The organism is Gammaproteobacteria bacterium (genome assembly GCA_016712635.1).
Taxonomy (GTDB): domain Bacteria; phylum Pseudomonadota; class Gammaproteobacteria; order SZUA-140; family SZUA-140; genus JADJWH01.
In genome coordinates, this window is the sequence record JADJQS010000001.1 from 160,001 (window position 1) to 217,671 (window position 57,671).

Sequence of the window (57,671 nt, forward strand, 5' to 3'; positions counted from 1 at the left end):
GCGCTCACGCCCTGGGACGGCAGCACGACGGGGAGATTTGCGGACCCTCCCGCACCGGCCAGATGGAACTTCAAGGCCGACTCCGCCTGTATCGCCGTGATGGACTCGTCCCCGGTGCCGCCCAGATAGGTGGAGAAGATCTGGGAGACCGGCGTGGTCGCATCGGTCGAAAACTGCACCTGGACGACAAAGCCATCATCTCCGCCGAGGCGCTCGACCTGGAACGGCTGCGTCAGGGGCAGGTCGTCGGAACCGGTCACGCCCGCGACAACCACCTGGTCGACGTCGCTCAGCGCGATCGCCAAACCCTGATCCTCGCCGTCGCCGCCGAGGAAGGAGGAGTAATCCGGCACCGATCCGTTCGGGATCAGCCGGGTGACGAAGGCATCGAACGTGCCGCCGCCATAGGTCGGGGTATTGGGCGTGACGGGGAAATTGAAATCGGACGAGGTAAATCCGGTGACATAGGCGTTATGGTCTCCGTCCACGGCAAGGGCCAGCACGCCGTCCGTGCCGCTGCCGCCGAAATAGGTGGAGTAGACCAGCGCGGCGCCGTCAGGTTCGAACTTCGAGACGTACCCGTCAGATCCGCCCCCTGGAAAGAGTCCCGATACGCGCCAAGCGTGGTCGGAAAATCGTCCGAATCCGTGGTGCCCCCGACATAGACTGCGCCCGTCTCGTCGAGCGCCAGCGCCGCGACGTTGTCCGGGCCGATGCCGCCGTGGTAGGTCGAATAGACCAGATCCGAACCGTCGGCGCTGATCCGGGTGACGAAGCCGTCGCTCTGCCCCGCGAGCGCGGGCTGCAGGGCGTCCTCGATCGGAAAGTCGCTGGACAAGGTGCTGCCACCCACGACCGCGTCCCCGCCGGCGCTGAGGGCGATCGCACGCCCGATATCCAGCGCGGCGCCCCCAAGGTAGCTTGTATATTCCACGGTGCCGTCGGTGGCCAGCCGGGCGACGAAGGCGTCCCCGTTGCCGCCATAGGCCGGCTGCGCGGTCCCGCCCGTGGCGGGCAGCGTGGGGGAAAAGGTCTCGCCGGCGATGAATGCCTCGCCCCCGCTGTCGACGGCGATGGCGTTCGATTCGTCGGCGCCGACGCCTCCGATGAAGGTGACATACAGCCGCGCGCCGTCAGGATCCAGCTTGGCGATGTACGCATCGGCACCAGTATTCAAGGGCTTGTCCTCGTCCGCGAATATCGCCGAGTCCGTGCTGCCGGTGACATAGCGGTTTCCGCCCGCGTCCACCGCGATCGCCTGGGCGGAGTCCGCGCCCGCACCGCCGAGGTAGTCGGCGTAGGTGATGACCGGGTCAATGACCAGGCGGCGGGAGGCATCATAGGACCCGACCCGGAACCTGAGCTCCCGCGCCGCGCCGTCCAGCTCGAACGCGGCATCAATGCGTTCGCGCCGGCCGGAATCCTCCTGGTAGGCCACCGGCCGCCGCAGCCTCAGATCGCCCGCCGCGGTGGCCAGCAGCAGATCCCCCGCGGCATCGATCCGGGCGGCATCGTCGGCATCGAAGGCGAGACGTATCACCTCCGGGTCCGCGCCGGGCGCGACGATGAAATCGAATTCCAGCCCGCCCTGCTCCCCGTGATAGACCATGTCGACACCGGGATAGACCGCGGCATACTCCACCCGGGCGTAGTTGGGGACATTCGCCCGCCATGCCCCGGCCTCGTCCCCCAGGTAATAGTGGCTGCGCCCCGGCAGCAGGTCGAGGCCGGCGCCGGCCGCCGCCCCGCTCGCGCCCGCGAGGCGAAAGGCGGCCTGCGCGAAGGCGGGGGCACCTGTGCCGTCGCGCCCGGATGCACCGCGCAGGCGGAACTGCGCGCCGGAGGGTTCAAGCCGCGCCACGTAGCCGTTTCCGCGCGCGATAAAGCGGGAGCGGTCCGTGCCGTCGTCCGGCGCCGGCTCAAAGGCGAGCCCGAGGGCAGGGGTCGCGGTCTGCGCCGGATCGGAGTTCGATGCGGATGGTGCCTTGTCCACCGGCGCCGGACCTCCGTGCAGCATGAGCACGGCGAACAGGGCCGACAGGCCCCCCAGTCCGAACAGGATCGTCTTCAGTCTGCCGTCAGGCTGTAGCGCCATGATGTGCATACTCCAAGTCTAGCATTCATTCCCGCCATGACACGGACGGCCATGGGGAGCGGCAGGCGCCGGCCGATCAGAAAATATAGGCCGCTCCGGCATCCTCGGCGCTGTCGTCATCCTGTTCGTCGCCGACCTCCCCGCCCACGCCGGTCGCATCGCCGTCCTCGAAGGGCGCGCTGACAACCAGCGTGGTCCCGTCGGCGGTGATGTCGAGATCATGACCGAAGTTGTCGTCCTCGCCCGAGGTCGATTCCTTCACATAGACGAGGTCGCTCCAGTCCGTCCCGCTGCGCTCGTAGAGATAGACCGCGCCGCTGTTGGTGCCGGTATTACTGGACTGTTCCCCACCCACACCGGTGGTCAGGCTGTCTTCCAGCACGGCGCCCACCGCCAGCAGGCCCCCATCCGCTGTCAGCGCGACCGCCTGACCAAAACTGTCCAGTGGATCCGTATTCGAGGGCTTCATGTAGGCCTGTGCGGTCCAGTTTGCGCCGCTGCGTGCGTAGACATACGCCGCGCCGCTGTCATCGGCGCAATTGATCAGCACGATGGTCTCGCAATCGTCCACCTCGTCCCCGTCGATGGACACGGCGGCGCTGTCTTCCAGCGGGGCGGTGACCGCCAGGGTGGCGCCGTCGCCGGCCAGGGCGGCGGCATGCCCGAAGTTGTCCCCCGCCCCCGCGTCGGGGAGTCCGGCTGCGTTGGCGGCCTTGATGTAGGCCTCCTGGCTCCAGGCAGCGCCGCTGCGCGCGTACACATACGCCGCCCCGCTGTTCACCAGGCTGTTGTCGCCTTCGCCGCCGCTGGCGTTGCCGTCCTCGAACGGCGCGCCCGCGACCAGGGTATTGCCGTCATCAGACAAGGCGAGGGACCGGGCGAAGTCGTCTCCCGCCTCCGCATTGGAGGCCTTCACGTATTGTTGCGGACTCCAGACAGCCCCGCTGCGCGTATACACATATGCCGCCCCGCTGTCGGCGGCGCTGTTATCCCCCTCGCCGCCGCTGGCATTGCCGTCCTCGAACGGCGCGCCCGCGGCCAGGGTATCTCCGCCCCCGGACAGTGCGACGGCGCGGCCGAAGTTGTCTCCGGACTCCGTATTCGAGGCCTTCACATAGGCCTGCTGGGTCCATGCATCGTCGACATCACGGACAAACACGTAGACCGCGCCGCCGTCGGCGGCCGCGTCGTTGTCCTCCGCGCCGTGCGGCAGGGTTGGAAACACGCCGCTCGCGGAGCTGTCCTCGAATGGCGCGCCCACGGTCAGGGTGCCGCCGTCATCGGACAGCCCGATCGCATAGCCGAACTGGTCCCCCGCGCCGGCGTTGGAGGCCTTGATATAGGCCTGCCGGGTCCAGGTCCCGCCCTCATTGACATACACGTAGACCGCGCCGCTGTCCGCCGCGCAATTCACCGGGGCCGTGGCTGCACAGTCGTCCGCCTCGAGGCCGCCGACGCCGTCCGCGGCGCTGTCCTCCAGCGGAGCGCCGGCGGCCAAGGTGCTGCCGTCGCCGGACAGGGACAGCGCGTAGCCGAAGTTGTCCAGCGTCCCGGTGTTCGATGCCTTGACGTATCCGGTCGCGCGGGCGGAATTGAAATCCGACAGCACGTTCGAGTCGATGCATTCATCATCCACGCACGACTGCACCTTGTACCTGAGATCAAGCCAGTCGTTCAGATGGACATCGACCGCCTCGCTGAACGTCAGGGCGGTGGTATCCGCGCCGAGTTGCGTGTAGTTCTGCCCCGCGTCCGTGCTCTTCAGGATGCGGTAGAAATCGATGCCGCTCACGGGCTCCCATACCAGCCGCAACTCCTTGATGCGATAGTCCGCGCTGAGCGTGGTGCCCTCGCGGCAGTTCACGGCGATATCGGAGACCGGTCCGGCGGTCATCGTGCCGGAACCGTTGATCACGACGCAGCTCAGCCCGTCCGGCACATCGAGCAGCGTCACGTTGTACGTTGCGCCGACGGGCAGCCCGGTGAGAAAGGTGAAGGCGCGGTTCATCCCGAGGCTCAGGTCGTCCGCGCCGTTGTTCTGCAGCACCACCAGGTTGCCGGCGGGCCCGCTGATGTTGCCGCCCACGGTAAAACCGCAACTGACCGCGACATTGGTCACGTTCGCGCCCGCGACCGTTCCGGTCGCGTTCCCGACGACGCAGATTTCGTTGAACGGCTGGGTGTTCACGGTCACCGCATAATCCGCGCCGTCGAAGAACCGGGTGGCGAAGGTTAACGCGCCGTCCTGGGTGAGCGTCAGGTTGTCCGTGCTGTTGTTCTGCAGCACGACCTGGCGCACGCCGACCAGCCCGGTCAGCGTGCCCCCGATGGTGCGCGTGCCGCAGATCACGCGGATATCGGTGATATCGGCGCCGGAGATCTGTCCGGCGGCGTTTTCGACCGTGCACAACTGATTGGCGGGCTGGGTCAGGACGCTCACCGAGTAGGGTCCGCCGTCCACGGTCAGCCTGGTGAAGGAGAAGCTGCCGTTCGCCTCGATCGTGAGCCGCTCGGATGAGTTGTTCATGATGACGAGGCCTTCGCCCGACAGGTCCTCGACGGTACCGCTGACGCGGTAGGCGTTCGTGCAGCTCACGAGCACGTTATCGACGCTCTCGGTCAGGCGCCCTTCGTCGTTCGTCACCGTGCAGAGCTGGGCCGGCGACGCGGGGTTCGTGCGGACGGATATCTTGTAGGGATAGGCGAACGGGTAGGCCTCCGAAAAGGTGTGCGTACCGTTGCTGTTGATCCTCAGCTCATCCGCGCCATTGTTCAGGAGGACGAGCCCGGACCCGTTCAGCCCGGTGACACGCACCTGGACTTCGAAATCCCGCCCCTCCGAACAGGCCGCCAGGACCCACGCCAGCGAGACGAGTATCAGGAGGCGGGCTGTGACGTGGGGACGCATCATGGAATAGGCGGCGCGAGGAATGCGGAGGATCGGGGGATTTGCCGGAAATTATAACAGAACCCGCCACGCCGCCGCAGACAGGGAACGCTGGCACCGATGCGGCCTGGACCGGTCGTGCCCGGACGCCCGGCCCTGCGTTCGACACCGATGCGCATCGATTCCGGACCCGGAGTCACGGCCGATCCTCCGTCCCTTGCTCCACCCGGCGGCGCCACATGGCGCGGTAGGCCGCCTCGATGTCGCGCGTGAGGCCCGCCTCGTCCCGCAGCGGCGAGGCCTCGAGGCGCGCGCGCAGACTCCCGCGCAGCGCCGTCAGCCGCCCGGCATCGTGCGCGAGCCCGACGGCGATGCGCGCATAGCCTGCCTTGTCCGCGGCCACGAGTTCCCCGAGGCCGGCCAGGTCGAGCAGGGCCCGGCCCGAACGCGCCACCGAGGTGACTCCCTCGAGCGTCACGACCGGGATGCCCGACCACAGCGTCTCACAGGTCGTCGTCGTGCCGTTGTAGGGAAAGGGATCGAGGGCGAGATCGATCTGCGCGAGGACATCCCAGTACTGCGGATTGGGCAGCCGGCCGAAGAAGCTGATGCGCGCGGGGTCGATGCCGTGCACGGCGAAGCGGGTGTGAAAGGTCGCGCGGGACGACCCCTCGGGCATGCTGGTCATGAAGAGGCGGGACCCCGGCACCGCATGCAGGATCTCCGCCCACAGCGCGCAGGTCGCGGGCGAAACCTTGGCGAGGTTGTTCATCGAGCCGAAGGTGACGGCGCCGTGCCGCTGCAGGGGCGGCGACGCCGGCATCAGCGGCCAGTCGGCAACCGGGCGATAGCACCACAGGCTGCGCGGCAGGCGATACAGCGCCTCGCTGTGCCAGTCTTCCTGGCCCGGCGGGTCGGTCTCCGCGGTGCACAGCCGGTAGTCGATCGCCGACAGGCCGGTGGTCGACGGGTACCCGAGGTAGGTGACCTGCACCGGCGCCGGCTTGTACGCGAAGGTGAGCAGGCGGTTGTCGGTGGTGTGGGTGTGCCCGGCGAGATCGACCAGGATATCGATCCCGTCCTGGCGGATGCGCGCGGCGAGCTGTTCGTTCGACCAGCCCGTGCACGGCAGCCAGTGATCCATCAGGTCCTTGAGGCGCGCCGTCACCCCGTCCTGGCGCGTATGGTTGTAGTAACCGAAGACCTCCACCTGCGCGCGGTCATGGTGGGCGAGTATCGGCTCGATGAAATACGCCACCGAGTGGGCATGGAAGTCCGGCGAGAGATACCCTACGCGGAGCCGCCGGGCGGGATCGCGGTCATTCGGGTGTGCCGGCCAGGATGGCCTGAGCGGCGCCTCGAAACGCCCGGCAAAACGCCGGTGTTCGGCCAGCGTCTGCGCCGGCACGGTATCGTCCAGGTACTGCAGCGCGTACAACAGGGCGCTGTGCGCCTCGGCGAAATCCGGCTGCAGCGCCAGGGCCCGGCGGAAACAGGCGACGGCCTCGCCCACCCTGCCGCGCTTGAAGTGCGCGGTGCCCAGGTTGTGGTGCGCCGCGCCAAGGCGCGGATCCTGCGTCAGGACCTTCTCATAGCAAGCGGCCGCCTCGTCGAGCCGGCCCTGGGTAAGCAGGATGTTGCCGAGATTGAGTCGTGCGGCGACATGATTCGGCCGCAGTGCCAGCACGCGCTCGAAACACGGAACGGCCTCCTCGAAGCGGCCCAGCCTGCACAGGACCAGCCCCAGCTCGGACACATACGCGGATGACGCAGCGTCGGCCCGGGCCGCATGCGCGATCAGATCGGCGGCGATATCCAGACGCCCGGCGTCGCGCGCGAGCAGGCCGAGCCGGTACAGCGCCTCGGGGTGCCGGGGCTCCAGCCGCAGCACCTGCTTGTACAGGGCCTCCGCCTGCATGAGCAGCCCGGCGCGGTGAAACTCCTGCGCCTGTTGCAGCAGGGGCTCGATCGCGCCGGGCGGTGTATCGGGGACAGATTTCAAATCTGTCCCCAACCTGGCGGTCCCCGATTTGTCGGAGGGGACGCCGCGCGCCAGACAGCACTTCTTGTATTTCCTGCCGCTGCCGCAGGGGCAGGGATCGTTGCGCTGCGGCGCGGTCATCAAAAGAGGTAAACCGCCCCGCTCTCCGCCGGGGTTCCGCACAGGCCCAGATCCGGCTGCATCTGATTATTGGTCAGCCCGCTGTACACGGGTTTTCCGGCCACGCCCGTGAACGGGCAGTCGTTGCCGATGTCCCCGACCGCGAGCTTGGTGCCGTCCTCGGACAGCGCGAGCGAGAAGCCGAAGCCGTCGTCCGTCGTCGCCCGCTCGCCGGCGGAGGACTTCAGGATGGCAAAGAACGCCTGGTTGCGATACACGTAGGCGGCGCCGGAATTGCGGTTCGAATTCCGCCGGCTGACCGAGGCCGGCGGGACATTGATGCCGGAGACGAAGCTGTCCTCGCGCGGCGCCCCGACGACCAGGACCGCGCCGTCCCCGGAAAGGGCGACCGAGGTACCGAATTCATCGCAGGAGGACGTGGTTCCACCGACACAGACGCCCGCCTCCGTGTTGGAGGCCTTGACGTAGGCATCCTGGTCCCACTGGCTGCCCGAGCGGCTGAACAGGTAGGCCGCCCCGCTGTTGAGGGAGCAATTGACCCGCGCATCCTCGGCCAGATCGCAGTCGTTGACCGCGTTGCCGCCCACCCCCGTCGCGGCGCTGTCCTCCAGCGGCGCGCCGACCGCCAGCACACCGCCATCCGTGGACAGGGCCAGTGCGCTGCCGAATCCATCCTCCTGACCGGGCGTCTGCGCCTTGAGAAAGGCCTGCGCGTTCCACTCGCCCGCGGCACGCGTGAAGACATACACGGCGCCGCTGTCGGACAGGCAGTTGTCCTGCGCCTGCGCGCTGCCGCAGTCATCGTTGGCGCCGAAGCCGGCGCTGTCCTCTCCGTTGGCCCCCACGGCCAGCGTGGCGCCGCTATCCGCCAGCGCGACCGCGATGCCGAACCTGTCGCCGCCCTGGGCGTTGACGGCCTTGATGTAGGCCTGCTGGCCCCAGCCCGCCGTGTCATCGCGGGTGAACAGGTAGACCGCGCCGCTATCGACGGCGGCGTTATTGTCCTCAGTGCCGTGCGGCAACACCGTAAAGACGCCGGTCGCATCGCTGTCCTCGCTGCTCGCCCCCACGGCCAGCGTGGCGCCGTCGCCGGCCAGGCCGAGGGCGCGGCCGAAGCCGTCGTTCGCACCTGTATTGGAGGCCTTGATGTAGGCCTCTTCCGCCCACAGGCCGTCCGTGCGCCGGAAGACATAGACCGCGCCGCTGTTGGGTGCGGCAAGATCCCCGCCGACCGGGTCGACGCCGGTGAGCGAACTGCTGTCGCCGACCGCGCCGACCGCGAGCACATCGCCGGCGCCGGACAGCGCGACGGCACAGCCGAAGCCGTAGTTGCCCGCCTCCCGGCTGCCGTTCAGCTTGGCCTGCTGGACCCATTCGGCGCCGGTGTTGGTGAACAGGTATACCGATCCGGTGTCAGCAATGATCCCCTGCGGACAGGTGCCGACCGCGAGCGTCCCGCCGTCGGCGGAGTAGGCCATCGCGTAGCCGAACTGGCTGAAGGCCGCGGGATCGAGCGGCTTCATATACCCGATCATGCTCACCGAATCCGACGGGCTCACGTCGAGGGTGTCATCGGACCCCGTGCAGCCCTGCGCATTGCAGGCCTCGAACATGTACTTGCCGTTGCTCCAGTCGGTCAGGTGCAGCCTCAGCGTCGCGGTGTAGCTGAACGGACCGTCGCCGATGCCGTCGATCACCCCGCTGATGTCGCTGAAGCCGGCACCCGGCCCGGGCTGTTCGAGGATGCGGTAGAAGGAGGTCTGCTCGACCTTGGCCCAGATGAAACTCAGGCTCTTGAGGCCGTAACCGGAAAACAGGAGCTGGCCGGGCGGCGGCGGGACCGTGGCGCCGGCGCCCTCGTCCACCTCCTCGAGGCCGCCGATCGGGATGGTCTGCTCGACGCAGGCGGACAGACTGAACAGGGACGCAAGCAGCAACAGCATCCGCAGCCCTGTGGCCGGGGCACCGCTCATCAAGATGTCGCGACTGCTCTGAGACGTCCGCATATCGACTGCACAAAGGGGTTGATAATCAGACTGCGCAACCCGCCGTAAGTTCGTCGCCGCCGGGGCATACCCTGCAAAAAGTGAGGGGGCATTGCGCCCCCTCCGAAGTAAATACTGCTTTGTAAACTATTATGTTGTAGCGATCGTCACGCCAGCACGATCAGGGCGGGCCGGAGGGCGCAGCGCCCAGATCCCACAGCGCCGCATCCCAGTCCCACGAGCCGTTGGCGGTGAACTGGCCCAGAGGGCCCTGCGCCATGTAGGTCGAGGAGCCGACTGCGACGTTGGTGCCCGGAGCGGTCACCGCGATCGAACCCCAGTTATTGAACTTCTGGTAACCGAACTGACGCAGCGAGGCCGCGTAGTTGCCCGGCTGATCCGCACCGATCCACACCGCGCTGATACCGTCCGTCGAGGCATAGGCCAGCGCCGGCATCACCGTGCCACCCAGCGTACCACCAGCGGTCGGCATGAACGCCGCACCGTCGATTGCTGAGTAGGTGAACTTGCCCGGGTTGGTGCCCTGGACCTGGTCGATACGCTGACGCATGTTGCCGTTCACGCCATCCTGCTGGAAGGTCTGACCGGCCGTGGCGATCGTCTGGTTCATGTACATCTCCGCGCCGCCGCCGCCGCTGGACGGAATGGTGATGTCACCGTCCGTACGGAAGGAAGCCTCGTAGATATCAACGCGGAAGTCCATGCCGGCATCCACAATTCCCTGTGTCACGGCAATGTTGTTGGTGAGAACACCGCTGGCCAGCGTCTCGGCTTCCTGCCAGAACGTCAGGCCCGCAGTCGGGGTGCCGTTCGCGTTCTCTTCCACCACGATGGTGCGGATGAAGGAGACGCCGGAACCCGGATCGGTGACCTGCTGCATCAGCATACCGGTGCTGGTGGCATCCAGGGACACGCAGGTCCACGTGGAGGCGCACTCAACCGAGGTATCGGTGATGGTGCCGTTGGTGACCGAGTACTGGTCAAAGCTCAATGGTGCATTGTGTGCTGCGGCAGAACCCGCCAGGGCTGAACCCGAAATCAGCAACCCTCCCGCGGACGCCATCGCTAAAGCTATATATTTGCGATTCATGATTACTCTCCTATCTAGGCGTCGTTAGGGAATGACGAAGTCATTGGTGTAGGTGCCCGGGGCCGGAGGAGCTAACAACCCGGTGTTGATCGAGTTGGTGAAGTACTCCTGCGGCGTGTTACCGAACAGGGCGTTGTTCCAGCCGAACTGCGTACCGCTGATCTCAGCGCTCGGGCCATTCAGGGTGATCGCAAAATTACCCAAGCCATCCCGGTTGCTCGCGTCGATCGAGGTGCCGCCGACGTTGGTCTTCGCGCCCGCGGTGGTGACCACCGTGTAACGCTGCAGACCGAGGGTCCGGTTCTGGAAGGCACTGACGCCCGAGGCCGCCTGCGTCAGCCACACCGCCGTGACGGAGTTGCCGGCCGCATAGGCCAGGGTCTGGGAACCTTCAGTGATGCTCGGATCCAGCGTCAGGGTGCCGCCCAGTGAGACGTTGTTCGAACGACGCACCGTGATCGTACCCTCGTTGCCCGTGCCGCCGCCGGCGACACCGCCGGTGGAGTAGGCGTTCAACTCGAGGTAGCCCACGCCGTTCTCATGGAAATGCCAGTCCATGCGACGGGTGGTCGCGCCCAGACCCTGTTCCTGATCCAGGACGACCGGGGCCAGGCTGCCCGCCTGCAGGGCGCCGCTGTTGATCTCGGCCATGGTCGACATCTGGTCGTTGCCCAGCACGGAGCCGCCCTTGATGACGCTGCGGTTGGTGTAGTTGTTGCCGCCGCCGCCGTCGACGCCGATCTGGCCTTCAACGCGGAAACCCAGGGCCTGTACCGAGGCCAGGTCCGTCGCGGTGGTGCCTTCGTCGACTACGATGGTACGGAAGTAGGAAACGGTGGTGTCAGCGTTGTCCACCATCTTTTGCTGCAGAATGCCGTTGCCGGTGGCATCCAGGTTGGAACACGTATGGCCCGCCGGGCAGGTCGCCGTGATGGTACCCGCGTTAACCGTCCACGCGTCGTAGCCACCGATCGGTGCCGCCATGGCAGCGCCGCTGATGAAAATCGCGGCTGGCGCCAAGGACAGAGAAGTTAGTTTCTTCATTTGTCTCTCCCAAAATATATATGCGTTAGGTCGAATCCCTTCTCCACGAGCGAGAAGGTTTCCGTCAGCAATTGCTGCGCAACCACGTGATCCATCCGGTTACTATGGAACACGGTGTCAACGCAATGGACGCAAGCACCGTAGAACACGAAAGCGCGAGCGTCCCTTCTCCTTCTGAATTTCTTTTTGGAGTGAGCTTCCCTTCTAAGGGAACTTTGTACTCCTCGGGCATTCAAAAGTCAATGACAAAAGTAGTAGTAAGGTCGTTGGGGGGCCGAGATAACGTTGTGAAAATATTGGAAGAAATCACACAGCACTGCCGGGTGAACCCATACGGAGACCAGTCTATCAGACCGGCCCCACCCGTGCCCTCGCCTTCTCTTAATGATCAGATCTGCTACAATGCGATTCCGAAAAAAATTCCAATGACGGAGGGGACTTCTATGCGTATGACAGGCGCCTTGATGGTGCTGGCACTGGGCGCGGCGGCCTGGGGCACGGCGGGTGCGGAAGAGGCCGCCACGGCGGCCACCGGCGACGTGAGCGCCCGCGATGTCGTGCAACAGTGCAACTTCAAATATCCCGGGGAAGATCAGCAGACGCGCCTGGCCATCACCCTGCGCGACAAGGACGGCAACGAGAAGAAGAACGTCTATCGCCGTTACTGGAAAGACTACAAGGGCAAGGGGGATATCGCCGACAAGATGCTGCTGGTCACCGAGTTCCCGCCGGACGCGAAGGGCTCGGTGTTCATGCGCTGGGGATATTCCAGCGCGGGCAAGAACGCCGACCAGTGGGTCTACCTGCCGGTGCTCAAGAAGACCCGCCGCGTCTCCGTGCGGGACCCGGGCGAAAGCTTCCTGGGCTCCGACCTGACGCACGCCGACATCAGCGGCCGCGGCCTGGACGAGGACGACCACACGCTGGTCAAGACCGAACAGCGCGGCGAGGAGACCATGTATATAGTGGAAAGCGTGCCGCGCGACGCGTCGAGTGCGCTCTATTCCAAGGTCCTCTCCCTGTTCGTCAAGCCGGGCGCGGAGTGGGCGGACTGCTCCAAGCGGCAGGTCGAGTATTTCGACCGGCGCGGCGAACCCCTCAAGCAGCAGGTGATCTCCTGGCAGCGCTCCGGCGATGCCTGGCTGTGGAACGAAATGACCGTGCGCAACACCCAGACGGAACACACCTCGATCTTCCAGGTCACCGACGTCGAGACCAACGTCGGCCTCAAGGACGACGTCTTCACCGAGCGCAACCTGACCAAAGGGCACTAAAGGAAGCGCGGCGGGCTTCCGTAATACAGACTCGATCGTCATCTGGTCTTCATGCGGCAGGCGGCCGGCCGGGGCAACCCGGCCCGGCCGCGCCTTGATTCATCCGAATTCTTGATCTTGCGCGGTACTATGCGGGGAATCTTCGCCTGGGAACACTCGGAACATCGGCCGGCCCGGAGCGCCAATGGATTCCTGTTCACCGCCCTCCTGACCCTGCTCTGCACCGCACCCGCCGCCAGCGCACAGGCCCTGGACCCGCCGCCGGAAGCCCCGGCCGTGGAGGCGAGACCCGCACCTGTGTCACCGGGCGCCGCGCAACCCGTGGCGGAGGGTCTGCTCCAGGCGCCCGCCGGCGCCGCGACGGAGGACGTGTCGAATGACGCGCCCGAACCGGGACCCGAATCCGGCCCGGATACCGGCATCAGCCCTGAAAACGCCCCCGACGATCCGATACCCGAGACCGCCGGCCCCGACACAGGCGCCGGGGCCGGGAGCGAGGCGCTGGCCACCCCCCCGCCCCCGGCAGACGCCGGAGAAACACCCGCGGCGGGAGCCGCGGAAGGCGACCCTGCCGACGCGGGGGGGTTCTTCTCCGACATCGCCTGGAACGGATTCCTCAAGAACGAAACCGCCTTCCGCTTCCGGGAACCGCGCTCGATCACCAAGATGCGCAACACCGCCGGGCTCACCGGCGTCTATGCGTTCAACCCGACCTACCGCATGACCGCCTCCGGCTGGGTCTATTACGACCTGGCCTACGACGTGTTCGACTACGACACCATCGTGGCGCGCCTGGAGCGGAACTCGGACGAACCGCTGACCTTCCTGTTCAACCTCGGCAAGGAGAAGGATTCCTTCGACGCCGACCTGCGCGAGCTGTACCTCGACATGATGTACGACAGCTTCGACATCCGCCTCGGCCGCCAGATCGTGGTGTGGGGCGTGCTGGAAGGTGTGCGCATCGTGGACGAGATCAACCCGCAGGACTTCCGCGAAATGATCATGCCCGACCTGCTCGACTACCGCATACCGCTGTGGTCGGCCAAGGTCGACTGGTATCGCGACGAAGGCACATGGGAATTCCTGTGGATCCCCGACATCCGCTTCCACAAGCCGGCCCCTCCCGGCTCCGAATGGGAGTTGCTGCAGAGGGTGCCGGGCACGATCTTTCCCGACACCTATGAACCGGAGAACTGGGAATACGGGCTGCGCCTCAGCACCACCCTGTGGGACGCGGACATGACCTTCAGCTATTTCTACACCTGGGACGACTTCCCGGTGGTCTTCCGCCGCATCCTGCTCAACCAGCTCGACACGGAACCGCAGTTCCTGCCGACCTTCACCCGCATCACCATCTACGGCACCACCATGAGCAAGCAGGTCGGCGACTTCATCCTGAAGGGCGAGCTCGCCTATGTCACGGGCAAATATTTCGCGGTGGACAACATCGACCGGAACGCGGACGGCGTGCTGGATTTCCTCGGCGAACTCGAGCGCGACCACGTGCGCTGGGGACTGGGCGTGGAATTCAACTGGAACGGCATGGACATCGCGCCGGGCATCACGCAATGGATCATCCCCGAATACGACCCCGCCATGGTCCAGGACCAGATCGACACCAGCATCAACCTGTTCCTGCGCAAGGAATACCCGCGCAGCTCCATGCTGTTCGAGCTGCTGCTGATCCAGTTCACCAGCCTGAACGAGCTCTATATCAACCCCGAGTGGACGTTTTTCATCTCGGACCGCTTCCAGATCGCGGCCGGGATGGACCTGTTCGCCGGAAAAAAATCCCAGTTCGGCGTCCTGAGCAATCCCCTCGGCGCACCGCTGGTGCGGGACCAGCGCTCGCAGTTCGTCGGAAACTTCCACGACAACGACCGCTTCTACCTAGAATTCACCTACAGCTTTTGACGATACCAGGCGATGGATAACGATTACATAATACCGGCGTCAGCCCCCAATCGAGCGGAGTACCCATGAGAAACTGGCACAAGCTTGTCACCCGCTTTCCCAAGGTGATCATCATCCTGACCGTGGCAATCACCGTCTTCCTGGCGCTGCAGCTCAAAAACCTGCGCTGGGAGACCGATGCGCGCGTCTACCTGCCCAAGGGTCACCCGGCGATCCATTACGACGAGAAGGTCGCCGACCTGTTCGGGGTGAAGGATTCGCTCATCATCGGCATCGTCAACGAGGAAGAGGGCGTCTTCAATCCGCAGACCCTGGCGCGCATCAAGCGCATCACCGACAAGATCACGACCCTGCCCGGGGTCATCGCGAACCGTCCGGTCGACATCGCCTCGCTGTCCAGCGCCGCGATCTTCACCGGCGACGAGGAGAGCATCGGCTCGGTGCCGCTGATGACGGAGGTGCCGCAGGACCCCGCCGCCATCGGGCAGCTGCGCGCGCTGGTGTACGCCAACGCCGACCTGTTCGTCGGCAACATCGTCTCCGCCGACGGCAAGGCGGCCATGATCCGCGCCCGGCTCAAGGAAGGGGCGGTCAACCGCTACATGAGCTACTGGCAGATCAAGGGCATCATCGACGCCGAAAAGGGCGGCGCGGACGGCGGCGCCGGCAACTGGCCAGGCGGTGGCGGGAACTGGTCCGGCAAGCAGCAGTGGGGCGGCGGAGCGGACGGGGGCGGCCAGTGGTCGCCGGAACAGCAGTCGCAGTGGCAGCAGCAGAATGCCGGCGCGAAACAGGGTGACGCCGCGCCGGTCGTGGACAACGGCGACCGCTTCTACCTCGGCGGCCGTCCCGTCATTGAGGTCACCTCCGGGCTGCACGCCATGGAAGACATGAAGCTGATGCTGCCGCTGCTGCTGCTGGCGCTCGCAGTCAGCCTGTTCCTGGTGTTTCGCACCGCGCGCGGCGTGTTCCTGCCGCTGTTCGTGATGGCGGGCGCCACCGTGTGGACACTCGGCATCTCGGCGCTGCTCGACGTGCCGCTGTATACCATCTCGACCATGCTGCCGGTGATCCTGGTCGCCGTCAGCATCGGCGACTCCGTGCACCTGATGAGCCAGTACTACGACCAGGTGGTGCAGGACGCCCACCGGCCGAGTTCGGAGATCGTCACCGAGGTGCTGCAGCGCATGGGGGCGCCGCTGCTGGTGACCTCGGTCACCACCGCGGTCGGCTTCCTGTCGCTGGGCCTGGCCGAGATGCCGCCGTTCGTCGTGTTCGGCCTGTTCACCGTGCTCGGCATCGGCATCAGCTGGCTGCTGACAGTCACCTTCATCCCGGCGGCGCTGACCCTGATGAAGCCGAAGGTCGGCAACTATCTGGCCAAGCGGCGCACGCTGCGCGTGCACTCCGAGCAGGACCGCCTGACCAAGTTCCTCGTCGACCTCGCCGGGCTGCTCTACCGCCGGCGCGTCCCGGCCATGGCCGTGCTGCTCGTCCTGATGGCCGTCGCCGGCCTGGGCGCCACGCGCATGTACGTCGACTCGAGCTGGATGAGCGATTTCCGCAAGGACAGCGAGCTGGTGCAGGCCAACGACATGTTCAACGAGAAATTCGACGGCACGATCTTCCTCAACATGGTGCTCGAGGGGGACCGCAAGGACACCTTCAAGGACCCCGACCTGCTGCGCCGCGTGGAGACGGTACAGGAGTTCGGCGAAACCCTCCCGCTGGTGGGGGGCGCCCGCTCGATCATCGACTACATCAAGAACATGAACAAGACCCTGCACGCCGGCGACCCGGAGTTCAACGTGCTGCCGGCCACCGCGGCCCAGATCGGCGAGTACCTGTTCCTGTTCTCGGTCTCCGGGCGGCCCGAGCAGCTCGACGAGGTGATCGACTACGACTATCAGCGGGCGCTGGTGACCTTCGCCATCAAGACCGACCACACCCAGGATCTGCAGCGCATCATCAACAGCATCCGGCAGCTCGCGGAACAGCAGCTCTCCGGCACCGGCGTCGAGGTCAATTTTGCCGGATCCGCCAACAACTCCGACATCTGGGCCCAGCTGCTGATCTCCAGCCAGACCAACTCCATCCTGTGGTCGAAGGTCGTCATCCTGCTGATCGCCGCGCTGCTGTTCCGGTCCTTCATGACCGGTCTTTTCACCGTCATTCCGGTGAGCCTGACCACGCTGTTCATCGCCGGCATCGCCGGCTGGACCGGCATCCCGCTCGACGTTTCGACCGCGCTTGCCGCCGGCGTGGCGGTCGGCGTCGGCGTGGACTACGCCGTGCATTTCATTTACCGCCACCGCTTCGAATCCCGGCGCAGCGGCGGCGATGCCCTCGCCACCACCCAGGCCGCCATGCGCGGCATCGGCAAGACCATCGTGTTCAACGCCGCGATCGTCAGCGTCGGCTTCGCGATGCTCTTCTTCTCCCGCTTCCCGCCGCACGTGAAGCTGGGCTACTTCGTGGTCGCCTACATGATGCTGAGCTGCGTCATGGCGCTGATCACGCTGCCGCTGCTGCATTACTTCCGGCAGCAGCGCGCAATGAAGGCGCAGGAGGCCGAGTGAAACCGGGCGCGCGGCGGCCGAGCGGAGTATCCGGGTGCCGATGCGACCAGGAATAACATGTCCGCGGCGCGGAGCGGCATGGGCCGCCGCCCTGCTGCTGGCGGCCCTGTCGCCGCCGGCCGCCTGGGGCCAGGAGGATGCCGTCACGCGCACCTGGGGCGTGGCGCCCTATTTCGGCCTGAATCAGCCGAAGCTCGACGACCTCAATAAAGGGGAGTTCCAGGCGCCGTACGAAGGCGGCGCGCAGTTCGTGGACCCGGTCGCCAACAACACCGACGGGACCTTCAGCTACAACACACCGGTCGCGCCGTTCAATCCGGGCACGCTGACGGGCCTGGAGTTTCAATGGCGCCTCAACGACAAACACTCGTTCCTGATGGGCGCCTCCACCTGGCAGGCCACCAGCACCTCCGCCAGCACCGGCCTGTTCCCGATCCAGGGCGCGTTCGAGGTCGTCAATGCCCAGCGCAGGGTCAACCTGTCCTACAACGAATTCTTCCTCGGCTGGCGCTACAACCTGTTCGCACGGCCCAAGACCTACCGTTTCTATGTGTCGGCCACCCTGCACCACCTGTACGACATCGATTACCGCGAGGACTTCACCGGCGTCTTCCTCAGCGGCGACATCCGCCAGTTCCGCAAATCGCTCATCATCCGGGCGCAGGCCACCGGTCTCCCGCTGCTGGAGGGCGCGGCGGGCGGCGAGTGGTTCCTCACCGACTGGCTGGCGCTCGGCATCGAGGGCGGCTATGACTTCGGCCTCAAGAAAGCCGAGCTCGAAGGCGTCGGAAGGATCCCGGTGACCAGCGATTTCCTCGCGACGGACAACGTGCAGTTGCGCCCGCCCATGGTCATGGATCTGCAGACCCGGCAGATGACGCACAAATCGGTTCCCGGCGGCGACTACGAGGTGACGCGGCTGGATTTCAGCGGCTGGCGCCTGGTCATGAAGGCCACCCTCTATTTCTGACGCCCCGGCATGACACACCGCATGAAAACCCGCATCAACCCCGGCCGGAGGCGCACAGACCAGACGAGGCCGCCGAACCGGCTGCTGTGGGCGGCCTGCCTCGGCGCCTCCCTGTGCGGCGGAATACACATCCCTGCGGCGCTGGGGCAGCAGGGGCCTGACGCCTTCCTGTCCGCCACGGACATCTCGGATCTCATCGCCGAGGGCCGGAAGCGCATCAGCGGCGGCGACCCCCAGGGCGCCCTGCAGGAGTTCGAACAGGCGCTGGCGCGCGATCCGGAAAATCCCCAGGTCCTGTATTTCCTCGGCAACCTCTACCTGCAGCTGCAGCAGCCCGAGCTCGGGCTCAAGTACCTTACGCGCAGCGTCGAGCTCGCCCCCGACAACTTCCGCGTGCGCATGGTGCTCGCCAAGGCCCACGAACGTTTCGGCAACCTCAACGACGCCATGCGGGAATACCAGAAGGTGATCAGCCTCGCGCCCGACAGCCGCGAGGCACAGGAGGCGGAGGAGCGCAACCGGGCGCTGGCGGAACAGACCCGCATCACCTCCCCGGCGGTCGCCGTCTCGCCCGCGGAGATCTCGGCGCTGGTGACCGAGGCCACGCGCCTGCGTACCGAGGGGGACCTCAACAGCGCGCTGGTGCTGTTCAGGTCGGTGCTGGTCCACGAGCCCGGCAATGTCGAGATCCTGATCCGCGCCGGCGAGATCCACATTGCGCTCGACCAGCCGGTGCCGGGCATCAAGTACCTGGAACGCGCGGCGAAGCTTGCGCCCGAGCGTTACGCCCTGCGCATGCGGCTCGCCGACCTCTACGAGCAGCACGACGTCCTCGGCGCGGCCTACCGTGAATACCGCGCCATCGCCGCCGCCGCGCCCGACAGGCCCGAGGGCGTCGAGGCGGCGCGGCGCGGACCGCTGCTGGCCGAGAAGATACAGGCGCGCCTGAAGTCAGAGACGATACTCGACCGCGGCATCGAAGACCTCAGCGCGGAAGGCAGGAAACTGCTTGCCGACCAGGACCCGCAGGGCGCACTGCGCGCGTTCAAGGGCGTGCTGGCGCTGCAGCCGACCAACCTCGAGATCCTGTTCTACGTCGGCACGCTGCTGCAGCAGCTCGGCCAGCCCGTGGCGGGAATCAAGTACCTCGAGCTCGCCGCCACCCTGGCGCCGGAAGTCCCCCTCACGCAGATGACGCTGGCGCAGGGCTATGAACGCTACGGGGCCATCGAGGATGCACTGCTAGCCTACGAAAGCGTCATCAAACAGTCCCCGGCGACCAATGTCGGCGTCGAGGCGCAGGAGCACGCGCGCGTACTGACCGGGCGGCAGCGCGTGCTGGGAGACGACGCGATCATCCTGTCCGCCGGCATCGACACCCTCATCGCCGAAGGCAAGCGCCTGCTCTCACAGGGCGATCCCCAGGGCGCGCTGCGCATGCTGAGCGCGGTGCTGACCCGCGACCCCGACAACAAGGAAGTCCTGCTGCTCGCCGCCAGCATCTTCCTGCAGCAGGACCGGACCCAGGAAGGGCTGCCCTACCTCGCACGCAGCGTGGAGCTGGACCCCGGCAACTACCCGTTGCGCCTCTCCCTCGCCCAGGCATACCAGCGCATCGGGCTGATGGGCGACGCGCTGGGCCACTACCAGAAGGTCGCCGACGCCGCGCCGGGCACGCCCGAGGCGGTCGAGGCGAATAAACGCCTGCGGCTGCTGACCGGTCTCCGCCGTCTGAGCGAGGGCGAGGCGGAGCAGGCTATGCAGATTTTCATCGCCGTGCTGACGCAATACCCCGGTGATCCCGCCGCCTTCGGCGAGGCGGTCACGGCATTGTCCCAGGCGGACCGCGCCGCGGACGCGCAGACCATGCTGGACAAGGTCATCGCCGCCGCCCCGCGCGAGATCCTGCCCTATGTCGTTGCCGCCGATGTCTCGGCCGGCGCGAACGACTACCCGAAGGCCATTGCGCGCTACGAACAGGCGCTCGCCCTGGCGCCGCCAGGCTCGCCCCAGGCCCGCAGCATCAACATCAGCCTGGTCAAGATCCGGGGGCACCAGGCCCTGCAGAGCGAGTCCTTCGCCGCGGCGAAGGACCTGTTCGAGGAACAGCTCAGACTGGAGCCCGGGGACCGTGCGACGCGCCTCAATCTCGCCACCGCCTACCGCGGCATGAAGGAAAACACAAAGGCGGAGGAGATCCTGCTCGACGTGCTGGAGCAGCAGCCTGCCGACCTGGAGGCGAGGCTGCGGCTCGGCGCCCTCTACCTTGAGATGAAGCAGCCCCAGGACGCCGCGCGCGAATTCGAGGAGATCAAGATCCGCGGCCGCGGCACCCCGCTGGCCGGACAGGTCGACCAGTTGCTCAAGAACATCTACGCGGACGAGCAGGGCGCGGAGATCAAGACCGCGATCCAGGACGAGATGATCAAGGACTGGCGCGACCGGCTGGCCGAAAAGCCGGACGACCTGCCGGCGTGGTCGCAGCTCGCCCTGCTGAGCCTGCAGCTGAACCGCAGGGAGCAGGCCATAGAGGCCTTCGAGAACATCGTCCGGATCAATCCGGACAACTTCCCGGCGCAGGAAACGCTGGCGGGCATGTACGACGAGACCGGCGCCCTCGACAAGGCGGAGACGCTTTACAAGAGCATGCTGGAGAAGGAACTGGGGCCCGATGAGCGGACCGGCATCGAGGACAAGCTCGCGCTGCTTTCAGCCAAGAAGGCCTTCAACGAAGGCAGGGCGGCGGTGGCGGAGACGGGGTTCAGGCAGATCATCGAAAAGCATCCCGACGACCTCATGTCGCACTTTTATCTCGCGATCATCTACAGCGACAAGGAGCGTCCCGAGGACGCCGCCCGCCAGTACGAGGAGGTCGTCCGCATCGCCCCCAACCACGCCGCGGCCCACCTGAACCTCGGCCTGAGCTACGAGCAGAGCAACCGCGAGGAGGACGCGCTGGATGAATATCGGGCGGCCATGCGGCTCTCCCCTTCGGAAAGCCTGCGCGAAAGCGCGGCCGCGCGCGTGAAGGCACTGGAAAACCGCATCGACGGCTTTTCCTATTCCATCAACTATTCGACGAGCTACAGCTCGAACAACAACCTGACCCGCGACGACCCGCAGCCGGAATACCGCACGGACATGAGCGGCAGCATCAACTACCGCCGCAAACTCTACCTCCGGCCGCTCTATCTGGGTCTGGTCTACAGCCCGTCGTATTCCACCTACTACAACTCGCAGTTCGACCTGTTCAACACCAGCATAACGCCGTATCTCACCTTCGCCTGGAGGGACCTCGATTTCTCCGCCTCGTTCACCGGCAGCATGCTGGAGGGGCTCGCGACGGAGAGCAAGATCAACGAGACCTACAGCTTCAACAGCGACGTCGCCGGCAACATCCGGATCCCCGCCCTGATCCCGTGGCTGGCCTCGGACGCGATGCGCGAGGAGGCGCCCGGCAGCTGGCGCCTGACCTTCGGCGCGCGCAAGTTCGAGTCCGCGACCTCCCCGATACTGAACTCCCTGAACCTCAGCTTCGGGGCGACGCTCAGTCAGACGCTGGGCAACAGCTGGAGGTGGTCCGGCGGATACACGCTGACCAGCAACGAAAACGCGGATAACTTCAGCTCGGACCAGGCCTATGTCAGCCATGGGTTCGCCCTGCAGTTGAGCAAGGTTGTCGCCCCCGGCCTCAGCGTCAACAGCGGCTACAACTTTTCCCTGGCCGACTACGTGAACCCGGACTCCGCCACGCTGTTCACCGAATTCCGGAGAAATTTCTCCCACAATCTCTCCGCCGGCGCGACGTACTTCGTCAGTTCGAAGCTGCGCCTGTTCGCCAACCTCTCCTGGCAGCTCAACGAGTCGAACCTGCCGACCGGCTTCATCCTCTCTCCCGAGGACGTCGGCACGGCGGTCGGCATACAGAGCTCATCGCTCGGCGACTATATGAACGTCTCGCTGTCCGCGGGCGCGGCGCTCAGCTTCTAGGGACCGGCGCGCGCGGAACTAGTACATGCGGATGCAGTCACACTACTATAATCACAGCGGGACCCGTTCCGTGGCATGTGCCTCCGGAGCGGACATCAAACCGCAGAACCTGCCGCAGGTTACTGCGCCCGCCGGCGGGGCGGGACCTGAGGCCGTCCACAAAATGATGAGCTCAACGTGAAACGCGGACACCACGATATCAAGCGGCACCTGCCCGTCGCGATCCTCGCCTCCGCGGGTCTTTGCGCCTGCGGCGGCGCGGTCAGCAACCTCGGCAACGTATCCCCGGAAGGGCTGGGGGCCACCACCGGCAAGGGGCTGTTCCGCGACAGCAACGTCGCCGGCCTGGAGTACCGCTCGGGAGAGACCGTCGGGGTGACACCGTTCGAGGACAACCTGACGCTGACCGGCGAATTCACCTACGAGGTCGGCGCCGGCATCACCTTCTTCCTCGGCGGCGTCACCCTCGGCACCGCGGCGGGCGAGTCGGTCATGACCCCCGTCCATATCGTCGCGAACGGCAGCAATACCAGCAACACGCAGGTGCAGAACATTGCCCGCTTCCTGCAGATGCTCGACAACGACGGGGATCCCGACGACGGGATCGTCATCACCGAGGCGGTGCGCACCGTGGCCCAGAGCTGGCCGCAGGTCAACTTCCTGGCCGCCGATCTCGAGGCCGAGCTCGCCAGCATCATCTCGGACGTCGCCAGCGTCGACGAGCGGCTCCCCGTCCTGCCCGATGCCCTGACCGCGAAGGCCCACCTTGACGCGACGCTGACCTGCAGCTATTCGGGCGGCTTCGGCGGGGATTTCCAGGACACCACCGGCGTGGTCGGCCGTTTCGGCTTCCTGGTCAACGGCCGGACGGGCATCCTCTCCGGCCACATCTACCGGGTGGGCGGCACGGTGGTCAATCCGATCGCGGGCACGACGCCGCTCCGGTTCGACGGACAGAACCTCGACGGGATCTCGGTCGCCGGCAGGACCCCGGAGGGAGACGAATTCACCTTCCAGTACACGACCCTCAACCAGGTCGACGGCAACTGGCAGAACACCAACACCAGCCAGCAGGGGACCTTCTCCGGGGTTCGGATCAACGTGGCCCAGACCCCCATCTACCTGTTCAACGGCACCTTCGACGGCGACGATAACGGCATCATGTCCTTCGGCATCCTGCGGGACTCCGCCGGCGACCTCAACAGCATCAACGGCGAGATGTACAAGGCCACCATCGACGAGCTCACGAATTTCAACGGCCGCGTCATCGGGCAGGAGGACGCGGCGATCCGCACCATGGACGTCACCGCGGGCGACGTCAAGAATTTCGTCGGGAACATCGACTTCAACTCGCTCACCGTCACCGGCACCTGGACCCAGAACATCAGCGCCACCCAGGTACAGACCGGGACCTACACCGCGACCGGATGCCGGCTCAACTAGCCGGCGCATCCCGGCCCGCCGCGCATATCAACAGCGGGAGTTGACCGCGTGATCCCGCCTCGCATACCCTGAGTTCGACGATCACGACCTGACGGTACGTCACCTTCACGTTCCGCCGCGACGCGTTGCCCGCGGCGGATCCCTTGAGCAAGCGGAAGCAGGCGCCATGGCGGTTTCGACCACAGCGGATCCCGTTGCAAGCCAGTACGAACGCTGGATCTACCCCCGGCCCGTCGAGGACCTCTCGGCCCCGGAAGAACGCGACCTGCGCGCGGGCTGCGATCCCGCGCGGCTGAGCGCCGCCTACTGGCCGGATCGCCGGCCCCGCACTGCCATGAAGATCCTGGTCGCCGGCTGCGGCGCCAATCTGGCGGCGCGCTACGCCTTCCATTACCCGGAATCCCGCGTGGTCGGAATCGACATCAGCACGGCGAGCCTGGCGCACGAACGCCATCTCCGGGAGAAGCACGCCCTGGGCAACCTGGAGCTGCACCTGGGCCGCCTGGAGGAGGTGACGCGCCTGGGTGAAGGTTTCGATTTCATCGACACCAGCGGCGTACCGCACCAACTGCCGGATCCGGTGCAGGGGCTGCGCGCCCTTGGCCAGGTGCTGGAACCCGACGGCGTGATATTCGTGATGCTCTACGCGAAGTACGGACGCACCGGCGTCTACATGCTGCAGGACCTCTTCCGCATGATGGGGCTGGGGCAGGGCGAGCAGGACCTCGAGGTCGTCAAGGCCTGCCTGTCCACCCTCAAGCCCGACCACCAGATCCAGCGCTATCTGCGCCAGTCGAACGATGTCGACTACGACGCGGGACTGGTGGACACCTTCCTGCACCGCCAGGATATCCCGTTCACGGTGCAGGACTGCCTGCGCCTGACGGAGGACGCCGGCCTCGCGTTCCAGGGCTGGATGGAGAATTTCTTCTATTACCCCGAGGCGCAGGTCCCCCGCGACGCACCGTTCTATGCACACCTCGACGCCCTGCCCGAGCGCCTGCGCTGGCAGGCCATGGAGCTGATGCACGGATTTGTCTCGCAGCATGCCTTCTTCGTATGCCGCACCGACCGGGACCCGGCCACATACCGGATCGGGTTCGAAGCGGACGCGTTCATGCAGTACGTCCCCGTACCGCGCTGGGACCTTGCCGTCCGGGAGGCCCCCGGGGGACTGCTCGTGCTGGAACGCGCGCCCTATCCGCCGCTGCCGCTGACGCGCCCGCAGTCGCTGATCCTGCGCCAGGCGGACGGGCAACGGTCGATCGAGGACTGCGTGCGGCAGGCGGGATTCAAGGACCCGCCCGAGGTCGTCCGGCGCTTCTGCCGCGCCCTGTTCCAGGACCTGTGGCGCCTCGGCCTCTACCATTACCGCCTGCCCCGGACCGGCGCCGATGACCCGTCCCCGCGCGCGGAGCAGATGGACTGGAACGCCCTGATCGAGGGCGAGCCCTTCACCTCCCTCCCCGGACAGTAGCCGCCCGGCACACCCCGCGCCGCGGCAGGCTCGCGGTCGCCTCCCCGCATCCCGTACCATTGGCGAGAAACACCGCCGGATTTCACATGAATGCCATCGGCCGCAACGACCCCTGCCCCTGCGGCAGCGGCAGAAAATACAAGACATGCTGCCTTGCGCGGGGCATCGATCCGGCCGAGGCCGCCTATAACCTCGGCGTGGACGCCTGCGGCGCGGGAAGGCTCGACGAGGCTGCGGCCTGTTTCCGACGGGCGCTCGCCCTGCGACCGGATCTCGCGGAGGCGCACAACAATCTCGGCCTGATCCACCTGAGCCAGGACCGGCTGGAGGAATCCGCCCGGGCCTTCCGGGCGGCACTCGCCGCGCGGCCCGATTACGACAAGGCATGCTTCAATCTGGCGGGTATCGCGCTGCGGCAGGGGGACCTGCCCGCCGCGATCGAGGCTTACCAGAGGGTTCTGGCACGCACCCCGGAGGATGCCGACGCGCAGCACCAGCTCGGCAAGGCACTGCTGCGCTCGGGCAGGGTGGACGAATCGGCCGCCTGTTTCGCGCGGGCGCTGGCCCTCAGGCCCGGCTTCCCCGACGCACTGATCAACCTCGCCAACGCGCGTATCAATCAGGGCCGGTTCGAGGACGCCGTGCACTGTTGCGAACAGGCCATCGCGCTCAAGCCGGAGTCCGCCGAGGCGGAACTCACACTGGGCATTGCCAGCTACCGGCTGGGGCGACTGGACGAGAGCGGGGAGGCGTGCCTGTGAACGGGCGATCGAGCTCCGGCCGGAGTACGCCGAGGCCTACGTCAACCTGGCCAACAGCTGCAACCGGCCCGGCGGACTGGATCAGGCGGCAGCGGCCATACGCCGGGCTCTGGAGCTGGAGCCCGATTTCGCGGCGGCGCACAGCGCCCTGCTGGTGACCCTGCAATACATGGGCGACGTGACCCCGGAGCAGTCCTTCGCCGAGCATCGCCGTTTCGCGGCGCGGTTCGAGGCGCCGCTCAAATCCGGCTGGCGGCCGCATCGGAATGCACGCGATCCGGAGCGCCGCCTGAAGATCGGCTACCTCTCGCCCGATTTCCGCCGTCACTCGGTGGCCTGGTTCATCGAGCCGGTGCTCACCGCGCATGACAGGACGCGGGTCGAGATTTTCGGCTATTACAACCATCACCGGCAGGATGAGGTGACCGCGCGCCTGGCCGCTTCGGCGGACCACTGGCGACCCTGCCATGATCTCGGAGATGTGCAACTGGCCGAGCGTATCCGGGCCGACGGGATCGATATCCTGGTCGATCTCGCCGGACACACCAACGAGAACCGCCTGCCCGCACTCGCGCGCAAGCCCGCCCCGGTACAGGTCACCTGGCTCGGTTATCCGGCCACGACCGGGCTCGACGCCGTGGACTACCGGCTATGCACAAACGACACCGATCCGCCGGGACAGGAGGCCTGGCACAGCGAAGTCCTCTACCGCCTGCCGCGCAGCCTGTGGTGCTATCGTCCGCCCGCGGAACGGCCGGCCACCACGCCCGCCGCGCGCGCGGCCCGGCGCGACGCCATCACCTTCGGGTCGCTGAACAACCCGGCCAAAATCACACCGGAACGCATTGCCCTGTGGGCGGAGATCCTGCGCGCCGTCCCGGGTTCACGCCTGGTCATGACCAACATCTTGGCAGGCCCGGTGAGCGAGGACATCCGCGCACTTTTCACCGGGTGCGGCATCGCGGCGGAACGGCTGCGCTTCCCCGGCCGTCTGCCGGCATCCGGCTACTGGAAGTTGCTTGAAGAGATCGATATCGCGCTGGATCCCTTTCCCTACACTGGTACAACGACCACTTGCGAGACGCTGTGGACGGGCGTCCCGGTGGTGACCCAGGCAGGCACAAGCTCGGCCGCGCGCGCGGGCTACGCGCTGCTGAAGGCGGTCGGGCTGGAAACGCTGGCCGCCGCCAGCGACGTGGAATATGTGCGCATCGCCACCGGGCTCGCACAGGACACCGCGCGCCTCGATGCCCTGCGCGCGGAACTGCCCGCGCGCTTCGCCGCATCGCCGCTGCGCGACGAGGCGGGATTCACCCGCGACCTCGAGGCCGCGTACCGGGACATGTGGCACAGGTGGTGCCGCGCGGGGACGCCGGGGAGTTAGCCGCGGGGCACGACGCGCGGCCGGGACGGCGTCCGGCTGTGCTAAAATTCCGGCAATGCGCGCGCCGCCGGCGGGACACGCGGCCACGCACCGCGAGTCCCGGCATGCAACGGCGTGGCGCCCTCCCCCAGCGGCGCGGCCCAAGGCAGCACGGGTGCGCCGACAACCCGAACGATTGCCCCGGGACCGGACACCGGCACATGGAGGATTCCCCCGCCATGGCGGCCGCGTCTGGCGGAGGTCCCGGCATGTTAGCCCTGCGATGAAGCTGACCGACAGTGAACGCCCCTAAGCGCAACGACCCCTGCCCCTGCGGCAGCGGCAAAAAATACAAGAAATGCTGCCTCGCGGGGTCATCCGTGACTGCGGAAGAACTCTATAACCGCGGCGTGACCCTGGGCTCCAGGGGCGAACTGGACGAGGCGATGCGCTGCTACGCGCAGGCGCTGGAACTCCGCCCCGACCTCGCCGAGGCGCACAACAACCTCGGCATGATCCATCTGAGCCGCGCCCGGCTGGACGAGGCGGCGCGCTGCTTCCGCCAGGCACTCGCGCAGCGGCCCGGCTATGCCAGTGCCCTGTTCAACCTGGCGGGCATCCGGCTGCGTCAGGGCGAGTACAGCGAGGCGATCGCCTCCTGCCAGGACCTGCTCGCGCGCAACCCGGCGGACATCGAGGCGCGCATCCAGCTCGGCCTGGCGCACGGCGGCCGCGGGGCGCTGGATGACGCGGTCGCCTGCTTTGAGCAGGCGCTGGCGCTCAAGCCCGACTCCGCCCGGGCCTGGGAGAACCTCGGCACCGCCCGCCTCCGGCAGAACCGCACCGAGGCCGCGATCGACTGTTTCCAGAAGGCCCTCGCGCTGAAGCCGGACTCCGCCGAGGCGCTGCACAACCTGGGCCGCGCCCGCCTCGGCCAGGGCCGGATCGAGGAGGCGGCCGGCTGTTTTCAGGCCACCCTGGCCGTCAGCCCCGATCATGCCTATGTCTACAGCAACTGGCTCATGACCCAGCTCTACCGGGCGGAGACCACGCCGGCGCAACTGCTGGAGCAGCATCGCGGCTACGCCGAACGCTTCGAGGCGCCGCTCCGGGCGCACTGGCCGCGCCATGCGAATACGCGCGACCCGAACCGCCGCCTGCGGGTCGGCTACGTGTCGCCGGACCTGCGCCGGCATTCGGTGGCCTCCTTCATCGAGCCGGTGCTCGCGCGTCACGACAAGTCCGCGCTGGAGGTCTTCGCCTACTACAGCCACAGCCAGCAGGACGAGGTGTCCGCGCGCCTGCAGGCCTGCGTGGACCACTGGGTGCCGTGCCTGAATCTGTCGGACGAACAGCTCGCCGGGCGCATCAGCAAAGACGGCATCGACATCCTGGTGGACCTCGCCGGCCACACGGCCGGCAACCGCCTGCCGGCCTTCGCGCGCAAGCCGGCGCCGGTGCAGGTCAGCTATCTGGGCTATCCGGCCACCACCGGGCTCGCCGCGATGGACTACCGCCTGTGCAGCGCGGACACCGACCCGCCCGGACAGGAGGCCTTCCACACCGAGACCCTCTATCGACTGCCGCGCACGCTGTGGTGCTACCGGCCGCCCGGTCCGCGGCCGCCCGCCGGGCACGACGCCGCCGCACGCAGCAGCAACGTCACCTTCGGCTCGATGAACAACCTGCCCAAGGTCTCGCCGCAGGCACTGGAGCTGTGGACGCACATCCTGAACACGGCGCCGGACGCGCGCCTGGTCATGACGCGCGTCGCGGACGGCACGGCGCACGCCGAACTCGAGGCGCGGCTGGCCGCCAGGGGGATCGCGCCCGCGCGGCTGGGACTGCACGGCCGCCTCGCCGAGGGGGACTACCAGGCGCTGCTGCGCGGGATCGACATCGCGCTCGATCCGTTTCCGTACACCGGCACCACCACCACCTGCGAGACCCTGTGGACGGGCATCCCGGTCGTGACCCTCATCGGGCAGACCTCCGTCGCACGCTCCGGTTACGCCCTGCTGAAGACTGTCGGGCTCGAGGAACTGGCGGCGGCGGACACGGAGGACTATGTCCGCCTCGCCGTCGAACTCGCGCACGACCCCGACCGCCTCGCCCGCCTGCGCCGCGAGCTGCCCGCGCGCTTCGACGCCTCCCCCCTGCGCGACGAGGCCGCCTTCACCCGCGACCTCGAGGCCGCCTACCGCGACATGTGGCAGCGCTGGTGCGCCGCCGGGGCCGGCGCATGAACCTCGAGGCGGCCCTCCAGCTCGCCCTGCAGCACCAGCAGGCCGGCCGCCTCCCGCAGGCCCAGGCCCTCTATCAGCAGATCCTGCACGAACATCCGGAGCAGCCCCAGGCCCTGCACCTCCTCGGCCTCCTCGCCCGTTCCGCCGGCCGCCCCGACCTCGCGGCCGACCTCCTCGGCAAGGCCGTCCGGGCCGAGCCAGGACTCCCCGACCACCACTACAAGCTCGGCATCACCCGCGCCATGCAGGAGGACCTCGACGCCGCCGCCGGACACTTCCGCCAGGCGCTGGCCCTGCAGCCGCACAACGTCCCGGCCCGCTACAACCTCGGCCTCGCGCTCTACAAGCTGGACCGCCTGGAGGACGCCGCCGCCGTGTTCCGGGACGTGTGTGCGCGCGCACCCCGGCTCCCGGAGGCGCACCTCATGCTCGGCCTCGCGCTGCACCGGCTCGCCCGACCGGAGCCGGCCGAGGACGCCTTCAAACAGGCCCTCCGGCTGCGGCCCGACTATGCCGAGGCCCACAACAACCTCGCCAACCTCTACCTCGACCAGAACCGGCTCGAACCCGCCGAGCAGGCCGCCCGTGCGGCGATCGCCCTCCTCCCCGGCTTCGCCGTCGCCCACTACAACCTCGGACTCGCCTGCCTCCGCCTCGGCCGCCTCGACTGCGCCCTCGACTCCTTCCAGGATGCCCTCCGCCTCAATCCCGATTATGCCGATGCCTGCATCAACCTCGGTGTCACCCTGACGTACCTGGGCCGGGGCCGGGAGGCGCTCGAGCGCTTTGAAACCGGGGTCCGCCTCGCACCCGGCCATGCCGCCGGACACAGCGCGCGGCTGTTTTCGATGCTCTATCTCGCGACGACGACGCCGGCGGGGATGCTGGCCGCGCAGCGGCAGTTCGCCGCGCAGTGCGAGGCGCCGCTCAGGCACAGCTGGCGTGCGCATGAAAACACCTGCGACAGCGGGCGCCGGCTCAAGGTGGGCTACGTGTCCGCGGACTTCCGCCGCCATTCGGTGGCGCATTTCATCGAACCGGTCCTGGCCGGTCACGACAGATCGCACTACGAAGTCTACTGCTACTACAATCACACGGTGCGAGACGACACGACGGCCCGCATCGCGGCCTGCGCGGACCACTGGATACCGTGCAGGGGGCTGTCCGACCAGGAACTGTCCGGGCGCATCCGCCGGGACGGCATCGATATCCTGGTGGACCTGGCGGGCCACTCCGTGGACAACCGCCTGATGGCCTTCGCGCGCCGGCCGGCGCCGGTGCAGGTGACCTGGCTCGGGTCCCCGGCGACCACCGGGCTCGACGCCATGGATTACCGCCTGTGCACCGCGGACACCGACCCGCCCGGACAGGAGGCCTTCCACAGCGAGGCGCTCTATCGCCTGCCGCGCACGCTGTGGTGTTATCGTCCGGCGCAGCAGAGGACGGCCGTCACCGGCGCCGCCCGCCCCGCGGCGGGGACGGGCGCGGTCACCTTCGGTTCGCTCAACAACATCGCCAAGGTATCAGAGGAATCCATGGCCGCATGGATGGAGATCCTGCGCGCGCTGCCCGCGGCACGCCTGGTGATGACCCAGGTCCCGACCGGCGCCGCGCGACACGCGATCAGCGCGCGTTTTACCGCCGGCGGTGTCGCGTCGCAGCGGCTCGAGCTGCACGGAAAGCTGCCCGGGGCGCAGTACTTCAATCTCATCGAGGGGATCGACATCGCGCTCGATCCGTTTCCATACACCGGCACCACCACCACCTGCGAGACCCTGTGGACGGGCATCCCGGTCGTGACCCTCATCGGGCAGACCTCCGTCGCACGCTCCGGTTACGCCCTGCTGAAGACCGTCGGGCTCGAGGAACTGGCGGCGGCGGACACGGAGGACTATGTCCGCCTCGCCGTCGAACTCGCGCACGACCCCGACCGCCTCGCGCGCCTGCGCCGCGAGCTGCCGGCGCGCTTCGACGCCTCCCCCCTGCGCGACGAGGCCGCCTTCACCCGCGACCTCGAGGCCGCCTACCGCGACATGTGGCAGCGCTGGTGCGCCGCCGGGGCCGGCGCATGACGGCCGCACCGCCCATGCTGCGCCTGCTGCAGCAGGGCCAGGTGAATTTCACGCAAGGCGCGTACGATGCCGCCGCCGCCTGTTACAGGGAAGCGCTCACCCTCGACCCGAAGTCGGCCGCGGCACATTACAACCTCGGGCTCACGCTCTACAGGCTGGACCGGCTGGATGAGGCCGTGAACTGTTTCGACCGTGCGATCGCCCTGCAGCCGGACACTGCCGAGGCGCAGATGATGAAGGGCCTCGGCCTCTACCGGATGGGACGTCTGGAAGACGCCGCCGCCAGCACGCGACGCGCCATCGAACTGAACCCCGCCGCAGCAGAGCCGTATAACAATCTCGCCGTCATCTGCACCGGGCAGGGCCGCTACGACGAGGCCGCCGCGAGCGCGCGGCGCGCCCTGGCGTTGAAGCCGGATCATCCCGAGGCACTCGGCAGCCTGGCCACCGCCTGCCTGTACCTGGGCCGGCCGGAAGAGGCGGCGGACCACTGCCGCAAGGCGCTCGCCCTCAAGCCCGGATCGGTCGCCGCGCACGTCACGCTCGGCCTGGCCTGCTACAAACTGGGACGCTGGGACGAGGCGCGCGCCGTGTTTCAACAGGCGATCGCGCTGCAGCCGGACTCCGCGGAGGCCTATGCGAACCTGGGCATGATCGCCATGCACCAGGGCGCGCTCGACGAGGCGCTGGACTGCTGCCGTCGGGCGATCGCCCTCAAACCCCGGCATGCCGCCGCGCACTACAACCTCGGCCTGGTCTGTTTCAGGCAGGGCCGGCCCGCGGAGGCCGCGCGCAGCTTCGATGCGAGCATCGCCATCGATCCGGATGCGGCCGCCACGCACAGCGCCAGGCTGTATTCCACCCTCTATGTGGAGGGTGTCCCCGCGGCGGAATCCCTCGCCGCGCACCGGGCATTCGCCGCGCGCTTCGAGGCGCCGCTCAGGCCGCACTGGCGCGCCCACGCCAATCCGCGCGACCCGGAACGCCGGCTGCGCATCGGCTACGTCTCGCCCGACTTCCGCCGCCACTCGATCGCCGACTTCTTCGAACCCGTCATGGGCGCGCACGACCGTGCCGGTTTCGAGATCTGCTGCTATTACAACAACAGCGAGCGCGACGCGGTCACCGGGCGCCTGCAGGGCGCGGCGGATCGCTGGCTGGACTGCGCCGACCTGACGGACGATGAACTCGCCGGGCGCATCCGCGCGGACGGCATCGACATCCTGGTGGATCTCGCCGGGCATACGCGCAACGGACGCCTGCCGGCCTTCGCGCACCGGCCGGCGCCGGTGCAGGTGACGTACCTCGGCTACCCCGCCACCACCGGGCTCGACGCGATGGACTACCGCCTGTGCACCCTCGCTACCGATCCGCCCGGACAGGAGGCCTTCCACAGCGAGGCGCTCTACCGCCTGCCGCGCACGCTGTGGTGCTACCGGCCGCCGGCCGGACGCGCACCCGCTGCGGGCACTCCCGCACTGCGGAACGGCCAGGTCACCTTCGGCTCGATGAACCTCTACCCCAAGATCTCGCCCGCGGCCTTCGCCGCCTGGATGGATATCCTGCGGGCCGTCCCCGGGTCGCGCCTCGTCATGACCAGCGTGCCGCAGGGTTCCGTGCGCGCGGCGCTGGCGGAGCGCGTCGCCGCACACGGCATCGAGGCGGGACGCGTGGTCGCGCATGACAAGCTGCCGGAGCCCGACTTCCACCGCCTGCTGTCGGGCATCGACATCGCGCTCGATCCGTTCCCGTACACCGGCACCACCACCACCTGCGAGACCCTGTGGACGGGCATCCCGGTCGTGACCCTCATCGGGCAGACCTCCGTCGCACGTTCCGGTTACGCCCTGCTGAAGACTGTCGGGCTCGAGGAACTGGCGGCGGCGGACACGGAGGACTATGTCCGCCTCGCCGTCGAACTCGCGCACGACCCCGAACGCCTCGCCCGCCTGCGCCGCGAGCTGCCCGCGCGCTTCGACGCCTCCCCCCTGCGCGATGAGGCCGCCTTTACCCGCGACCTCGAGGCCGCCTACCGCGACATGTGGCGCCGCTGGTGTGCGAGTGCGGGCGAACACGTGCCGGAGACCCGCCGGACGGATCCGGCGCCGTCGTCCTCACCGGATGCCCGGCAGCGCGCCGAACACGCATTGCAACAAGGGCATGACAGCTACCTGCAGGGCCGGCTCGACGATGCCGCCGGATTCTTCCGCGCGACGCTCGCATTGCAGCCGGATCACGCCGAGGCGCGCCGCAAGCTCGGCAACGTCTGCTTCGCACAGAACCGGATGGATGAGGCCGTTGACTGCTACCGACTGGCGCTGGCCGTCGATCCCGCGCTGATGGCGGCGCATTTCAATCTCGGCCGCGCATATGCGAGACAGGGCCTCCTCGAGGAAGCCGCCGCCAGTTATCGCGCCGCGCTCGCACTCCAGCCGGACCTTGCCGAGGCGCACCAGGCACTCGGGATCGCCTTGCACACACTGGGGAGGGTGCGGGAGTCCGCGGAGAGCTACCGGAAGGCCATCACGCTCAGGCCGGACTACGCCGAGGCCTACAGCAATCTTGCCCAGGCCTGTCACGACATGGGACAGATGGACGAAGCCCTGCAATGCTGCGAGAAGACGGTTGCCCTCAAACCGGAATTCGCTCCCGCGTACTACAACCTGGCCCTGGTTCAGTTCAGGATGCGCCGGCTGGACGAGGCGATCGCCAGTTATCAGACGGCCATCAGGCTGAAGCCGGACTTTGCCGAAGCCTATTCCAATCTTGGCCATGCCTGCATTGAACTGGACAGGCTGGACGAGGCCCTGCAATGCTGTCAGAAGTCCATCGCCATCGAACCGGGATTCGCGCCTGCCCGCAACAACCTGGGCCTGGCCTTTTTCCGGATGCGCAGGGTGGACGAGGCGATCAGCCAGTTCAAGTCCGCCATCACGCTCGATCCCGGTTATGTCGAGGCGTGTTACAACCTTGGCGTGGCGCTGACCAATGCAGGACTGCAGGAAGAGGCAATGCAGTGGTTCACCAAAGCCCTGGCGCTGAATCCGGATTCACCGGAGGCACACGGCACGAGACTGTTTTCGATGCACTACCTCGCCACGATCACCGCGCGGGAGTCCTGCGCCGCGCACCGCGAGTTCGCCGCACGCTGCGAGGCGCCGCTCAGGCCGCACTGGCGGCCGCATACCAACACCCGCGAGCCCGCCCGCCGGCTGCGCATCGGTTACGTCTCCGCGGATTTCCTCGGCCACCCGGTGGCCTACTTCATCGAGCCTGCGATCGCCCGGCACGACCGCTCGCAGCTTGAGGTATTCTGCTATTTCAACAGCGTCAGGCACGATGCCTGGACTGAACGCCTGCAGGCCGCGGCGGATCACTGGCTGGACTGCGCGAACCTCACCGATGATCAGCTCGCCGGGCGCATCAGCAAAGACGGCATCGACATCCTGGTCGATCTTGCCGGACACACGCGCAGCGGGCGCCTGCTCACCTTCGCGCGCAAGCCGGCGCCGGTGCAGGTGACGTATCTCGGCTATCCCGCCACCACGGGACTGGATGCCATGGATTACCGCCTGTGCACCCTCGATACCGATCCGCCCGGACAGGAGGCCTTCCACAGCGAGGCGCTCTATCGGCTGCCGCGCACGCTGTGGTGCTACCGGCCGCTCGCCGGGCGCACGCCCGGCATGTCCTCACACACCGCGCGGAACGGTCATGTCACCTTCGGCTCCTTCAACAACTTCGCCAAGGTCTCGCCCGAGTGCATCGCCTGCTGGGCCGCGATCCTGAGTGCCGTGCCCGGCGCGCGCCTCGTCATGACCAGCGTGCCCGAAGGCTCGGCGCGCACGCGGCTCGCGCAGCGCTTCGCCGCGCAGGGTATCGAGGCCGCGCGCCTGCATCTGCACGACAAGCTGCCCGTACAGGACTACTGGCAGCTGCTGCGCGGGATCGACATCGCGCTGGACCCGTTCCCGTACACCGGCACCACCACCACCTGCGAGACCCTGTGGACGGGCATCCCGGTCGTGACCCTCATCGGGCAGACCTCCGTCGCGCGTTCCGGTTACGCCCTGCTGAAGACCGTCGGGCTCGAGGAACTGGCGGCGGCGGACACGGAGGGCTATGTCCGCCTCGCCGTCGAACTCGCGCACGACCCCGACCGCCTCGCGCGCCTGCGCCGCGAGCTGCCGGCGCGCTTCGACGCCTCCCCCCTGCGCGACGAGGCCGCCTTCACCCGCGACCTCGAGGCCGCCTACCGCGACATGTGGCAGCGCTGGTGCGCCGCCGGGGCCGGCGCATGAACCTCGAGGCGGCCCCTCCAGCTGGCCCTGCAGCACCAGCAGGCCGGCCGCCTCCCGCAGGCCCAGGCCCTCTATCAGCAGATCCTGCACGAACATCCGGAGCAGCCCCAGGCCCTGCACCTCCTCGGCCTCCTCGCCCGTTCCGCCGGCCGCCCCGACCTCGCGGCCGACCTCCTCGGCAAGGCCGTCCGGGCCGAGCCCGGACTCCCCGACCACCACTACGAGCTCGGCGTCACCCGCGCCATGCAGGAGGACCTCGACGCCGCCGCCGGACACTTCCGCCAGGCGCTGGCCCTGCAGCCGCACAACGTCCCGGCCCGCTACAACCTCGGCCTCGCGCTCTACAAGCTGGACCGCCTGGAGGACGCCGCCGCCGTGTTCCGGGACGTGTGCGCGCGCACCCCGGCTCCCGGAGGCGCACCTCATGCTCGGCCTCGCGCTGCACCGGCTCGCCCGACCGGAGCCGGCCGAGGACGCCTTCAAACAGGCCCTCCGGCTGCGGCCCGACTATGCCGAGGCCCACAACAACCTCGCCAACCTCTACCTCGACCAGAACCGGCTCGAACCCGCCGAGCAGGCCGCCCGTGCGGCGATCGCCCTCCTCCCCGGCTTCGCCGTCGCCCACTACAACCTCGGACTCGCCTGCCTCCGCCTCGGCCGCCTCGACTGCGCCCTCGACTCCTTCCAGAATGCCCTCCGCCTCAATCCCGATTATGCCGATGCCTGGTTCAACCTGGGCGGTGTCCAGGCCAGGCTGGGCAATCCCGCGGAGGCGGCCGCCGCGTACCGGCACGCCGTGGCCCTGAAACCCGCTCACGCCGAGGCCTGGTACAAACTCGGCAACGCCTGCCTGGACCAGGGGCGGCTCGACGAGGCCCTGTCCGCATGCCGCAAGGCCGTCGCCCTGCGCCCGGATGAGTACGCCTGTACCAGTCTCGGTCATGCCCTGTTCAGGCTGCGCAGGCTCGACGAGGCGCTGTCCGCCTACCGGCAGGCCCTGGCGCTGAAACCGGAACTCGCCGCCCTGCACGCGAACATCGGGCTCGTGCTGGCCTGCCTGGGGAGGAACGACGAGTCGATGCACAGCTTCGATACGAGCCTCGGCCTCGACCCGGACTCGGCCGGGGCGCACAGCGCCAGGCTGTATTCGATGCTGTATCTCCCGGACCTGCCGTCGGCCGAATCGCTGGCGGCGCATCGCCGCTTCGCCGCGCGCTGCGAGGCGCCGCTCAGGCCGCAGTGGCGCGCCCATGCCAACCCGCGCGACCCGGGACGCCGCCTCAAGGTGGGATATGTCTCCGCGGATTTCCTGTGGCACTCGGTGGCCTACTTCATCGAGCCCGTGCTCGCCCGCCACGACCGCGCGGAGGTGGAGATCCATTGCTATCACACCAGCCCCGGGCGCGACGAGGTGACCGACCGCATCGCCGCGCATGCCGACCACTGGATCGCCTGCGCCGGACTCGATCCCGGGCAGCTCGCCGGGCGCATCCGCGCGGACGGCATCGACATCCTGGTCGATCTTGCCGGGCACACCAGCGGCAACCGCCTGATGGCCTTCGCGCGCCGGCCGGCGCCGGTGCAGGTAACATACCTCGGCTACCCCGCCACCACCGGCCTCGACGCGATGGACTACCGCCTGTGCACGCTCGATACCGACCCGCCCGGCCAGGAGGCCTTCCACAGCGAGGCGCTCTATCGACTGCCGCGCACGCTGTGGTGCTACCGGCCGTTCGCCGAGCGGCCGGCGGGCGACAGGGCGACGGGACAGCCCGGCATCACCTTCGGCTCCATGAACAGCTATTCCAAGATCTCGCCGGGGACCCTGGACCTGTGGATGGAAATCCTGCACGCGGTGCCCGGCTCGCGGCTGGTGATGACCAGCGTGCCCGAGGGCTCGGTGCGCGAATCCATCGCGCGCCGCTGCGCCGGGCACGGGATCGCGCCGGAGCGGGTAATCATGCATGACCGCCTGGACTACATCGACTACTGGCAGTTGTTGCGCCGCATCGACATCGCGCTCGACCCGTTCCCCTACAGCGGCACCACCACCACCTGCGAGACGCTGTGGATGGGCGTCCCGGTGGTGACGCTGTGCGGCGCGACCTCGGTCGCGCGTTCCAGCCACGCCCTGCTGAAGGCGGTCGGCATCGAGGACCTGGCGGCGGCGGACACGGAGGAATACCTGCGCATCGCCGTGACGCTCGCGCGCGATCCCGGGCGCCTGGCGCGGCTGCACGGCGAACTGCCCCGGCGCTTCGACGCCTCGCCCCTGCGCGACGAGCGCGGGCTCGCCCGCGACCTCGAGTCCGCCTACCGCGACATGTGGCGGCGCTGGTGCGCCCGGCCGGAGACCGCGGCATGAACGCGGACGAGGCGCTGCAGCTCGCCTGGCAGCATCAGCAGGCCGGCCGGTTCCCGCAGGCGCGGGCGGTCTATCAGCAGCTGCTGCAGGAACAGCCGGAGCACCCCGTGGCCCTGCACCGGCTCGGCGTCCTCGCCCAGTCCGCCGGCCGCCACGACATCGCGGCCGATCTCATCGCCAGGGCGATCCGGGTCAATCCCGCCGATCCCGACTATCACTACGGCCTCGGCGTATCCCATGCCGTGCAGGGCCGGATCGACGCGGCGATCGAGTGCTTCGGGCGGGCACTGGAACTCAGGCCGGACCATGTCGAGGCGCACCTCGGCCTCGGCAACCTCCAGCTCCAGCGCGGGCGCCCGGATGAGGCCGCGGAATGCTACCGCAGGGCACTGCGGGGCGATCCCGCCTCGGCTGCGGCCCGCTACAACCTGGGCCTGGCCTGTTTCAGGACCGGCCGGCTGGATGAGGCCGCGGAATGCTACCGCACGGTGCTCGCGCTGCAGCCGGATTTCGCCGAGGCGAACCTCAATCTGGGCATCACGCTCAGCAGCCAGGGCCGGCTGGACGAGGCGCTCCACTATCTGCAGCAGGCACTGGCGCTGCTGCCGGATAACGCCATCGCGCACTACAACCTCGGCCTCACCCTGCTGAACCTCGGCCGACCGGACGAGGCGGCGGCGCGCCTCCAGCGCGCGCTCGCGCTCGACCCGGAACACGCCGAGGCCTGCCTGAATCTGGCCAACGCCCTGATCGAACTGGGCCGGCTGGACGAGGCGCTGGCCGCCGCCCGCAAGGCGGTCGCGCTCAGACCGGATTCCGCGGAGGCGCAGCTGACCCTGGGCCGGGTCCTGCACAGCCAGGGCCGGCTGGACGAATCCGCCGCCTGCAATGAACGCGCGATCGCGCTCAAGCCGGATTTCGCGGAGGCCTACAGCAACCTCGCCAACACCTATCTCGACCTGGGCCGCCTCGACGAGGCCCTGCGCTGCTGCCGGAAGACGATCGACCTCGAACCCGGATTCGCCGCCGCCCATTACAATCTCGGCCTCGTCTTCTTCAGGCAGCACAGATTGGACGACGCGGTGGCCAGCTATCGTGCGGCCATCGCGCTCAAGCCCGATTATGTCGAGGCCCACGCGAACCTGGGCACTGCCCTGACGTACCTCGGCCGCGCGGACGAGGCCATGCGCAGCATTGACGAGGCGCTCAGGCTCAATCCGGATTCCGACGGCGCGCACAGCGCCAGGCTGTTCACCATGCAGTACCTCCCGGACACGACGCCGGCGGCGTCGTTCGCCGCGCACCGGGAGTTCGCCGCGCGCTGCGAGGCGCCGCTCCGGCCGCACTGGCGCGCGCATGCCAACCCGCGCGACCCGGAACGCCGGCTGCGCATCGGCTACGTCTCGCCCGACTTCCGCCGCCACTCGGTCGCGACCTTCATCGAGCCCGTGCTCGCGCGCCACGACCGCGCCCGCTTCGAGGTGTTCTGCTATTACAACAACACCGAGCGCGACGCGGTCACCGAGCGCATCGCCGCGCTCGCCGACCATTGGCTCACCTGCGCCGCCTACACCGACGAGCGGCTCGCGGAACAGATCCGCGCGGACGGCATCGACATCCTGGTCGACCTCGCCGGTCACACCAGCGGCCATCGCCTGCTGACCTTCGCGCGCCGGCCGGCGCCGGTGCAGGTGACGTATCTCGGCTACCCCGCCACCACCGGGCTCAGCGCCATGGACTACCGCCTGTGCACCGCGGACACCGACCCGCCCGGACAGGAGTCCTTCCACAGCGAGGCGCTCTATCGCCTGCCGCGCACGCTGTGGTGCTACCGCCCCCTCGCCGGCCGCGCGCCTGATGCGGGCACTCCCGCGCTGCGGAACGGCCAGGTCACCTTCGGCTCGATGAACAACCTCGCCAAGATATCCCCCGGGAGCGTGAAATGCTGGGCCGAAATCCTGCGCGCCGTGCCCGGCTCGCACCTCGTCATGACCAGCGTGCCGGAGGGCACGGTGCGCGCGGCGCTGCGCGATCGCTTCGCCGCCCACGACGTCGATGCCGGACGCGTGCACCTGCACGGCAAGCTTGCCTACGCCGAATACTGGAACCTGCTGCGCGACATCGACATCGCGCTCGACCCGTTCCCCTACGCCGGCACCACCACCACCTGCGAGACGCTGTGGACGGGCATCCCGGTCGTAACCCTGACCGGGCAGACCTCCGTCGCGCGCTCCGGTTACGCCCTGCTGAAGGCGGTCGGGCTTGAAGAACTCGCCGCGCACGATGCCGGCGATTATGTCCGCATCGCCGTCGACCTCGCCCGCGACATCCCGCGCCTCGCGCGCCTGCGCCGCGAGCTGCCGGCGCGCTTCGACGCCTCGCCCCTGCGCGACGAGGCCGCCTTCACCCGCGACCTCGAGGCCGCCTGCCGCGACATGTGGCGCGCCTGGTGCGGACAGGCGCCGGCACAGCGTGCCCACACCGGGCGGGACGCCATCGCGGCGCTGCTGAGGGAAGGCAACGAACAACTCGCGCAAGGCAGAATGGACGCGGCGGCCTCCCGCTTCGAGGCGGCGTACGCGCTGACGCCTGACACCCATGAGGATCTGCTCGCGCTGGGCATCGCCTTCTACAGGCTGGGCCGGCTCGATGCGAGCACCGCCGCGTTCGAACGGGCCCTCGCACTGCGGCCGGATTCCGCCGAGGCCTGTCACAACCTCGGCACCGCCTATATGGACCAGGGCCGCCTGGCGCTGGCGGCCGGCTGCTTCCAGAAGGCGATCGAACTGCGGCCCGATTCCGCCATCCCGCATTACAACCTCGCCATGATCCGCTTCCGGCAGGGGGACATCGACGAGGCCGTGGCCTGCAACCGGCGCGCACTGGCGCTGAAGCCGGATTTCGTCAAGGCGCAAAACAACCTCGGGGTCGCGCTCGCCTACCAGGGCAGGACGCGGGAGGCGCTGCACTGTTACGACGAGGCCCTCAGGCTGCACCCGGACTACGCCAACGCGCTCAGCTCCCGGCTGTGCGCGATGAACCGCCTGGCGGACATCACGCCCGAGGCGCGCTTTGCCGCGCATCGCCAGTTCGCCGAGCGCTGCGAGGCGCCGCTCCGGCCGCGCTGGCGCGCGCATGCCAATGTGCGTGATGCGGAGCGGCGGCTCCGCATCGGCTATGTCTCCTCGGATTTCCGCCGCCACTCGGTGGCCAGCTTCATGGAGCCGGTGCTCGCGCGGCATGACCGCGCGCAGGTCGAGGTGTTCTGCTATTACAACCATACCGTTCGCGACGAGACCACCGCGCGGCTGCGCGCGCTCGCCGACCGCTGGCTTGAATGCGGGAGGCTGCAGGACGATGATCTCGCGGAGCGCATCCGCCAGGACGGCATCGATATCCTGGTGGACCTCAACGGCCACACCGACGGCAACCGCCTGCTGACCTTCGCGCGCCGGCCGGCGCCGGTGCAGGTGACGTACCTCGGCTACCCCGCCACCACCGGCCTCACTGCCATGGACTACCGCCTGTGCACCGCGGACACCGATCCGCCCGGACAGGAGGCCTTCCACAGCGAGGCGCTCTATCGACTGCCGCGCACGCTGTGGTGCTACCAGCCGCCCGGCGAGCGCCCGGCCGGCGGCGCGGCTTCGCCGCCGCTGCAGGCGGGCAGCGTCACCTTCGGCTCCATGAACACCTATCCCAAGATCTCTCCCGAGGCCTTCGCCCTCTGGATGGACGTGCTGCGCGCCCTGCCCGCGGCGCACCTGGTCATGACCGGCGTGCCGGAGGGTTCCGTGCGCGCGGCGCTGGCGGAGCGCGTCGCCGCGCACGGCATCGAGGCCGCACGGGTGCGCGTGCATACCCGCCTGTCCGAGGCGGAATACCGCGGGGTCCTGGGCGGCATCGACATCGCGCTCGATCCGTTCCCGTACAACGGCACCACCACCACCTGCGAGACCTTGTGGATGGGCATCCCGGTGATAACGCTGTCCGGCCTGTCCTCCGTCGCGCGCTCGGGCCATGCACTGCTGAAGACGGTCGGACTGGAGGAGCTCGTTGCGGTCGACGCCGCCGACTACGTGCGCCGCGCCGTCGAACTCGCGCGCGACGCCGGCCGCCTCGCCCGCCTGCGCCAGGAGCTGCCGCGGCGCTTCGACGCCTCGCCCCTGCGTGACGAGGCCGCCTTCGCCCGCGACCTCGAGGCGGCCTGCCGCGACATGTGGCGGCGCTGGTGCCGTGCGCAAGCGGAGCCGCGCGGATGACGGACGAATCGCTCATCCAGTCCGCCCTGCGGCAGGGACTTGCGCTCTCGAACCAGGGCCGCGTCGACGAGGCCGCCGCCTGTTTCAGGGAGGTGCTCGCGCTCAACCCCGCGCACCCCGAGGCACACCTGAACCTCGGCAACATCCTGCTCTCCCGGGGCCGGCCCGCGGAGGCGGCCGAGAGCTATCTGAAGGTGCTCGCCGCCCGCCCGGACCTCGCCGCGGTACATTTCAACCTGGGCCTGGCGCGCTACCGGGAAGGCCGGCCGGAGGAGGCCGCAACCAGCTACCGGCGCGCGCTGATGCTCAAGCCCGACTATGCCGAGGCGTATAACAACCTCGCGCATACCTGTCTCGATCTCGGCCGCCCGGACGAGGCGGCAGGCGCCTGCCAGAAGGCGATCACGCTGAGACCGGACCTCGCCCCGGCGCAGCAGAATCTCGGCGTCGCCCTCCTCCGCCTGGGCCGGCTGGAAGAGTCGGTGGAGGCGTCGCAACAGGCGATCGCGCTCGATCCGGGGCTCGTCGAGGCCTACCATACGCTCTGCCTCGCCCAGTACGACCTCGGCCGCATGGACGAGGCGCTGGCCTGCACGCAGAAGACCCTCGCGCTGCAGCCGGACAACACCAATCTGCACATCTTCCGCTCCGCGCTGCTGGCACACACGGGCAGGGGCCGCGAGGCCCTGTCGGAGCTGGACCGGGCGCTCGCACTCGACCCGGACTCCGCCGCCGGGCTCAGCGCCCGATGCTCCGCGCTGCTGTACCTGGCGGACACCACGCCGGAGACCGCGCTGGCCGCGCACCGACACTTCTCCGCGCGCTGCGAGGCGCCGCTCCGGCCGCACCGGCGCGCCCACGCCAACACGCGCGACCCCGCACGCCGGCTCAGGATCGGCTATGTCTCCGCGGACCTCCGCCGCCACTCGGTCGCCAACTTCATCGAGCCGGTGCTCGCCTGCCACGACCGCGCCCGCTTCGAGGTCTATTGCTACTACAACCACGTCGAGCGCGACGCGGTGACCGAATCCCTGGCGGCACTGTCCGATCACTGGCTCCCCTGCGCCGGCCTGACAGATGAACAACTGGCCGCACGCATCCGCCAGGACGGCATCGACATCCTGGTGGATCTCAACGGCCACACCGACGGCAACCGCCTGCTGACCTTCGCGCGCCGGCCGGCGCCGGTGCAGGTGACGTACCTCGGCTACCCCGCCACCACCGGGCTCGACGCCGTGGACTACCGGCTATGCACAAGCGACACCGATCCGCCCGGACAGGAGGCCTTCCACAGCGAGGCGCTCTATCGTCTGCCGCGCACGCTGTGGTGCTACCGGCCCCTCGCCGCGCGCGAACCCGATCCGGGCGCCCCCGCGCTGCGGAACGGCCAGGTCACCTTCGGCTCCATGAACACCTACACGAAGATCTCGCCCGAGGCCTTCGCCGTCTGGATGGACATCCTGCACGCCCTGCCCGCAGCGCGCCTGGTGATGACCGCCGTGCCGGAAGGCTCCACACGCGAACGGCTCAGGCAGCGCATCCTCAGCCACGGCATCGCCCCTGAACGGGTGATCGCGCATCCGCGGCTGACGTTCGCGGACTTCCAGCAGGTCCAGCGCGGCATCGACATCGCGCTCGACCCGTTTCCGTACACCGGCACCACCACCACCTGCGAGACCCTGTGGCGCGGCATCCCGGTCGTGACCCTCATCGGGCAGACCTCCGTCGCACGCTCCGGTTACGCCCAGCTGAAGACCGTCGGGCTCGAGGGGCTCGCCGCGCGCGATGAGGCCGACTATGTCCGCATCGCCGTCGAACTCGCGCACGACCCCGGGCGCCTCGCCCGCCTGCGCCGCGAGCTGCCGGCGCGCTTCGACGCCTCACCCCTGCGCGACGAGGCCGCCTTCACCCGCGACCTCGAGGCCGCCTGCCGCGACATGTGGCAGCGCTGGTGCGAACACGCGCCGGAAGTTCGTGCGGTTGCGGATCAGGCAACGACGGGCATGGCGCGTGTGGAAGTACTCCTGCAGCAGGGGCTCGGCTGTTTCATGCAGGGCAGCTACGCCGATGCGGCGGTCCATTTCCGCGCCGCGCTCGCGATGGATCCCGGCCATGCCGAGGCGCATCGCAAGCTGGGCAACGCCTGTTTCGCCCAGGGCCGGCTGGACGAGGCGGCGGAGTGCTACCAGCGGGCGCTGGCCCTCGATCCCGGACTCACCGCCGCCCACTACAACCTGGGCCTGACCCGGTTCAGGCAGGGAAAGCTCGGGGAGGCGGCCGCGCGGTATCTGGACGCGCTCGCGCTCAAGCCGGATTTCGTCGAGGCGTATACCGGCCTGGGCGTGACCTACAGCGGCCTCGGCAGGCCGGACGAGGCGCTGCGCTGCCTGCAGAAGGCGGCGGCCATGCAGCCGGAGAACGCGCAGATCCGCAACAACCTGGGCCTGACGCTCCACAACATGGGCCGGCGGGACGAGGCCGTGCCCTGCTTCCGGCAGGCGCTCGCGCTCAATCCGTCGTACGCCGAGGCGCACTTCAACCTGGGCAATGCATACTCCATGCTCGGCAGGCAGGAAGAGGCGTCCGCCTGCTACCGGCAGGCGGTGACGCACAAACCGGAGTATGCCGAGGCCTGGTTCAATCTGGGCGGCATCCATCTCTCCGGGGGAAGGCTCGATGAGGCGGGCGAATGTTTCCGCAGGACGATCGCGCTCAAACCGGATTACGCCGCCGCGTACAACAATCTGGGGCAGATCTTCATCCGCCAGGACAGGCTGGACGAGGCCGTGGCCAGTTACCGGCGCTCGATCGCGCTCAAACCCGGCGATGCCGAGGCGCACATCAATCTCGGCTCCGCGCTGACCACCCAGGGCAAGGTCGAAGAAGGCATGCGCTGTTACGAGGAAGGCCTCCGCATCGATCCCGCCTCCGCGGCCGGACACAGCGCCCGGCTCTTCTCGCTGCACAATCTCTCCTCGGTCAGCGCGGAGGATTCGTACGCCGCCCAGCGCTTCTTCGCCGCGCAGTGCGAGACGCCGCTCAAAGCTCACCGGCGCCCGCACACGAATGACCGCGACCCCGGGCGCCGGCTGCGCATCGGCTACGTCTCGCCCGACTTCCGCCGCCACCCGGTGGCGAACTTCATCGAGCCGGTGCTCGCCCATCATGACCGCGCCCGGGTCGAGGTGCATGGCTACTACAACAATTACGAGCGTGACGACTGGACCGACCGGATGGCCCTGCTGGTCGATCACTGGATCCCGTGTCCGGGCCTGACGGATGAACAGCTGGCCGAACAGATCCGCGCCGACCGCATCGATATCCTGGTCGACCTCGCCGGCCACACCGACAAGAACCGCCTGCCGGTCTTCGCGCGCAAGCCGGCGCCGGTCCAGGTCACCTACCTGGGGGACGTCGCGAGCACCGGTCTGGAGTCCATGGACTGGCGCCTGAGTCATCTCGACACCGACCCCGAAGGTTACCAGCGCTATAACAGCGAACGGCTCTATCGACTGCCGCGCAATCTGTGGTGCTACCGGCCGGCCGCCGACCTGCCGGAGGTCGAGGCGACGACGCCGGCGCGCCGGAACGGTCACGTCACCTTTGGCTCGATGAACAAGGTTGCCAAGGTGTCGGAGGCGACGCTGTCCGCCTGGTCGGAGCTGCTCCGGCGCGTGCCCGGCTCACGGCTGGTCATGGCGGGGGTGCCGGCGGGCGAGGCGCAGCGGCATATCCGGGAGCGCTTCGCCGCGTGCGGGATCGAACCGGGACGCCTGACGCTGCATCGCAAGCTCCCGCTGCGCGAATTCCGCGCCCTGCACGCGACCATCGACATCGCGCTCGACCCCTGGCCGTTCAACGGCAACACGACGACCTGCGAGGTCCTGCATCTCGGCCTGCCGGTGATCAGCCTGACGGGTGACCGCTTTTCGGCCCGCTTCGGCTATCATCTGCTGAAGACGATCGGCCTGGCCGAACTGGCGGGACGGGACGTGGCGGACTACATCTCCATCGCGGAGACCCTGGCCGCGGACCTTGGCCGGCTGGAGGCCCTGCGCAGCGGAATGCGCGCGCGCCTCGCGGCCTCGCCGCTGCGCGACGAGGCCGGGTTCACGCGCCAGCTGGAGGAGGCGTATCGGGATATGTGGAGGAAATGGTGCGCCTCATGATGCAGCCCCCGGCGCGGGACCCGCGCCCGAACCCGACGCAGGATGAATCGGCATGATACTGGTCACCGGCGGCGCCGGTTTCATCGGCGCGAATTTCGTCCTGCACTGGTGCGCCGCCAGCGACGAACCGGTCCTGAACCTGGACGCGCTCACCTACGCGGGCAACCTGGAATCGCTGCGCCCGCTGGCGGATTCCCCGCGCCACCGCTTCGTACACGGCGACATCGCCGACGCCGCCCTGCTGCAGCGGCTGTTCGCCGAGCACCGCCCGCGCGCGGTGGTCAACTTCGCCGCCGAGACCCACGTCGACCGCTCGATCCACGGCCCGGAGGCCTTCGTCCAGACCAATGTCACCGGCACCTTTCACCTGCTGGAGACGGCGCGCGCGTACTGGCAGCAGCTCGACGACGGCGAACGGCGGGCGTTCCGCTTTCTCCATGTATCCACGGACGAGGTCTATGGGTCGCTCGGCCCGGCCGATGCGCCGTTCAGCGAGACCACGCCCTACGCCCCGAACAGCCCCTATGCCGCCAGCAAGGCGGCCGCCGACCACCTGGTCCGCGCCTATCACCACACCTACGGCCTGCCCGCGGTCACCACGAACTGCTCGAACAACTACGGGCCGTATCAGTTCCCGGAGAAGCTGATCCCGCTGATGATCGTCAACGCCCTTGCGGGCCGGCCGCTGCCGGTGTACGGCGACGGGCGCAACATCCGCGACTGGCTGTATGTCGGGGACCACTGCGCGGCGATCCGCCGCGTGCTGCAGGCGGGCCGGCCGGGCGAGACCTACAACATCGGCGGCTGGAACGAGCTGGCCAACATCGACATCGTCCGCGGGGTGTGCGCGCTGCTGGACGAACTGGCCCCGGCGCCCGCGCGCGGCGTGCGCGACGCGCAGGGACATCCGGTGCGGGAATACGCCGGGCTGATCGCGTTCGTGGCCGACCGGCCCGGCCATGACCGGCGCTACGCCATCGATGCGCGCAAGATCGAACACGAACTGGGCTGGCGGCCGGCGGAAACCTTCGCGACGGGAATCCGCAAGACGGTGCAATGGTACCTGTCGAACCAGGACTGGGTAACGCACGTGCAGAGCGGCGCCTATCGCGAATGGATCGGACGCCACTACGGCGAGGGGATGCGGTGAGGCTGCTGCTGCTCGGCAGGAACGGCCAGTTGGGCTGGGAGCTGCAGCGGGCGCTGGCGCCGCTCGGCGAGGTCGTCGCGCTCGACCGCAGCGGGACGGCGGAGCTGTGCGGCGACCTCGCCGATCTCGCGGGCCTGGCCGCCACGGTGCGCAGGCTCGCGCCGCAGGTCATCGTCAACGCGGCGGCCTATACCGCCGTCGACCAGGCGGAAGGCGAACCGGCCGCGGCCATGCGGATCAATGCCGAGGCGCCGGGCGTGCTGGCCGAGGAGGCGGCGCGGATCGGGGCCTGGCTGGTGCATTACTCCAGCGATTACGTCTACTCCGGCGACGGCAGCCGGCCGTGGTCGGAAGGAGACCGGCCCGCGCCCGTATCGGCCTACGGCCGGAGCAAGCTGGCCGGCGACGAGGCGGTGACCGCCGCCACCGATCGCGCCCTGATCTTTCGCACCTCATGGGTCTACGCCGCGCGCGGCCAGAACTTCATCCGCTCCATACTTCGGCTGGCCCGGAGCCGTGATATTCTGGACGTCGTGAACGACCAGTTCGGCGCCCCCACCGGCGCGGAGCTGATCGCGGACGTGACCGCACACGCACTCGCCGCGGTGTTGCGCGACGCCGGTTCCGCCGACCGCGCCGGGATCTATCACCTGGCGGCGGCCGGCGAGACAAGCTGGTGGGCGTATGCGCGGCTGGTGCTGGCCGAGGCCGAGCGCGCCGGCGCCGGGCTGAAGGTCACGGCAGACCGGGTCGGCGCCGTGCCCTCCGAAGCCTATCCCAGGCCGGCGCCGCGTCCGCGCAATTCCCGCCTCGCGCTCGGCAAGCTGGAAGCGGCCTTCGGGCTGCGGATGCCGGGGTGGGAACACGGCGTCCGGCGCGTGTTGCAAGAAATCCTGACGTAACGGGGGCACCAGTGCCGAGAAAGGGCATCATCCTGGCCGGAGGTTCCGGCACCCGCCTGTACCCGACCACACTGGCGCTGTCGAAACAGCTGCTGCCGGTGTACGACAAGCCGATGATCTACTACCCGCTCAGCATCCTGCTGCTGGCGGGCATCCGGGACATCCTGCTGATCACCACACCGGAGGACGCGCCGCTCTTCGCCCGGCTGCTGGGCGACGGCGGACAGTGGGGGCTGAATCTTTCCTATGCCGTGCAGCACCGCCCGGACGGCCTGGCCCAGGCCTTCGTCATCGGCGCAGGATTCCTCGGCCGCGACCCGTCGGCCCTGGTGCTGGGCGACAACATCTTCTACGGCCACGATCTCCAGCCATTGCTGCGGGACGCGGCGCAGCGGACCGCAGGCGCCACCGTCTTCGCCTACCACGTGCAGAATCCCCAGCGCTACGGCGTCGTCGAGTTCGACGCCTCCGGCCGCGCCCTGTCGCTGGAGGAAAAGCCGCCGCGGCCCAAGTCGAATTACGCGGTCACCGGGCTCTACTTCTACGACCACCAGGCGGTGGACTTCGCGCGCGAGATCAAACCGTCCGCGCGCGGCGAACTGGAGATCACCGACCTCAACGCGATGTACCTGGACCGGCAGATGCTCAAGGTCCTGATCCTGGGACGCGGCTATGCCTGGCTCGACACCGGCACCCACGAAAGCCTGCTGGAGGCCGGACAGTACGTCGCCACCCTCGAGAAACGGCAGGGACTGAAGGTGGCCTGCCCGGAGGAGATCTGCTACCGCAACGGCTGGATCGACGCCGGACAGCTGCAGCGGCTCGCGGCCCCGCTGGCCAAATCCGCCTACGGCGAATATCTGCTGAGGCTGATCGACGGCAAGGTGTTCTGATGCAGGCCGAGCGCTTGCCGATCGCGGACATCGTCATGCTCACCCCGCGGGTGTTCACCGACCCGCGCGGATTCTTCTTCGAGAGCTTCAACCTGCGGCAGTTCACCGGGATGACCGGACTGAGCCCTCAATTCGTGCAGGACAACCATTCGCGCTCGCAAAAAGGCGTCTTGCGCGGACTGCATTACCAATTGCCGCCGATGGCGCAGGGGAAACTGGTGCGGGTGGTGCAGGGGGAGATCTACGACGTCGCGGTCGACCTCCGCCGCGCATCGCCCACCTTCGGCCGCTGGACAGGCGCCGTGCTTTCCGCCGGGAACCGGCACCAGCTCTGGATCCCGGAGGGCTTCGCCCACGGCTTCGTGACCCTGAGCGACTGCTCCGAAGTGCTGTACAAGACAACGGATTATTACGCGCCGGAGCATGAACGCTGCATCGCCTGGGACGACGCGGACCTCGCCATAGACTGGCATTACCCGGGCGTGCCGGTGCTCTCGGACAAGGACCGGCAGGGTACAGCCTTCAGGCAGGCTGAGTTGTTCTAGCAGGAAACAGCCTCAGGCCAGGTACCGGTGCCTGACCATCCAGTCGGAAAGCTCTCGCTCTATCCAGCCCGTCACCTCGGGCCCGAGCTTGTCCGCGTAACTGCCGGTCCCGGCCTTCTCGACGGCGAAAATGGAACCGTCGAAGCGGTTCTCCACACCCAGGAACGCGCTGAGGTCGTCCAGCACGGCCGCCTTGTCGGCCGAGATGTCCTCGAGCCGGATCTCCCTGACGCACTCCGCCGGAACGCGCGTCTTCACGGCCTCGTATGCGGCGAACTGGGCCTTGAAGCCCGCCACGATCGCCTTCGGATCGGACGGGGCCCAGGTCTGTTTCATATATGAACCCACCACATCGCGCGGGTCGCGGATCATGTGGATGAAGCGCATGCCCGGATAGAGCTCGTGCAGGAAATCCAGATAGAGCCAGCTGTCGGGCGTATCGTCGCACCAGCGCTGGGCCCCGGCGCGCTGGAGCGGAAGGGAGTAGAGCCGCCCGAGGAAGGCGCGGCAAGCGGCCAGGGCCTCGGCCCGGGTCATCGCCTTCGGCGTGAAGAAGGGCCGGATCAGGCCCTCGGTATCAACGATCCCCTCGGCCGATACGCTTTCGATCAGTCCGCGAACAAAGTCGTTCACGCAGGCATCATAGTGCTCCATGCCGATGAACTGACCGACCGCGTGGATGCTGAAGCCGGCGCCCGGGTGCCCGCGCCCGACACTCTCGAAGGCCTCGTGCAGGCCGGTGCCGGCGGCCATCAGCTCGCGCACCCTGGCATTCAGCGCCGCGTCGGCAAACCCGATCACCCGCAGCCTTGCCGCCCATCCGATGAAATTCGCGACGGCGTAGTGGTGGCGCTTCATGTCGTACCGGCCGCCCAGCTGGTCGACCAGGTCCATCAGTCCGCCCTGCTCGACAATCAGCTTGTTCTCGTGCGCCGGCAGTACGATCGCCGGGTGCGAGCCCAGCAGATCGCCCATCACCGAGGTACCGGAACGGCCGGTCCCGCCGACGAAGATGGGTTGCGCGCTGGGCTGGGCTGGGGTCATCGGAACTCGAAGGGAATGGGCCGGTCCGGGCTGCACGGCGGGTTACGGGAAGGATAAACGGCCTTATTACCCAGGTCTAGCAGTCGTTTGCCGTCAGCGGTCCTCCTCGTCACCGGCGGGTACGAATGGAATTCATCGACCGCTTCGCGTTGAATACCCCCGGCGCCGCACATCCCGCGATCACAAGGTTTAACGCCGGCAGCGGCCGGAATTCCGGCGCATTAACGGTCGGATGCGGCGAATTGCCTCATCGCCTCCGCCACCCTGCGCGCGTCATCGACGTCCAGGTGCGGACCCATCGGCAGGCTGATCACCTCACGGTGAACAGCCTCGGCTACGGGCAAGGCGCCGGCTGCGATGTCCATGTACGCATAGGCGGGCTGCCGGTGCGGCGGCACGGGATAGTGGATCATCGTGCCGATTCCGCGCCCCGAGAGCCAGTTCTGCAGCGCATCCCTGTGCCGTGACCGCACCACGAACAGATGCCACACCGGGCGCGCCCAGTCGGGGACATGCGGCAGCCCGGGCCAGACATTTTCCAGCGCATGCAGGTAGGCCGCCGCGATCCTGCCGCGCCGGTCGTTCCACGCATCGAGCCGCTTCAGCTTGACGCGCAGGATCGCCGCCTGCAGCTCGTCCAGCCTTGAGTTGAATCCCATCGCCTCGTGGTGATACTTGCGCACGGAGCCGTAGTTGCGCAGCATGCGGATCCTTTCCGCCAGGCCGGCGTCGTTCGTCGTGACCGCGCCGCCATCGCCGAGCGCGCCCAGGTTCTTGCCCGGATAGAAGCTGAAACCCGCCGCATCACCCAGCGACCCGGCGCGCCGTCCCTTGTACAGGGCGCCATGCGCCTGCGCGGCATCCTCGATCACCTTCAGGCGGTGTCGCGCGGCAATGGCGTTGATGGCATCCATGTCGGCCGGCTGGCCGTACAGATGCACCGCGATGACGGCCCGGGTACGCGCGGTGAGCGCGGCCTCGATCCGCCGGGGATCGAGATTGTACGTCCGCTCATCCGGCTCGACCGGCACCGGCACGGCGCCCGCGTGACTGACCGCGAGCCAGGTGGCGATGAAGGTATTGGACGGCACGATAACCTCGTCCCCTGCCCCGATGCCGTACGCGCGCAGGATCAGGTGCAGCGCGTCCAGGCCGTTGCCGACGCCGATGCAATGCGCGGCCCCGCAATACCCGGCGAACTCGCGCTCGAAGTCTTCCACCTCGCCGCCGAGCACGTACCGGCCGGAATCGAGCACGCGCCCGACAGCCGCCCGCAGCTCATCGCGCAGCTCGGCGTGGGGCGCCTTCAGATCCAGGAACGGGATCATGCGCAGTGACACGAATGCCGGTCAGAAAACCAGTTCGTAATGATCATACACAACCGAGCGGCCTCCCCAGGATTCCTTGTTCATCAGCAGCGCGTCGTCCAGCATGCGTCCGGAATCCTTGGTGGAGATCCCGAAATCGAACCAGCGCACCTCCGTGCACAGATGCGTCAGGATATGGTCGATGCATGCATCGAGGACGCCCCGCCGTTTGCCCTCGCCGGTGGCGCCGATGTATTGCGCGTGGCAGACGCAGTCCGTGATGTAGACGATGACGCCCCCGAGCAGCGCGCCCTGGTCGTAGGCGCTCACGAGGCGGATATTGCCGGGGAATCGCGCGGCGAGCAACGCGATCTCGGCGGCGCTATGGGTCGGGGCGACGCCGTGCTTCACTCGCAGATGGTCCGCCTCGATGCCCATGAACGCCTCGTAATCGTCCGAGAGCCTGACCGTGAACGTGTCCCTGCCCGCCTTCGAGACGGACGCCCGGCGACCTTTGCTGTAGGCGTAGCGTTCCGGGAGATACATGGCGGTGGAGAGATCCCGGCGATACAGGCGCGCGCCCAGGCGCGTCAGCGCGTACAGATCCTCTTCCGCCGGCATGCTGTGATAGATGTGGGGGATGGCCTTGTACACAAGCCTTGCCAGCCCGTGGTCGGTGCACCATGCGGCGATGGCGGAGAATGCCGGCAGTGCGTGGCTGCCGTGAAAATCCCGGCCGACGATCAGGCCGCCGTACGTCAGGCCTTTGTGCGAATGCAGCTCGCCGTCCCGGATCGTTGCGGGCAGCAGGGCGATGACCTTCCCGCCGTCAGAAACGATCAGGGACGCGTCGGGGAAACGCCCGGCATGGTAATCCATGTAAGCACGGCGGTGGATGAAGGTGCCGTTTCTCGATCCCGTGACATGGCTGTCCCATGCCGCCGAATCCGACCCCGAATATCTCCGAATGCCTATGCCGCCGTCGCGCATGCGCCTGAACCGGGATTATGCCGGACCTGGGCCCGGGCGGCATGATCCCCGGCCGGCGCGGCGGTCTCGCACAAGGCTATGCGATCTTCGCATTGACATAGATCTCGCACGCCAGGGCCGGCTCGCGCCTGCCGAGTTCGAACAGACCGTCCAGCACGGCATCCCCGAGCGCCGGGGCGATCGCCTCCATCTGCCGATGGGTGAACGGCTTCACCAGGTATCCGCCGGATTCGTGTACGGCAAAGCCCGCCTGCGCCAGATCCGCGGCCAGCGACGCGGGATCGTAGACTCGATGCTGCTGCAGCATCCGGTTGCGTTCGCTCATGGTGTTCAGCGCCGGGATCAGCCCCATGGCCAGCGCCAGGCGGCGATGCAGGCTCGCGGCGTTGGCGACATTCACGTGCAGCAGCGACCCCGCGTCCATCGTCGCCCGGATGGCGTTCAGCATCTCCACGGACGACGGCACCTCCTGCAGCACGCCGGAACAGATCACCAGGTCCGGCGGGCGCGGAAGCGCATCGATCACGGCGGGCAGCGACTGTTCGAGGAATCCCTCGACGACCGTCATGCCCGGCAGCGCCGCCTGCCGGGCGTCGGCGCAGAACACCCGCGCCGGCTCGATGACCACCCAGCGCTCGACGGCCGCGGCGTGCTGCAGGTAATGCCGGTACAGCAGCTCCGATCCGCAGCCGATCTCCAGCACGACGGACGGTCCGACCACGCGCAGCTGATCGAGCACCACCCTCCGGCGATACTCGACCAGAACCTGTTCGAAACCGTAGTGCGCGAGATAATCCTCGGTATAGCGTTCGATATCCCGCTCCATCATCATCTCCCGTGCGGCTATCGATTGACTTCCCGGACGAAGTCCTCGTATTCCCTGTAATAATCGTCTTCACGATAGATATCGCTCGCGAGCGCCAGGCACACCGCGCCGGAAGAGAAGTTGTCGATCTCGCGCCAGACCCCGGGTCCGATATACAAACCATAATACGATCGGCTGAGATGGAACGTCTTCTTCTCCCTGCCGTCATCGAGATGGATGTCGAAACTGCCCGACATCGCGATCAGGAACTGGTGCAGCGCCTTGTGCGCGTGGCCGGCGCGGCTTGCCCCGCCCGGGACGTCGTACAGGTAGTACACCCGCTCGATCCTGAACGGAATGTGCCGCTCGGACTCGATGAAGGTGAGGTTGCCGCGCGGGTCCTGGACCTTCGGAAGATCGATCAGCCGGCATTCACGTACGCCCATGGCCTAGGCTCCCTTCAGCTCGGCGACCGTCTGCGCGTACAGGCCGGTCAATTCGGGGTACAGGTGGGCGCACATGCCATAGATTTCCCGCAGGCGCGCGAGCGCGCGGTCGATCTCATCGCCGGAGATGAAGCGATGCCTGACGACATACCTGAGCAGCAGGCTCCAGTCCGTGAGTGCGTAGATGAACTCGGGGTTATAGGCCGGATTGCTGTTCGCGTTCGGATGGCGGCGGAAAAAGGAAAGCGGAGTGGCATGTATCGCGACGGGCCCCAGCAATGCGAGCCTGATCCAGGTGGCGACATCGTCCAGCCCCCTCCATAACTCCCCTTCCAGCTCGAACCCCCAGGGTTCGCCCGAGGGTTCCAGCATGTCCTCGCGCCGTATCAGCACGGTCGAAAACTCTCCGATCGGGTTGGAGAGGTACAGCCCCATGATCCGGATGAGCTCGCGGCCGTCCCGCTGCAGCGTCGCCTCGAGCTGGAACGGATTGATGATCTTGACAGGCGAACCGTCTTCATCGACCTCCTGGCGCAGGCTCGCGACCAGGCGCGGCGCGGCCGGCTGTTCCGCGAGCCCGACGAGCTCGCGCACGCAGAACGGATGCAGAAAATCGTCGTCGAGGAGGAACTTGAGGTATTTGCCCCGGGCTTCCCGGATCAGGTTCCTGTAATTGCCCCGTCCGCGCCCGACGCGATCCTCGTTGCAGACATAGCGCACGGCCGTGCCGAACCGGTCACACACGTCGCGCACCGCGCGGGTCGGCGCATCGTCGGAGACGATCACCTCGATATTCTGATAGGTCTGGGCCAGCGCGCTCCCGATCGCCACCTTCAGGTCGCGTTCCTTGTAGGCCGGTATACAGATCGAAACCAGCGGCGGCTCAGTGGATATCGATGTGAACTCAGCCATGGGCCCGTCCCCCTGCCTCCACCGCCCGCATCAGTTGACGCTCACCCGGGCGACGCGCCGCTTCCCCACCTGGACGACATGGGTCTCGCCGCGGGCGATCTTCCGCTGGCCGTCCTCGACGCGTTCGCCGTCGAGCCGCACGGCGCCCTGCTGGATCATGCGCAGCGCCTCCGAGGTGCTCGCCACCAGGCCGGCATCCTTGAGCAGCCTCGCGATGGGATAGTCCTCCGCCTCCGCGGACAGCGTGACGGTCTCGATGTCCTCGGGCAGCGCCCCGCGCTGGAAGCGGGCGACGAACTGCTCCTGCGCCCGTGCGGCGGCAGCCGCCCCGTGGAAACGGGTGACCAGCTCGACGCCCAGCAGGAACTTGATATCGCGCGGATTGGCGCCTTCCGCAGCCTGCTGCCTCAACCCCGCGATCTCCCGCGCGCTGCGCGCCGACAGCAGCTCGAAGTACCGCCACATCAGCGTATCGGAGACGGACATGAGCTTGCCGAACATCTCGTCCGGCGCTTCGTTGATGCCGATGTAGTTGCCGAGCGATTTCGACATCTTCTGCACGCCGTCCAGCCCCTCCAGTATCGGCATGGTCAACACCACCTGGGGCGGCTGCCCGAAGGCCTCCTGCAGCTGGCGGCCGACGAGGAGATTGAACTTCTGGTCCGTGCCGCCGAGTTCGACGTCGGCGCGGATGGCGACCGAATCGTAGCCCTGGATCAGCGGGTAGAGAAATTCATGGATCGAGATCGCCTGCCCGGCCGAGTAGCGCTTCTGGAAGTCGTCGCGCTCCAGCATCCGCGCCACCGTGTGCTTCGCCGCCAGGGCGATCAGATCGCCCGCCCCCATCGCGCCCATCCAGCTCGAGTTGAACATCACCAGCGTCTTGCCCGGATCCAGGATCTTGAAGATCTGTTCCTCGTAGGTGCGCGCGTTCTCGATCACCTCGTCGCGCGTGAGCGGCTGGCGGGTGACGTTCTTGCCGGTGGGGTCGCCGATCATGCCGGTGAAGTCGCCGATCAGGAAGATGCATTCGTGCCCGTATTCCTGGAACTGGCGCAGCTTGTTCAGCAGGACGGTGTGCCCGAGATGCAGATCGGGCGCGGTCGGATCGAAACCCGCCTTGACCCGCAGCGGCCGCCCGGCGCCCAGCCGCTGCGCGAGCTCCCCTTCCAGCAGGACCTCTTCCGCGCCGCGCTTGATTTCCGCCAGGACATCACCGACACCGCTCATAGAATTCCCTTAACTGCTTAAGGCGCTTGAAAAATAGCCGATATATTACCGTACTCATGCCTGCTTTGAAGGGAAAAATGACACCTCCATCCGGATTTCCGGCGCGGTCGATGCGGTACTGGCGGCGCGCGCTGATGCGATTGTTGACCGCGGGCGATGCACAAGCTAAGGTTAGCGCAAATAACAAGGATGTCACCATGGACAGATTGTGCATAAAAAACCGGGACTTCAAGCAGCCCCCCCGTGACAATGTAAAAAAGCCGCTGTACGCCAATCACCACCTGCTCACCGCTGCGGGCGCGCTGATCGGCATCGGCATCATCATCGGACTCACCCCGTATGAAGCAGGCGCGATGCGCAGCGAGCATCCCGTCGTTGCGCCGGCCAGCGTGCCTGACGTCACGGCATTGCCCGCACTGTCCCCGGCGACCGGCGGGGCCGATCGTGTCGCACTGCCGCTCGGGCTTCCGGCGCAGTCCTTCGTCTACGCGGCCGGCGCGGAGCAGACCGCGGCGCCGGTACCCGCGCCCGAGTGGAAAACCGCCCGGGTCGAAAACGGCGACAACCTTTCGCTCATCTTCGGTCGGCTCGGCCTGAGCGCGCAGGAACTCCACACGATCCTCGAGCTCGGCGGCGACACGAAGTCGCTGAAGCGCCTGTATCCCGGCGAGGAGATCCGCGTCCAGACGGGTGAGGCCGGCGAACTCCTTGCGCTCAGCTACGACATGGACGAGTCTCACACCCTGTGGCTCGAGCGCGGCACGGGCGGCTTTGCCGTCCGGGTGGTCGAGCATCCGCTCGAAAAGCGGGTGACCCAGGCCAGCGGCGTCATCAGCGACTCGCTGTTCCTGGCCTCGCAGCGCGCCGGACTGAGCGACAACCTGACCATGGAACTGGCCGGGATCTTCGGCTGGGACATCGACTTTTCGCTCGACATCCGCGCCGGTGACCGCTTCTCCGTGCTCTACGAAGAGGTGTACAAAAACGGGGAGAGGCTGCGCGACGGCGCCATCCTGG

General features: G+C 67.9%; 33 protein-coding genes (1 of these 33 cut by a window edge). 20 read left to right on the plus strand and 13 right to left on the minus strand.

The annotated features are described in order from the left end of the window. Nucleotides 1-367: 367 nt before the first annotated feature. The 6 genes from IPK65_00655 to IPK65_00680 form a co-directional block, all read right to left on the minus strand. Nucleotides 368-2,095, minus strand: a complete 1,728-nt coding sequence (locus IPK65_00655; protein MBK8161693.1) for an SBBP repeat-containing protein — start codon at nt 2,093-2,095, stop codon at nt 368-370. A 76-nt stretch (nt 2,096-2,171) separates the two neighbouring features. Then, complete coding sequence (locus IPK65_00660) at nt 2,172-5,006, minus strand: hypothetical protein (protein MBK8161694.1); 2,835 nt, start codon at nt 5,004-5,006, stop codon at nt 2,172-2,174. A 172-nt stretch (nt 5,007-5,178) separates the two neighbouring features. Further along, nucleotides 5,179-7,104, minus strand: a complete 1,926-nt coding sequence (locus tag IPK65_00665) for a tetratricopeptide repeat protein (protein MBK8161695.1) — start codon at nt 7,102-7,104, stop codon at nt 5,179-5,181. Continuing rightward, nucleotides 7,104-9,077: an integrin gene (locus tag IPK65_00670; GenBank protein ID MBK8161696.1), complete on the minus strand. Its 1,974-nt coding sequence runs from the start codon at nt 9,075-9,077 to the stop codon at nt 7,104-7,106. Before IPK65_00670 ends, IPK65_00665 begins: the two co-directional genes overlap by 1 nt. Nucleotides 9,078-9,270: 193 nt before the next feature. Next, complete coding sequence (locus IPK65_00675) at nt 9,271-10,200, minus strand: hypothetical protein (GenBank protein MBK8161697.1); 930 nt, start codon at nt 10,198-10,200, stop codon at nt 9,271-9,273. Between the two features lie 24 nt (nt 10,201-10,224). Next, nucleotides 10,225-11,184, minus strand: coding sequence for a hypothetical protein (locus IPK65_00680; GenBank protein MBK8161698.1), 960 nt, complete (start codon nt 11,182-11,184; stop codon nt 10,225-10,227). Between the two features lie 509 nt (nt 11,185-11,693). Here IPK65_00680 and IPK65_00685 point away from each other — a divergent pair. The 19 genes from IPK65_00685 to rfbC all read left to right on the plus strand — a co-directional run bounded on the left by IPK65_00685 (nt 11,694) and on the right by rfbC (nt 49,920). Then, nucleotides 11,694-12,518 (plus strand): outer membrane lipoprotein-sorting protein, encoded by an 825-nt coding sequence (locus IPK65_00685; protein ID MBK8161699.1) that lies wholly within the window; start codon nt 11,694-11,696, stop codon nt 12,516-12,518. 117 nt (nt 12,519-12,635) lie between these two features. Further along, a complete protein-coding gene (locus tag IPK65_00690; GenBank protein ID MBK8161700.1) occupies nt 12,636-14,432 on the plus strand; it encodes a hypothetical protein in 1,797 nt (598 codons plus the stop codon). A 65-nt stretch (nt 14,433-14,497) separates the two neighbouring features. Further along, on the plus strand, nt 14,498-17,011 hold the full coding sequence (locus IPK65_00695) for an MMPL family transporter (protein ID MBK8161701.1): 2,514 nt from the start codon (nt 14,498-14,500) through the stop codon (nt 17,009-17,011). 40 nt (nt 17,012-17,051) lie between these two features. Further along, nucleotides 17,052-17,981: a hypothetical protein gene (locus IPK65_00700; GenBank protein ID MBK8161702.1), complete on the plus strand. Its 930-nt coding sequence runs from the start codon at nt 17,052-17,054 to the stop codon at nt 17,979-17,981. 21 nt (nt 17,982-18,002) lie between these two features. Then, nucleotides 18,003-21,971, plus strand: coding sequence for a tetratricopeptide repeat protein (locus IPK65_00705; protein ID MBK8161703.1), 3,969 nt, complete (start codon nt 18,003-18,005; stop codon nt 21,969-21,971). Between the two features lie 177 nt (nt 21,972-22,148). Continuing rightward, complete coding sequence (locus IPK65_00710) at nt 22,149-23,414, plus strand: hypothetical protein (protein MBK8161704.1); 1,266 nt, start codon at nt 22,149-22,151, stop codon at nt 23,412-23,414. Nucleotides 23,415-23,580: 166 nt separating this feature from the next. Beyond that, the gene (locus IPK65_00715; GenBank protein MBK8161705.1) at nt 23,581-24,891 is read left to right on the plus strand and encodes a class I SAM-dependent methyltransferase; all 1,311 of its coding nucleotides are present in this window, start codon (nt 23,581-23,583) and stop codon (nt 24,889-24,891) included. A gap of 86 nt (nt 24,892-24,977) precedes the next feature. Then, on the plus strand, nt 24,978-25,652 hold the full coding sequence (locus tag IPK65_00720) for a tetratricopeptide repeat protein (GenBank protein ID MBK8161706.1): 675 nt from the start codon (nt 24,978-24,980) through the stop codon (nt 25,650-25,652). Then, nucleotides 25,600-27,036 carry a glycosyltransferase gene (locus tag IPK65_00725; protein ID MBK8161707.1) on the plus strand — a complete coding sequence of 479 codons (1,437 nt, stop codon included), beginning with the start codon at nt 25,600-25,602 and terminating at the stop codon, nt 27,034-27,036. Before IPK65_00720 ends, IPK65_00725 begins: the two co-directional genes overlap by 53 nt. 278 nt (nt 27,037-27,314) lie before the next feature. Then, entirely contained in the window at nt 27,315-29,261 is a 1,947-nt protein-coding gene (locus IPK65_00730; protein ID MBK8161708.1) for a tetratricopeptide repeat protein, read from the plus strand. Next, nucleotides 29,237-31,333, plus strand: coding sequence for a tetratricopeptide repeat protein (locus IPK65_00735; protein MBK8161709.1), 2,097 nt, complete (start codon nt 29,237-29,239; stop codon nt 31,331-31,333). The genes IPK65_00730 and IPK65_00735 overlap by 25 nt, the downstream gene beginning before the upstream one ends. After that, nucleotides 31,330-35,634: a tetratricopeptide repeat protein gene (locus IPK65_00740; protein ID MBK8161710.1), complete on the plus strand. Its 4,305-nt coding sequence runs from the start codon at nt 31,330-31,332 to the stop codon at nt 35,632-35,634. Before IPK65_00735 ends, IPK65_00740 begins: the two co-directional genes overlap by 4 nt. Before the next feature lie 424 nt (nt 35,635-36,058). Beyond that, on the plus strand, nt 36,059-37,999 hold the full coding sequence (locus IPK65_00745) for a tetratricopeptide repeat protein (protein MBK8161711.1): 1,941 nt from the start codon (nt 36,059-36,061) through the stop codon (nt 37,997-37,999). Beyond that, nucleotides 37,996-42,261 (plus strand): tetratricopeptide repeat protein, encoded by a 4,266-nt coding sequence (locus tag IPK65_00750; protein ID MBK8161712.1) that lies wholly within the window; start codon nt 37,996-37,998, stop codon nt 42,259-42,261. The genes IPK65_00745 and IPK65_00750 overlap by 4 nt, the downstream gene beginning before the upstream one ends. Next, a complete protein-coding gene (locus tag IPK65_00755; protein MBK8161713.1) occupies nt 42,258-46,430 on the plus strand; it encodes a tetratricopeptide repeat protein in 4,173 nt (1,390 codons plus the stop codon). The genes IPK65_00750 and IPK65_00755 overlap by 4 nt, the downstream gene beginning before the upstream one ends. A 52-nt stretch (nt 46,431-46,482) precedes the next feature. Next, nucleotides 46,483-47,580, plus strand: coding sequence for a dTDP-glucose 4,6-dehydratase (rfbB, locus tag IPK65_00760; protein ID MBK8161714.1), 1,098 nt, complete (start codon nt 46,483-46,485; stop codon nt 47,578-47,580). After that, the gene (gene rfbD, locus IPK65_00765; protein ID MBK8161715.1) at nt 47,577-48,482 is read left to right on the plus strand and encodes a dTDP-4-dehydrorhamnose reductase; all 906 of its coding nucleotides are present in this window, start codon (nt 47,577-47,579) and stop codon (nt 48,480-48,482) included. The genes rfbB and rfbD overlap by 4 nt, the downstream gene beginning before the upstream one ends. A gap of 11 nt (nt 48,483-48,493) precedes the next feature. Further along, on the plus strand, nt 48,494-49,375 hold the full coding sequence (gene rfbA / locus IPK65_00770; GenBank protein MBK8161716.1) for a glucose-1-phosphate thymidylyltransferase RfbA: 882 nt from the start codon (nt 48,494-48,496) through the stop codon (nt 49,373-49,375). Continuing rightward, nucleotides 49,375-49,920: a dTDP-4-dehydrorhamnose 3,5-epimerase gene (gene rfbC, locus IPK65_00775; GenBank protein MBK8161717.1), complete on the plus strand. Its 546-nt coding sequence runs from the start codon at nt 49,375-49,377 to the stop codon at nt 49,918-49,920. The genes rfbA and rfbC overlap by 1 nt, the downstream gene beginning before the upstream one ends. A gap of 12 nt (nt 49,921-49,932) precedes the next feature. Here the strand turns inward: rfbC and IPK65_00780 are convergent, their stop codons facing one another. From IPK65_00780 to IPK65_00810, 7 genes are all read right to left on the minus strand, one after another. Continuing rightward, nucleotides 49,933-50,964, minus strand: a complete 1,032-nt coding sequence (locus IPK65_00780; GenBank protein MBK8161718.1) for a sulfotransferase — start codon at nt 50,962-50,964, stop codon at nt 49,933-49,935. Nucleotides 50,965-51,185: 221 nt separating this feature from the next. Next, nucleotides 51,186-52,292, minus strand: a complete 1,107-nt coding sequence (locus tag IPK65_00785) for a DegT/DnrJ/EryC1/StrS family aminotransferase (protein ID MBK8161719.1) — start codon at nt 52,290-52,292, stop codon at nt 51,186-51,188. Nucleotides 52,293-52,313: 21 nt separating this feature from the next. Further along, nucleotides 52,314-53,150, minus strand: a complete 837-nt coding sequence (locus tag IPK65_00790; protein ID MBK8161720.1) for a GNAT family N-acetyltransferase — start codon at nt 53,148-53,150, stop codon at nt 52,314-52,316. Between the two features lie 187 nt (nt 53,151-53,337). Further along, nucleotides 53,338-54,087, minus strand: a complete 750-nt coding sequence (locus IPK65_00795) for a methyltransferase domain-containing protein (protein MBK8161721.1) — start codon at nt 54,085-54,087, stop codon at nt 53,338-53,340. A 17-nt stretch (nt 54,088-54,104) separates the two neighbouring features. Next, entirely contained in the window at nt 54,105-54,512 is a 408-nt protein-coding gene (locus tag IPK65_00800) for a WxcM-like domain-containing protein (protein MBK8161722.1), read from the minus strand. Nucleotides 54,513-54,515: 3 nt separating this feature from the next. Beyond that, nucleotides 54,516-55,424, minus strand: a complete 909-nt coding sequence (locus tag IPK65_00805; protein ID MBK8161723.1) for a glycosyltransferase family 2 protein — start codon at nt 55,422-55,424, stop codon at nt 54,516-54,518. A 30-nt stretch (nt 55,425-55,454) separates the two neighbouring features. After that, the gene (locus IPK65_00810; protein MBK8161724.1) at nt 55,455-56,654 is read right to left on the minus strand and encodes a tyrosine--tRNA ligase; all 1,200 of its coding nucleotides are present in this window, start codon (nt 56,652-56,654) and stop codon (nt 55,455-55,457) included. Between the two features lie 353 nt (nt 56,655-57,007). Here IPK65_00810 and IPK65_00815 point away from each other — a divergent pair, with 353 nt between their 5' ends. Further along, nucleotides 57,008-57,671: the 5' portion of a peptidoglycan DD-metalloendopeptidase family protein gene (locus IPK65_00815; protein MBK8161725.1), read on the plus strand. Its footprint extends 653 nt past the window's final position; only the first 664 of its 1,317 coding nucleotides appear in the window; the start codon lies at nt 57,008-57,010; its stop codon lies beyond the right edge, outside the window.

What these genes read in the sequence shown, in the direction of transcription:
- IPK65_00655 (MBK8161693.1), bottom strand. Translation starts at nt 2,095, where the DNA reads ATGGCGCTACAGCCTGACGGCAGACTGAAGACGATCCTGTTCGGACTG.
- IPK65_00660 (MBK8161694.1), bottom strand. Translation starts at nt 5,006, where the DNA reads ATGATGCGTCCCCACGTCACAGCCCGCCTCCTGATACTCGTCTCGCTG.
- IPK65_00665 (MBK8161695.1), bottom strand. Translation starts at nt 7,104, where the DNA reads ATGACCGCGCCGCAGCGCAACGATCCCTGCCCCTGCGGCAGCGGCAGG.
- IPK65_00670 (MBK8161696.1), bottom strand. Translation starts at nt 9,077, where the DNA reads ATGAGCGGTGCCCCGGCCACAGGGCTGCGGATGCTGTTGCTGCTTGCG.
- IPK65_00675 (MBK8161697.1), bottom strand. Translation starts at nt 10,200, where the DNA reads ATGAATCGCAAATATATAGCTTTAGCGATGGCGTCCGCGGGAGGGTTG.
- IPK65_00680 (MBK8161698.1), bottom strand. Translation starts at nt 11,184, where the DNA reads ATGGCGGCACCGATCGGTGGCTACGACGCGTGGACGGTTAACGCGGGT.
- IPK65_00685 (MBK8161699.1), top strand. Translation starts at nt 11,694, where the DNA reads ATGACAGGCGCCTTGATGGTGCTGGCACTGGGCGCGGCGGCCTGGGGC.
- IPK65_00695 (MBK8161701.1), top strand. Translation starts at nt 14,498, where the DNA reads ATGAGAAACTGGCACAAGCTTGTCACCCGCTTTCCCAAGGTGATCATC.
- IPK65_00700 (MBK8161702.1), top strand. Translation starts at nt 17,052, where the DNA reads ATGCGACCAGGAATAACATGTCCGCGGCGCGGAGCGGCATGGGCCGCC.
- IPK65_00705 (MBK8161703.1), top strand. Translation starts at nt 18,003, where the DNA reads ATGAAAACCCGCATCAACCCCGGCCGGAGGCGCACAGACCAGACGAGG.
- IPK65_00715 (MBK8161705.1), top strand. Translation starts at nt 23,581, where the DNA reads ATGGCGGTTTCGACCACAGCGGATCCCGTTGCAAGCCAGTACGAACGC.
- IPK65_00720 (MBK8161706.1), top strand. Translation starts at nt 24,978, where the DNA reads ATGAATGCCATCGGCCGCAACGACCCCTGCCCCTGCGGCAGCGGCAGA.
- IPK65_00740 (MBK8161710.1), top strand. Translation starts at nt 31,330, where the DNA reads ATGACGGCCGCACCGCCCATGCTGCGCCTGCTGCAGCAGGGCCAGGTG.
- IPK65_00745 (MBK8161711.1), top strand. Translation starts at nt 36,059, where the DNA reads ATGCTCGGCCTCGCGCTGCACCGGCTCGCCCGACCGGAGCCGGCCGAG.
- IPK65_00750 (MBK8161712.1), top strand. Translation starts at nt 37,996, where the DNA reads ATGAACGCGGACGAGGCGCTGCAGCTCGCCTGGCAGCATCAGCAGGCC.
- IPK65_00755 (MBK8161713.1), top strand. Translation starts at nt 42,258, where the DNA reads ATGACGGACGAATCGCTCATCCAGTCCGCCCTGCGGCAGGGACTTGCG.
- rfbB (MBK8161714.1), top strand. Translation starts at nt 46,483, where the DNA reads ATGATACTGGTCACCGGCGGCGCCGGTTTCATCGGCGCGAATTTCGTC.
- rfbC (MBK8161717.1), top strand. Translation starts at nt 49,375, where the DNA reads ATGCAGGCCGAGCGCTTGCCGATCGCGGACATCGTCATGCTCACCCCG.
- IPK65_00780 (MBK8161718.1), bottom strand. Translation starts at nt 50,964, where the DNA reads ATGACCCCAGCCCAGCCCAGCGCGCAACCCATCTTCGTCGGCGGGACC.
- IPK65_00785 (MBK8161719.1), bottom strand. Translation starts at nt 52,292, where the DNA reads ATGATCCCGTTCCTGGATCTGAAGGCGCCCCACGCCGAGCTGCGCGAT.
- IPK65_00790 (MBK8161720.1), bottom strand. Translation starts at nt 53,150, where the DNA reads ATGGATTACCATGCCGGGCGTTTCCCCGACGCGTCCCTGATCGTTTCT.
- IPK65_00795 (MBK8161721.1), bottom strand. Translation starts at nt 54,087, where the DNA reads ATGGAGCGGGATATCGAACGCTATACCGAGGATTATCTCGCGCACTAC.
- IPK65_00800 (MBK8161722.1), bottom strand. Translation starts at nt 54,512, where the DNA reads ATGGGCGTACGTGAATGCCGGCTGATCGATCTTCCGAAGGTCCAGGAC.
- IPK65_00805 (MBK8161723.1), bottom strand. Translation starts at nt 55,424, where the DNA reads ATGGCTGAGTTCACATCGATATCCACTGAGCCGCCGCTGGTTTCGATC.
- IPK65_00810 (MBK8161724.1), bottom strand. Translation starts at nt 56,654, where the DNA reads ATGAGCGGTGTCGGTGATGTCCTGGCGGAAATCAAGCGCGGCGCGGAA.